The sequence below is a fragment of the Comamonas sp. Z1 genome (assembly GCF_008121555.1).
Taxonomy (GTDB): Bacteria; Pseudomonadota; Gammaproteobacteria; order Burkholderiales; family Burkholderiaceae_C; genus Comamonas; species Comamonas thiooxydans.
Window position 1 is genome coordinate 1 of record NZ_VOQT01000027.1, and the last position, 45796, is coordinate 45796.

Annotated in this window: 36 protein-coding genes and 1 pseudogene; 13 read left to right on the forward strand and 24 right to left on the reverse strand. The window is 61.6% G+C overall.

The window, feature by feature from the left end; translation table 11 throughout:
* The 8 genes and pseudogenes from FSY45_RS25435 to def form a co-directional block, all read right to left on the reverse strand.
* Positions 1-383 (reverse strand): annotated as a pseudogene (locus FSY45_RS25435) (hypothetical protein); the annotation flags it as partial.
* A 142-nt stretch (positions 384-525) separates the two neighbouring features.
* Positions 526-1005, reverse strand: coding sequence for a Crp/Fnr family transcriptional regulator (locus FSY45_RS25440; protein ID WP_034347941.1), 480 nt, complete (start codon positions 1003-1005; stop codon positions 526-528).
* 295 nt (positions 1006-1300) lie between these two features.
* The gene (locus tag FSY45_RS25445) at positions 1301-2494 is read right to left on the reverse strand and encodes a phosphoglycerate kinase (protein ID WP_046460409.1); all 1194 of its coding nucleotides are present in this window, start codon (positions 2492-2494) and stop codon (positions 1301-1303) included.
* 222 nt (positions 2495-2716) lie between these two features.
* A complete protein-coding gene (locus FSY45_RS25450) occupies positions 2717-3049 on the reverse strand; it encodes an AzlD domain-containing protein (RefSeq protein WP_003066830.1) in 333 nt (110 codons plus the stop codon).
* Entirely contained in the window at positions 3046-3816 is a 771-nt protein-coding gene (locus tag FSY45_RS25455; protein WP_012840331.1) for an AzlC family ABC transporter permease, read from the reverse strand. The genes FSY45_RS25450 and FSY45_RS25455 overlap by 4 nt, the downstream gene beginning before the upstream one ends.
* Positions 3813-4778: a methionyl-tRNA formyltransferase gene (gene fmt, locus FSY45_RS25460; RefSeq protein WP_003066827.1), complete on the reverse strand. Its 966-nt coding sequence runs from the start codon at positions 4776-4778 to the stop codon at positions 3813-3815. The genes FSY45_RS25455 and fmt overlap by 4 nt, the downstream gene beginning before the upstream one ends.
* A 42-nt stretch (positions 4779-4820) precedes the next feature.
* Complete coding sequence (locus FSY45_RS25465) at positions 4821-5318, reverse strand: hypothetical protein (RefSeq protein WP_046460408.1); 498 nt, start codon at positions 5316-5318, stop codon at positions 4821-4823.
* Between the two features lie 11 nt (positions 5319-5329).
* Positions 5330-5842, reverse strand: a complete 513-nt coding sequence (gene def, locus FSY45_RS25470) for a peptide deformylase (protein WP_003072256.1) — start codon at positions 5840-5842, stop codon at positions 5330-5332.
* A gap of 203 nt (positions 5843-6045) precedes the next feature.
* Between def and FSY45_RS25475 the strand changes: the two genes are divergently transcribed.
* Both FSY45_RS25475 and dprA read left to right on the forward strand, forming a co-directional pair.
* Positions 6046-7233 carry a LysM peptidoglycan-binding domain-containing protein gene (locus tag FSY45_RS25475; RefSeq protein WP_039050396.1) on the forward strand — a complete coding sequence of 396 codons (1188 nt, stop codon included), beginning with the start codon at positions 6046-6048 and terminating at the stop codon, positions 7231-7233.
* Positions 7234-7246: 13 nt separating this feature from the next.
* Positions 7247-8440: a DNA-processing protein DprA gene (dprA, locus tag FSY45_RS25480; protein ID WP_046460496.1), complete on the forward strand. Its 1194-nt coding sequence runs from the start codon at positions 7247-7249 to the stop codon at positions 8438-8440.
* A gap of 105 nt (positions 8441-8545) precedes the next feature.
* Here the strand turns inward: dprA and FSY45_RS25485 are convergent, their stop codons facing one another.
* From FSY45_RS25485 to FSY45_RS25505, 5 genes are all read right to left on the reverse strand, one after another.
* On the reverse strand, positions 8546-10945 hold the full coding sequence (locus tag FSY45_RS25485; protein WP_046460407.1) for a DUF1631 domain-containing protein: 2400 nt from the start codon (positions 10943-10945) through the stop codon (positions 8546-8548).
* A gap of 56 nt (positions 10946-11001) precedes the next feature.
* On the reverse strand, positions 11002-11958 hold the full coding sequence (gene secF / locus FSY45_RS25490; RefSeq protein WP_003072247.1) for a protein translocase subunit SecF: 957 nt from the start codon (positions 11956-11958) through the stop codon (positions 11002-11004).
* An 11-nt stretch (positions 11959-11969) separates the two neighbouring features.
* Positions 11970-13868, reverse strand: a complete 1899-nt coding sequence (gene secD, locus FSY45_RS25495) for a protein translocase subunit SecD (RefSeq protein ID WP_003066812.1) — start codon at positions 13866-13868, stop codon at positions 11970-11972.
* Positions 13869-13956: 88 nt separating this feature from the next.
* The gene (gene yajC / locus FSY45_RS25500) at positions 13957-14289 is read right to left on the reverse strand and encodes a preprotein translocase subunit YajC (RefSeq protein WP_003066810.1); all 333 of its coding nucleotides are present in this window, start codon (positions 14287-14289) and stop codon (positions 13957-13959) included.
* A gap of 365 nt (positions 14290-14654) precedes the next feature.
* On the reverse strand, positions 14655-18233 hold the full coding sequence (locus FSY45_RS25505; protein ID WP_046460406.1) for an indolepyruvate ferredoxin oxidoreductase family protein: 3579 nt from the start codon (positions 18231-18233) through the stop codon (positions 14655-14657).
* A gap of 198 nt (positions 18234-18431) precedes the next feature.
* Here FSY45_RS25505 and FSY45_RS25510 point away from each other — a divergent pair, with 198 nt between their 5' ends.
* Entirely contained in the window at positions 18432-18914 is a 483-nt protein-coding gene (locus FSY45_RS25510; protein ID WP_003060152.1) for an Lrp/AsnC family transcriptional regulator, read from the forward strand.
* 211 nt (positions 18915-19125) lie between these two features.
* On the forward strand, positions 19126-20835 hold the full coding sequence (locus tag FSY45_RS25515) for an MFS transporter (RefSeq protein ID WP_046460405.1): 1710 nt from the start codon (positions 19126-19128) through the stop codon (positions 20833-20835).
* 94 nt (positions 20836-20929) lie between these two features.
* On the opposite strand, the gene FSY45_RS25520 is transcribed toward FSY45_RS25515, so the two are convergent.
* Positions 20930-22105 carry a murein transglycosylase A gene (locus FSY45_RS25520; RefSeq protein WP_003066801.1) on the reverse strand — a complete coding sequence of 392 codons (1176 nt, stop codon included), beginning with the start codon at positions 22103-22105 and terminating at the stop codon, positions 20930-20932.
* Between FSY45_RS25520 and FSY45_RS27980 the strand changes: the two genes are divergently transcribed.
* Positions 22104-22274 carry a hypothetical protein gene (locus FSY45_RS27980; protein ID WP_177340956.1) on the forward strand — a complete coding sequence of 57 codons (171 nt, stop codon included), beginning with the start codon at positions 22104-22106 and terminating at the stop codon, positions 22272-22274. The two genes, FSY45_RS25520 and FSY45_RS27980, sit on opposite strands and share 2 nt — an antisense overlap.
* Before the next feature lie 184 nt (positions 22275-22458).
* Entirely contained in the window at positions 22459-23118 is a 660-nt protein-coding gene (locus FSY45_RS25525; protein ID WP_003066797.1) for an OmpA family protein, read from the forward strand.
* A gap of 65 nt (positions 23119-23183) precedes the next feature.
* Here the strand turns inward: FSY45_RS25525 and FSY45_RS25530 are convergent, their stop codons facing one another.
* Genes FSY45_RS25530 through FSY45_RS25545 form a run of 4 tightly spaced genes read right to left on the reverse strand, consistent with a single transcriptional unit; the run spans position 23184 to position 30764 of the window.
* Positions 23184-23813 carry a response regulator transcription factor gene (locus FSY45_RS25530; protein WP_003066795.1) on the reverse strand — a complete coding sequence of 210 codons (630 nt, stop codon included), beginning with the start codon at positions 23811-23813 and terminating at the stop codon, positions 23184-23186.
* Between the two features lie 5 nt (positions 23814-23818).
* A complete protein-coding gene (locus FSY45_RS25535; protein ID WP_052951038.1) occupies positions 23819-25894 on the reverse strand; it encodes a nitrogen regulation protein NR(II) in 2076 nt (691 codons plus the stop codon).
* On the reverse strand, positions 25891-26706 hold the full coding sequence (locus FSY45_RS25540; RefSeq protein ID WP_045839336.1) for a carbon-nitrogen hydrolase family protein: 816 nt from the start codon (positions 26704-26706) through the stop codon (positions 25891-25893). The genes FSY45_RS25535 and FSY45_RS25540 overlap by 4 nt, the downstream gene beginning before the upstream one ends.
* On the reverse strand, positions 26703-30764 hold the full coding sequence (locus tag FSY45_RS25545) for a YhdP family protein (protein ID WP_080944379.1): 4062 nt from the start codon (positions 30762-30764) through the stop codon (positions 26703-26705). Before FSY45_RS25545 ends, FSY45_RS25540 begins: the two co-directional genes overlap by 4 nt.
* Before the next feature lie 182 nt (positions 30765-30946).
* Here FSY45_RS25545 and glnE point away from each other — a divergent pair, with 182 nt between their 5' ends.
* Complete coding sequence (gene glnE, locus FSY45_RS25550) at positions 30947-33739, forward strand: bifunctional [glutamate--ammonia ligase]-adenylyl-L-tyrosine phosphorylase/[glutamate--ammonia-ligase] adenylyltransferase (protein ID WP_046460403.1); 2793 nt, start codon at positions 30947-30949, stop codon at positions 33737-33739.
* Between the two features lie 340 nt (positions 33740-34079).
* Here the strand turns inward: glnE and FSY45_RS25555 are convergent, their stop codons facing one another.
* On the reverse strand, positions 34080-34697 hold the full coding sequence (locus FSY45_RS25555) for a glutathione S-transferase C-terminal domain-containing protein (RefSeq protein WP_046460402.1): 618 nt from the start codon (positions 34695-34697) through the stop codon (positions 34080-34082).
* A 170-nt stretch (positions 34698-34867) separates the two neighbouring features.
* Here FSY45_RS25555 and purB point away from each other — a divergent pair, with 170 nt between their 5' ends.
* Both purB and FSY45_RS25565 read left to right on the forward strand, forming a co-directional pair.
* The gene (gene purB / locus FSY45_RS25560; RefSeq protein WP_046460494.1) at positions 34868-36247 is read left to right on the forward strand and encodes an adenylosuccinate lyase; all 1380 of its coding nucleotides are present in this window, start codon (positions 34868-34870) and stop codon (positions 36245-36247) included.
* A 192-nt stretch (positions 36248-36439) separates the two neighbouring features.
* Positions 36440-37000, forward strand: coding sequence for a YaeQ family protein (locus FSY45_RS25565; protein WP_012840346.1), 561 nt, complete (start codon positions 36440-36442; stop codon positions 36998-37000).
* A 3-nt stretch (positions 37001-37003) separates the two neighbouring features.
* Here FSY45_RS25565 and FSY45_RS25570 read toward each other — a convergent pair whose 3' ends face one another.
* Positions 37004-37453 (reverse strand): DUF3717 domain-containing protein, encoded by a 450-nt coding sequence (locus tag FSY45_RS25570; RefSeq protein WP_034382388.1) that lies wholly within the window; start codon positions 37451-37453, stop codon positions 37004-37006.
* 425 nt (positions 37454-37878) lie between these two features.
* Between FSY45_RS25570 and FSY45_RS25575 the strand changes: the two genes are divergently transcribed.
* The 3 genes from FSY45_RS25575 (at position 37879) to FSY45_RS25585 (ending at position 39700) form a co-directional block, all read left to right on the forward strand.
* Positions 37879-38634 (forward strand): TerC family protein, encoded by a 756-nt coding sequence (locus FSY45_RS25575; RefSeq protein ID WP_003066777.1) that lies wholly within the window; start codon positions 37879-37881, stop codon positions 38632-38634.
* Between the two features lie 133 nt (positions 38635-38767).
* Positions 38768-39241 (forward strand): hypothetical protein, encoded by a 474-nt coding sequence (locus FSY45_RS25580; protein WP_034351037.1) that lies wholly within the window; start codon positions 38768-38770, stop codon positions 39239-39241.
* 108 nt (positions 39242-39349) lie between these two features.
* The gene (locus tag FSY45_RS25585; RefSeq protein WP_034348032.1) at positions 39350-39700 is read left to right on the forward strand and encodes a phage holin family protein; all 351 of its coding nucleotides are present in this window, start codon (positions 39350-39352) and stop codon (positions 39698-39700) included.
* Here the strand turns inward: FSY45_RS25585 and FSY45_RS25590 are convergent.
* Positions 39659-41305, reverse strand: coding sequence for a M48 family metalloprotease (locus FSY45_RS25590; RefSeq protein ID WP_080944382.1), 1647 nt, complete (start codon positions 41303-41305; stop codon positions 39659-39661). The genes FSY45_RS25585 and FSY45_RS25590 overlap by 42 nt on opposite strands.
* 199 nt (positions 41306-41504) lie before the next feature.
* On the opposite strand from FSY45_RS25590, the gene moaC reads away from it, so the two are divergent.
* Positions 41505-41969 (forward strand): cyclic pyranopterin monophosphate synthase MoaC, encoded by a 465-nt coding sequence (gene moaC, locus FSY45_RS25595; protein WP_046460401.1) that lies wholly within the window; start codon positions 41505-41507, stop codon positions 41967-41969.
* 5 nt (positions 41970-41974) lie between these two features.
* On the opposite strand, the gene FSY45_RS25600 is transcribed toward moaC, so the two are convergent.
* The 3 genes from FSY45_RS25600 to FSY45_RS25610 all read right to left on the reverse strand — a co-directional run bounded on the left by FSY45_RS25600 (position 41975) and on the right by FSY45_RS25610 (position 44932).
* Complete coding sequence (locus FSY45_RS25600) at positions 41975-43531, reverse strand: O-antigen ligase (protein WP_080944378.1); 1557 nt, start codon at positions 43529-43531, stop codon at positions 41975-41977.
* A gap of 40 nt (positions 43532-43571) precedes the next feature.
* Positions 43572-44024, reverse strand: coding sequence for a pilin (locus FSY45_RS25605; protein WP_046460399.1), 453 nt, complete (start codon positions 44022-44024; stop codon positions 43572-43574).
* A gap of 188 nt (positions 44025-44212) precedes the next feature.
* Positions 44213-44932 carry an FHA domain-containing protein gene (locus tag FSY45_RS25610; RefSeq protein ID WP_046460398.1) on the reverse strand — a complete coding sequence of 240 codons (720 nt, stop codon included), beginning with the start codon at positions 44930-44932 and terminating at the stop codon, positions 44213-44215.
* Positions 44933-45796 lie beyond the last annotated feature (864 nt).

Sequence of the window (45796 nt, forward strand, 5' to 3'; positions counted from 1 at the left end):
GGGCTAGCAGCGCTTTGAAGCTGCCCGTTCACGCGCCAGTAAACGGCGTGAACCCCAGCATCCATGCGGGTTCTGGCGAGCTCGGCAATCAATGCCTCGATACGTCTTTGCTGCGGAGCATCCGCAGCGTATGCAGGAGCCAGATCCACCATCACGACAAAGCGCTGGCCGACGTTGTCCAGCGAGAGCACCTTGAACTTGTAGCCGGCCGAAAGAATGCCGACCCTGACCATGGCTTCGCGCACGATGACGTACAGCTGCTCGCGTCTGGCGGAGCGCTCCCGGCGCTGCGACTGACGCGTCACTGCATCATCCTCGTGGCGCGGTGCTTGCGTGCTACCTTCTCGGCGAGGCCCGCGAGAAAACCATCGAAACAGGGACATGAGCACACTCGAACAAGCAGGATTTACAACGAGACACATTCTGCCTCCAGGTCTGGAGCAGCTCGTGACATTTACCGAAATATTAGCCTTTGTCCGACGTGGATCAAGCCGCCAAACCGGCCGGCACACAAAAAATCTTCACTCAGGTGCTGGCCACCCGGCGACGACTGTCCCCTGCGCGGCGGGCCAGCACCTGACCTGCCATGGTCAGTAGCGCCAGGGCCAGAGCAGGCTGACGGTTGGCAATTTCGGAATAACGCAGCGCTGTCAGACACCATAAACGGCTGGGCGCTGCGGCCTGCACCGTGGCCTTGCGTGGTCTATGGGCGAAGAAGGCCCCTTCCCCCACAATCGCTCCCGGCCCCACCAAAGCCAGGCGGATTCTTTCCTTCGAATCCTGGTAATGCACGCTCAGCGAGCCGTACTCCACCAGATACAGATTGCGATCCAGCGCCCCTTCGGCAAACAACACCTCGCTGGCCGCCAGATTGATCGGCTGCAGATACGGCGCCAGCAACTCCCATTGAGCGGCACTGAGCACGTTTTGAGCGGTATCGGTGGCAACCGAGGTCGTCATCGCCTGGATCAGCGCCGACAAATCCTGAGGTGTTGAAGCGAACATAAGCAGTGGATGGAACGCGAACGCCGCATGCCATCCGGTGGACAAATCCGGATACGCATCCCGGCCGCTCAGGGTAAAAGAAATTCATAGCGCGCCATGGCTCACCATCAACGCAGGCTGAATGCTAAGCGACTCTGACAGTCCCGCCAATCACTTGCGGTGCGGAGTTGCTTTTACTTCCCCAAAGTGTCTGCATCTTCATCCGCGTCAAAGCAAAAAAGGATCGATGGTTCGATCCTTTTTTAATAGCTTACATCGCTCTTCCCATTTGGGTTAGCGCCATTTCTCAAGGAAATCAGCTATGGGCGCGCTTTTCCAGGATCTCGAAGGCTGGCAGCTTCTTGCCCTCCAGCACTTCCAGGAAGGCACCGCCGCCGGTGGAGATGTAGCCCACGTCCTTTTCAATGCCGTACTTGGCAATGGCGGCCAGGGTGTCGCCACCGCCGGCAATGCTGAAGGCGGGTGACTCGGCAATCGCCTGGGCGATGACCTTGGTGCCATTGGCAAACTGGTCGAACTCGAACACGCCCACGGGGCCGTTCCAGACGATGGTGCCGGCCTTTTTGAGCTGCTCGGCCAGCAGGGCTGCGGTTTCCGGGCCGATGTCCAGAATCATGTCGTCGTCGGCCACTTCGGAGGCCTTCTTGACGGTGGCCACGGCGTCGGCAGCAAAGGTCTTGGCGGTGACCACATCGGTGGGCACGGGCACATTGGCGCCACGGGCAGCCATGGCGTCGATCACGGCCTTGGCATCGGCCACCAGATCGGGCTCGGCCAGGCTCTTGCCGATCTTCAGACCGGCAGCCAGCATGAAGGTGTTGGCAATGCCGCCGCCCACGATGAGCTGGTCCACCTTGTCGGCCAGACTCTTGAGAATGGTCAGCTTGGTGGACACCTTGGAGCCGGCGACGATGGCGGCCAGAGGACGTGCAGGCGCGGCCAGGGCCTTGTTCAGCGCGTCGATCTCGGCCGACAGCAGCGGGCCGGCACAGGCGATGGGGGCGTATTCGGCGATGCCATAGGTCGTGCCTTCGGCACGGTGAGCGGTGCCGAAGGCATCGTTCACAAAGATGTCGCAGAGCTTGGCCAGCTTCTGGGCCAGCTCGGGCTTGTTCTTCTTTTCACCCACGTTGACACGGCAGTTCTCCAGCAGCACGACCTGGCCGGGAGCAATCTGCACGCCCTCCACCCAGTTGGCGACCAGGGGCACATCGCGGCCCAGCAGCTCGGACAGGCGCTTGGCCACGGGAGCCAGCGAGTCCTGGGGCTTGAATTCACCTTCGGTGGGGCGGCCCAGGTGGCTGGTGACCATCACGGCAGCGCCGGCCTTCAAAGCCATTTCAATCGCAGGCACGGAAGCGCGCACACGCGTGTCTTCGGTGATTTCACCAGCGTCGTTCAGGGGTACGTTCAGGTCGGCACGGATGAAAACACGTTGACCCTGGGCCTTGCCCTGGGCGCACAGATCGGAGAAGCGGATGATGTTCATGCAGCAAAAAAGCGACTCCGAAAGTCGCCCATACAAAGGTTGGAAAACACAAAATCTGCCTGCATTCTAGGGCGATCGCCACTTTCAGGCATCGCTTTTACACGCTTACTCGACTCAAAAACAGGAGCATCCTGCGCGCTCTGTAACTTGGTTTCAAGCCTTTTTATAGACAGTCCATATGAAAACAGGAGCACGCAGCTCCTGTTTTCTCTGGTCTTGGAGCTACCAGCCCAGACCGATATGCAGAGGCAGATAAATCGCCATGCCCAGAGCAATGGTGCCAAGAATGCTGCGCTTGTAAAAAAAATACACCACCGAAGCGGCCAGCGCAGGCAGTCGAGCATCAGCCAGACTGTTGATCAGCTGACCATTGCTCATCACGATCTCGGGCGCAATCACCGCCGCCAGGGCCGCCAGCGGTGCGTATTTGAGCCCGCGCTTGAGCCAGTCGGGCAGCGGCAGTTCACGCTCGGGGATCATGAAGAAAGCACGCGTGATCAGCGTGATGAGGGCCAGACCGATACAGGCAACGATGACCCAGAAACTGCTCATCATGACCGGTCCTCCTCATTCTTCACCGCAGGCAGCCGGCTGGCCTGCTTTTGCAGTTGCTCGGCCGTCAGGCCTGCAGCCACCGCAGCTGCGATCGCCACCAGGATATTGAGCTTGAGCGGCAGCGCAAAAGCCGCCACGGCTGCCGTACAGGCCACGATGGAGGCCACCCAGGTTGCTCGGTCCTTGAGCATGGACAGCAACACGCCCAACAACGCCAGCACGCCGGCAAAGCCCAGTCCCCAGGACAGAGGAATCTGGTCGGCCAGGAAAATGCCCAGCGTGGACGGGATCTGCCAGGCCAGCCAGTTGGTCAGTGCTGCGCCCCAGAAATAGGGCAGTTGCTCGGGCTGCGGCCTGGCCTCTGGGTAGCGACGCATGAAGTTCACGAAAATCACATCGCCGCTGAAATAGGCGACCGCCAGACGGTGACGCAGACTCAGCTTGGCGAAATAGCTGCGCCACATGCTGGACAGGATCACAAAACGCAGGTTCACGCAAATGGCGGTGAACCAGACCACCCACAGCGGAGCCCCCACGGCCATCAGCGGCAACACGGCCAGCTGGGCACTGCCCGCATAGACAGTCAAACCCATGAGCAGCGCCAGGGGAACGGACAGACCGCTTTTGACCATGGCCACGCCGGTTACCAGGCCCCAGGCGGCGATGCCCAGGGCGGTGCCGCCCATCTCCTTGGAACCGACCCAGAAGAACGGATCCCTGACTATCGATTTCGCACGCTGACTCAGCGTGAACGCCATATCCGTCATACCTCGCCAGCACCCTCGCCCAGTTGCGCGCCTGCGGGCAGCTCGAAACCGCGCAGAAAATCGCCAGCGGCCAGACGCTTGCCACCCGCGCGCTGCAACAGCGTCATGTTGAGCACGCCACTGCCACAGGCCACGCGCACGCCGCGGACGTCGGCCGACAGCACGGAGCCGGGCGCGCCGCTGCCTTGCTGGGCCTCTGCTTCCCAGACCTTGATGGCCTCGCCGCCCAGGCTGGTGGCGCCGCCGGGGAAGGGGTTGAAGGCACGCAAGCGGCGCGCAATGACTTCGGCGCTTTCGTTCCAGTCGATCAGGCTCTCGGCCTTCTCGATCTTGTGTGCATAGCTCACTCCATCGGCAGGCTGTGGCGTGCGGCTGAGACCTCCGCAGGCCGCCATTTCCAGCGCTTCCACGATCAGGCGGCCGCCCAACGCGGCCAGCTTGTCCTGCAGGCTGGCCGTGGTGTCGCCTGCGGCTATCGGCAGGCGCTCGATCACACACATATCGCCGGTATCCAGGCCGGCATCCATCTGCATGATGGTGACGCCGGTTTCGGCGTCACCGGCCTCGATGGCGCGATGAATCGGCGCTGCACCGCGCCAGCGCGGCAGCAGGCTGGCGTGGATGTTCAGGCAGCCCAGGCGAGGCGTATCGAGCACCCATTGCGGCAGAATCAGGCCATAGGCCGCAACCACCATCACATCGGCCTGAGCGGCATCGATCGCGGCCTTGGCGGCAGCGGCGTCTTCGGGATATTTGCCGTCCAGACGCAGACTCAGCGGCTGAGCCACTGCAATGCCATGCTCCAGGGCGCACTGCTTGACGGGAGAGGCTTGGAGCTTCATGCCGCGCCCGGCCGGACGGTCCGGCTGGGTCAGCACCAGCGGAACTTCAAAACCTGCAGCCAGCAGACTCTCCAGGGCCACGCGCGCAAATTCGGGCGTGCCGGCAAAAATGACTTTCATGGGACTCACAAATTAAAAAGGCAGCCGCCGGCTGCCAGATGTTCAAAGATGCGGCTCTTTGAAGTAAATGCTCTCATCGGTGAACATGACCTTCTGCACCACACCTTGCGGGTCTATGTGCACATGGGCACGCCGAGCAACGGTATTGTCCAGAAAACGGTAGGTCCAGATGTCACCTTTGAAGCTGTAGACCCTCTCGACCTTGGCGGGCGGGCCGAACATGCGGTAGACATCGTCACGGGTATCCACACCATTGCGCAACGCGAAAAAATGCGTGGTATCCAGCACCTGCTCCACACGCACCAGCTTGTGCCGGGCATCGAAGTCCATGTGATAGACCTGCTGACCGGCGGGCTGCTGGCTATAGACCAGGCGCTGGCCGCCCTCGGGCAGAGGCACGACCAGAGTGGGTTTGCCCATGCCTTTTTCCACCTCGGCCTGAGGCATGCCAGGCTTTTGCCACTGGGGCACCATGCAACCCGCCAGCCCCAATGCCAGCAGACTGGCAGTCAACAGTGTTTGCAGGCGAGGCAGGGACATGGACACTCCGATCAGGCCCTCAGGGCCTGCTTCTGGGCCTTGACCAGCTTGGTCTTGATGCGATTGCGCTTCAGCGGCGAGAGGTATTCGACAAACACCTTGCCCAGCAGGTGATCCATCTCGTGCTGGATGCAGATGGCCAGCATGCCTTCGGCGTCGATCTCACGGCTGTTGCCGTTTTCATCCAGGGCCTTGACCTTGACGGCAATGGAGCGCTCCACGCCGTCGTAGATGCCGGGCACGGACAGGCAGCCTTCCTCACCCAGCTGCTTTTCCTCGCTGGCCCAGAGAATCTCGGGGTTGATCAAGGCCATGGGCTCGTTGCGCTTCTCGGACACGTCGATCACGATGACGCGCTCATGCACATCGATCTGTGTCGCGGCCAAGCCGATGCCCTGGGCGTCATACATGGTCTCGAGCATGTCTTTCACCAGAGTCTGGATGCGCTCATCCACCTGCGCCACGGGCTTGGCGACCTTGTGAAGACGGGGATCGGGGTAGCAGAGGATGGGAAGAATGGCCATGGTGTCTCGGTAAATCTGTCGTTATTGTCCCAACATTTGACGCCAAACGCTTGTCACGTCCTCAATAAACATTGATCTATCGAGGCCTTGCATCGAGAATTTCGACACATTTGTAAGACTTGTTGGCTGGCTATGCCAAGATCGGCCACAGTGCGGCGACGCGAGGGACGCTGCAGCAAACGAATCCCGCCAGAAGGAACTTCATGACCGCATTTGCCACTGCACGCGCCTTGAGCATTGGAGCCACATTGCTTGCAGCCCTGACTTCGGTCCACGCCCAAAGCTATCCTGTGACCGCCACCCAGCGCTCCACCGCACAGCAAGTCGCTCAGCAAGGCATCCCCGAGAACGAACTGGCGCCCAACGCTCCCACACAGTACGCCGTCAAGCGCGGCGACACGCTCTGGGGCATCTCGGGCATGTATCTGCGCCAGCCCTGGCGCTGGCCCGAACTCTGGGGCATGAACCTCTCCAGCATCGCCAACCCTCATCAGATCTACCCCGGCCAGGTGCTGTATCTGGTGCGCAGCAACGGTTATGCCCGTCTATCGACCACGGCCCCCAACGGCGATTCCGGGGTAGTGCGCCTGTCGCCGCAAACGCGTGAATCGTCACTGAACGACCTGGCCCTGCCCACGCTGCCGCCGCATCTGATCGAGCCCTTCCTGGCCGAGCCGCTGGTGGTGGACAGCCAGGCACTTACACAAGCCCCGCGCATCATCGCCACCCAGGACAAGCGCGTGCTCATGGCCAATGGCGATCGCGCCTATGTACGCAACTCCGGTGGCGCGCTGGTTACCACCGGCAAGGGCCGGCCCGCGAGCTATCGCATCTTCCGCGATGCCACGCCGCTCAAGGACCCCATCACCGGGGAAATCCTTGGCTACGAAGCCAAGTACCTGGGCAGTGCCACCGTGGCGCGTAGTGAAACATTGCTTGAATCCGCGCCAGGCCAGCCTGTACAGACCACCCCTGGAACCGTGGACATCATCCGCTCCAAGAATGAAATCCGCGCAGGTGACCGTCTGCTGCCCTCGCCCGAGCAGCAGTATCTGAGCTATGTGCCCCATGCCCCGCGCCATGCGGTAGATGCCGCCGTGGTCTCCATCTATGGTGACTCGGTGGGCTATAACGCAGCTCAGAATCAGGTCATTGCCATCAACAAGGGAGCCCAGGACGGCATGGACATCGGCGCAGTGCTGGAACTCGTCAGCAAGGGCAATGTCATCGTGGACAAGACCAGCCCCAGTCGTGACCGGGTGAAGCTGCCCGATGAGGCCAATGGCTATGCCATGGTCTTCAAGGTGTTTGACCGGGTTTCCTACGCGCTCATCACCACGGCCCAGCGTGGCGTGAATGTGGGCGATGGCCTGCAGTCGCCCCAGCCCTGAATGGAGCGTGAGCATGGTGTCGCCCCCTTCACAAGATGCGCTCCATGCCTCACCCGATGCCGAAATTCTGGCCTGGCTGCGCCTGCTGCTGACACCGGGTCTCGGACGCACCACGGCACGCCGCCTGCTGGCCAGCGCCGGTAGTGCAGACGCGGTCTGGCGGCTGCCGCTGTCCACATGGGCGGAATGCGCCACTCAGGCGCAGATCAAGGCTCTGACAGAGCTCCCGGCAGACTGGGAGCAGCATTGCAGCGCACTGGCCCGCTGGCTGAGCTCCCCCGCGCCGGGTATCTTGCACACCGTGATTCATCTGGGCAACTCTCAGTATCCGGACTGCCTGCTGCAGACCGAAGATCCGCCCCTGCTGCTGTTTGTCCAAGGTCCAGCGGCACTGCTGGCATCTGCCGGGCCCTGGTTTCCCTACCCTGCCACCCTGGCCATGGTGGGCAGCCGCAATCCATCCGCCCAGGGAGTCATCAATGCGCGCAGCATGGCGCAGGCACTGGCCGAGCAAGGGCTGTGCATAGTCTCAGGTCTGGCACGCGGCATCGATGCAGCTGCCCATGAGGGAGCACTTCAGGCCCGCTCAGGCCCTACCCCCCGCACGATTGCCGTCGTCGGCACCGGACTCGATCAGGTCTATCCGCGTGCGCACACCAAGCTGGCACAGCAAATTGCGCGCAATGGGCTGGTCATCAGCGAATACCCGCTGGGCAGCGAGCCCCTGCCCCGGCATTTCCCTCAGCGCAACCGCATCATCTCAGGCCTGTCGCAAGGCACCCTGGTCGTGGAAGCCGCCCTGCAGTCTGGCTCGCTGATCACGGCCCGCCTGGCCAACGAGCAGGGGCGTGAAGTCTTTGCCATCCCCGGCTCCATCCACGCGCCGCAGGCCAAGGGCTGCCATGCGCTGATACGCCAGGGCGCCAAGCTGGTGGAAACCGCTGACAACGTGCTCGAAGAGCTTCAAGGACTGAAACTCGCGTCGACCAGAGCCGAACCAGCGCAGGAAGCTGCCAAAAACAAGGCATCGACACCGAATAACCCGTTGCTGCAGGCGCTGGGCCATGACCCCATGACACTGGAGTCCTTGAGCGATCGCACGGGCTGGGATGCCGCCCATTTGCAGGCGCAGCTGATGGAACTGGAGCTCGACGGCCTGGTCGCGCGCCTGCCTGGCGGCCTGTACCAGCGACTTACGCAAAGCTGAAGCCCCAAACCGGCATATCCCGACAAGGCGACGCCCAGCAAGGGCTGCTCCCTTCCCTGGTGCAGCGCGTAGAGAAAGGGGAAAGATGCAAAGCACCTCAGGGGCTTAGGCCAGTCTTTCCGGATTCGCCTGAATTTTCTGCAGTGCATCGCGCGTGGCACGCACCGTCAGGGCTTCGGCATCATGCACCGCAAGCAAGCCGGCCTGCAGATAGGTCGCCATGCGTTGCGCCTGCAGCAGATAGCAGTGTCCATCCAGCGAGGCGAACAAATGCAGATGCTTGCGACGACTATGCCAGACATATTGCACCTGCACACGGGCACCGTTGTGGTCCAGCGTGAACCAGCGACCGCTTTCCAGCGACTGGGCCCACTCCAGCATGGCGGGCTCCACCAGGCTGTCCGTGTTGGGAATAACGTTCAGATCGCCCGCATCCACGCCCAGCATCAGCTCTATGCTCTCGCTGGACAGCGGCATATCGTCGAGCTTGCCATCCTCGCTGATGTATTTCTCCAGCTCCGCCAGGCGCTTGGCCATGGCCTCGATACGCTCGGCCGGAATGGCTGCCGTCTTGGACATGAAGGCCTGGGCCAGCGTATCGGTCAACACCTTGATCGCGGCAGACTGTGCATCGCCGGTCACGCTCACCAGCTCCAGTCCTTCACGCAAGGTCTGCAGCAAGGTCGGCAAGCCCTGGATGACACGCGCGCGCTCCTGACGCAAGGGCTTGGCGCTGGCCGACCAGACCAGCTCGCTGGCCGCCTGCTTGAGGCGCATGGCCCGCGCATCCTTGGCGCCATAGCGCACGGTGGCCATGGCCAGCACATCGGCCCAGGACTTGAAGAGGAAGTCTCGCACCTCTTCGCGCACCGGCATGTCGGTGAGCATATTGCGCAGCTCGATGGTGTACTGGATGGCCAGCGTCTCCTTCTGCTCCACCTGCTGAGCCACGCTGGTGATCTTGGCCGTGGACCGATTCTGGGCAAAGTGCCTGGTGAGGAACTCTTCGAACTCGCGCAGCACCAGCGCAAAGACCTTCTGCCCGGTTTCAGGGTACTGCTCTATCACCTGAACCACGCGGCGGATCTCGGTCTCCAGCGCATTGCCGTTGATGCTGCTGGCGTCAAAACCCATGACGCAGGAGCCCATGCGGTCGATCAGCTTGCGCGCCGGGTGATTGAGATCGCTGAAGAACTGCGGCTCGGCCAGGGCCACGCGCAAAACCGGGACCTGCAGGCGCGCGAACCAGACGCGAATGGACGGCGGCAGCCGGTCTTCCGAAAGAATGCTCTGGAACATCAGCGCCACCACCTCGATGGTCGCCTTCTCGCTCTTGGTCTCGGCCTTTTGCTTCCAGTCGGCCGAGCGCTCGCGCACCAGATTGACCAGCTGGCCGATCGCTGCCGGACTGTAGTCCATGGCGGGCATGGCCATGGCCGAACCGGCCGCAGACGGATACTGGGCCTGGAGCTCGGCCGCCATCAGTTGTTGCTGCTCCTGCAGCGCCTGCGCCAGAGCGGCAGACGCCGGAGGCATGGGAACGACAGGCGTGCCAGGCATCAGTCCTGGAATGCCGACCGCAGGCTGGCTCAGCACCTGGCGCAGCTGATTCATGGCATCCAGCGCGCGATGGCGCGCCCGCGCCAGCATGCCCAGGCCGGCGCTGGCGCCTGGCGGCAGGGCAATGCCCGGAGCCATCCCAGTCCCGACGCCCAGACCGGCAGCCATACCGGCCGGCATGTACTGCATGGCAGAGTTGGTCCAACCCGCATCGGACGCATTGCCATAGCCACTGCTGGCGCCCAGATGCATGGCACCGGTGGACGGGCCACCCTCGGTACGTCGCACGCGCAGCGGGGCATCCTGGGCCTTGCTGACGCCCTTGGCATCCAGCAGCTTGTGCAGGATGCTGTATTCGGACTCCATCAGCGGTGCCAGCGCATTCTGCAGGGGCTCCACAGCCCGCTGCAAATGCTTGCGCTCCATGCCGCAGCCCAGCCATTGCTCGACCAGATGCAGGCAGATGGTCTCGGCACGGAACATGTCCCGGGAAGCCAGCTCATGGCCCTCCAGTGCCTGAATGCGCAGGCGCATGGCCTCGAAGCCGGGCTGCAGCGTCTCTCCCATGGCCAGGGCCATGCGGGAGGCCAGAATCCTGTTTTCGACGACATCGTCGCTGAGCAGCTCGAAGGTCAGCGGAGCCGAGCCCGAAGCATTGCTCTCGGCTCCACCAGAGGGCGGCTTGCGCGCAGCCTGCTGCAGCGCCTGAGCGCCTGCCTGCAACCAGGCGTCCTTGTTCTGCTGAAAGCCAACCCAGGCCTCGCGCCACTCCTGCATCTCCTTGGCAGTGGAGACGGCACTGCTCTGGTTGGAGAGGAATTCATCCAGTTGCCGAGCGACCTTGGGCAGGCCCTGACAAATGCCATGGACCCAACGCAAACGCGCCTGCCAGCCCAGCTGTTGCGGGGCCGCAGGCGCGGTGGAGGAAGACTGCGAGAGAGCCATTCCGTAAGTGTAATGGCGGCAGAAGCAGTCATGCACCCGCCGCAATGGTCAAAGCGTCAGACCACGGCTCCCGCGTTGGGATCGTTGGGATCTTGCGACCCGGGCTTGGCTGGAGCCTTGACCAGATCTTCGCGCTTGACGCCCAGCCACATGGCAATGGCAGCCGCCACGAACACCGAAGAATAGATACCGAACAAGATACCGATCGTCAGCGCCAGTGCAAAGTAATGCAGGCTGGGGCCGCCAAAGAAGAACATGGACAGCACCATGGCTTCGGTCGAAGCGTGAGTGATGATGGTCCGGCTCATGGTCGACGTGATGGCGTGGTCGATCACCTCGTGGGTGCTGAGCTTGCGGAACTTGCGGAAGGCCTCTCGGATACGGTCGAAAATCACCACGGACTCATTGACCGAGTAACCCAGCACGGCCAGCACGCCTGCCAGCACGGAGAGCGAGAACTCCCACTGGAAGAAGGCAAAGAAGCCCAGGATGATGATCACGTCGTGCAAGTTGGCAATGATGGCCGCCACACCGAACTTCCACTCGAAGCGGAAGGCCAGATAGATGATGATGCCCAGCACCACCATGCCCAGCGCCATCAGGCCGTTGTGCATCAGTTCATCGCCCACCTGCGGGCCGACAAACTCGGTGCGGCGCAGCGTGACCTCTGCATCCTCGGCCTTCAGTGCAGTGATCACCCGCTCACTTTGCTGAGCAGTCGTCACGCCCTTTTGCACGGGCAGACGAATCATCACATCCTTGGATGTACCGAAATTCTGCACGATCACATCGGCATAGCCGAGCTTGGAAACGGTTTCACGCACCTTGCCGATGTCGGCAGGCTGGGTGTAGGCCACTTCCATGACCGTACCGCCCGTGAACTCCACGGACAGATGCAGGCCGCGCGAGAACAGGAAAAAAACGGCCAGCGCAAAGGTGATGAAGGAAATCGCGTTGAAGACCAACGCGTACTTCATGAACGGAATGTCTTTTTTGATGCGGAAGAACTCCATGATCTTCCTCCTTAGTTGTTGCCGCCGCGGCCGGCCACGGAACGGTGACCTTCACCCTCAGGCTTCCAGACCTGACCGATGGCGAGGCTCTTGAGCTTCTTGCGACCGCCGTACCAGAGATTGACCAGACCACGCGAGAAGAACACGGCCGAGAACATGCTGGTCAGAATGCCGATGCAGTGCACCACGGCAAATCCACGCACCACACCAGAACCAAAGGCCAGCAGTGCCAGACCCACAATCAGCGTGGTCACGTTCGAGTCCAGAATGGTGTGCCAGGCATGCTCGTAACCGGCATGAATCGCCGCCTGGGGCGAGGCACCGGCACGCAGCTCTTCACGAATACGCTCGTTGATCAGCACGTTCGAATCGATGGCCACACCCAGCGCCAGCGCCATGGCGGCAATGCCGGGCAGGGTCAGCGTGGCCTGCAGCATGGACAGAATGGCCAGCAGCAGCAACACGTTGATGCCCAGAGAGATCGTGGAGATCACGCCGAACAGCATGTAATAGACACACATGAAGGCAGCAACAGCCACCATGCCCCAGACCACGGAGTGGATACCGCGGTCGATGTTGTCGGCGCCCAGGCTTGGGCCGATGGTGTATTCCTCGATGATCTCCATGGGCGCGGCCAGCGAACCGGCGCGCAGCAGCAGCGAGGTGTCGTTGGCTTCAGCCGTAGTCATGCGACCCGAGATCTGCACGCGGCCGCCGCCGATTTCGCCACGAATCACGGGAGCCGTCACCACTTCGCCCTTGCCCTTTTCGAACAGGATGATGGCCATGCGCTTGCCCACGTTCTCGCGCGTCACGTCCTTGAAGATGCGCGCGCCCTTGGCGTCCAGCGTCAGGTTGACGGTGGGCTCCTGGGTCTGGCTGTCAAAGCCAGGCTGGGCATCCGTCAGGTTCTCGCCGGTCAGCGTCACCTGCTTTTGCACGATGATGCCCTGACCGTTGCGGTCCAGGTATTTCTCGGAGCCGAAAGGCACAGGGCCGGAGCCCATCTCGGCAGCACGCGCTTCGGCGGACTCGTCCACCATGCGCACTTCCAGCGTGGCGGTGCGGCCCAGAATGTCCTTGGCCTTGGCCGTGTCCTGCACGCCGGGCAGTTGCACCACGATGCGGTCCAGGCCCTGCTGCTGGATCACGGGCTCGGCCACGCCGAGTTCGTTGATACGGTTGTGCAGCGTGACGATGTTCTGCTTGAGCGCCTGCTCCTGCACCTTGCGCAGGGCTTCGGGCTTGATCGAGGCCACCAGCTTGAAGCCCGTGCCGTCAGGCGTGGAAGTGGCCGCCAGATCGGGGAACTGGTCCGCGATCAGATTGCGCGCCGCCGTCAGCGTGGCTTCGTCGCGCACGCGAATGGTGACGTTGTTGCCGTCGCGGCTGACACCGCCGTGGCGGATATTCTTGTCGCGCATCGAAGAGCGCAGATCGCCCGCATAGCTCTCGGCCTTCTTGGTCAGGGCCGCCGCCATGTCCACCTGCAGCATGAAGTGCACGCCGCCACGCAGGTCCAGACCCAGATACATGGGCTTGGCGCCGATGGCCGTCAGCCAGTCGGGCGAGCGCGACACCAGGTTCAGCGCCACGATGTAGGAGGGGTCGGTGGGGTCGGAGATCAGCGCCTTCTGGATGACGTCCTTGGCCTTGAGCTGCTCATCGGGCGTATCGAAGCGGGCGCGCACCGAAGTGCCTTCCAGCGACATCGATGTGGCTTTGACGCTGGCCGCGCTCAAGGCGGACTCCACCTTTTGCAGCACCGCGTTGTCCACCTTGACGGTGGACTTGGCCGAGGACACCTGCACGGCAGGCGCTTCACCAAAGAAATTGGGCAGGGTGTAGAGCACCCCCACCAGCAGCGCGATCACGATGATCGCGTACTTCCAGACCGGGTATCGGTTCATGATCGCGCTCTTTTTTTTACAGCAACGCACAACGGGTACGCGCGCTCTGGTCGAGCGCCGTACCCCTCAAAATCCACAGCGGACAGGCTTACTTGGCCGTGCCCTTGGGCAGCACTTGCACCACAGCGGAGCGCTGGATCTGGACTTCCACGCCGGAAGCCACTTCGATGTAGATGAATTGCTCGGCCATGCGGGTCACGGTGCCGATGATGCCGCCGGCGGTAGCCACTTCATCACCCTTGGCCAGCGCGTCGATCATGGAGCGGTGTTCCTTCTGGCGCTTCATCTGGGGACGAATCATCACGAAGTACAGCACCACGAACATCAGCACCAGAGGCAGCATGCCGGTGAGCGAACCCATGAAGCCGCCTTCAGCAGCGGCGGCAGGAGCGGTCTGGGCGAAAGCAGAAGAAATGAACACGAAAAAGACTCCGAAAGAGTGAATTTGTCAGGAATAGGTCCCGGCAGGCGCGCACTTGCACGATCTCGCCAGGTCAGCGGGACATTGTATTCGGCTGGCTTGTACCCAAGATTGGCATGGGCAGCCGCGCAGCACAGGCATTCCCTGATGCAATGAGGACCTCCCTTTCCACATCAACGATGCCTGTAAAAAACATAGCTATCAGCGCATTACTCGTATTGTTTTGTGACTGTTTTATCTTTGAATATCACTCAATACAGGCGCTGGCAGCTATCAAATTCAGATAGCCCACTGCCAGCATCGCCTCTGACCATGAATACAAAGGCCGGGTTGCCCCGGCCTTGTTGTGATGCGCCTCGGCGCAATTAGTTCACTGCCATCAGCTTGACTGCTGGCGCAGCAGCTGCAGCCGAGCCATTCCAGCGAGTCATCAAGGACTGCCACTTGATGCGCGCAGCCGCCAGATGGTGCTCTTTGACATGGCCGTAGCCTCGAATGTCTTCGGGGATGGAGGCGATCTCCACGGCCAGCGCCAGCTTGTCGGCCGTCAAACCCGTCAGCAGGGTTTCGATGCACTGGCGATATTCGACGATCAGGGCGCGCTCGGTGCGGCGTTCCTCGGTGCGACCGAAGGGATCGAGCGCCGTGCCGCGCAGCCCCTTCATGCCGGCCAGCCAGCCCATGGCCTTGCGCATCCAGGGGCCATAGGATTTTTTGAGCAGATGACCCTGCTCGTCCTTTTTGGCAAAACCGGGGGGCGCCAGGTGATGGACGAGCTTGTAGTCGCCCTCGAACATCTCGCTGATCTTCTGAGTGAACGCCGCCTCGGTGTGCAAACGCGCCACCTCATACTCGTCCTTGTACGCCATGAGCTTGAACAGATAGCGCGCCACGGCCTGGGACAGGCGCGTGCCCTGGGCCAGCGGCTCTTCCGCCGCGCGCACCTTGGCCACGAAGTCGCGGTACTGCTGGGCATAGGCCGCGTTCTGGTAGGCCGTGAGGAACTCCACACGCTTGTCCAGCATTTCCTCCAGCGACGGCTTCTTGACGAACTGGATCACCTGCGATGCCTGATACAGAGCGCGCACGGCCTCCAGATCGTGGGCGCAGCGGCGGCCCCATTCAAAGGCCTCCTGGTTGCGCGCCACCTGCACGCCGTTGAGCTCCATGGCGCGCATCAGCGAGGCATGGCTGAGCGGCACCCTGCCTTTTTGCCAGGCGTAGCCCAGCATCATGGGGTTGGCGTAGATGCTGTCGCCCAGCAAGGCCGTGGAGGCCTTCTCTGCGTCGAAGCTTCCCAGGGCGCCATGTCCCACGGCCTCGGCCAGCGCCGTGGCGCAGCGTGCGGCAGGCGACTGCCAGTCGGGGTTGCCCACAAAGGTGGCTGTGGGCGCGGCATGGCTGTTGAGCGCCACATAGGTGCGCCCCGGCTGCATCACGGACAAGGTGGTGGGCGTGGCCGCCACGATGGGGTCGCAGCCGATGACCAGATCGGCCTTGGCCATGTCCACCTTGGTGGTGTAGATGGCATCGGCGCGGTTGGCGATCTGGATATGGCTCCAGGTGGAGCCGCCTTTTTGCGCCAGACCCGCCGCATCCTGCGTGACCACGCCCTTGCCCTCCAGGTGTGCGGCCATGCCCAGCAGCGAACCGATGGTGATCACGCCCGTGCCGCCGACGCCGGCCACCACGATGCCCCAGGCCTGCTCGGCCACGGGCAGGACGGGCTCGGGAATAATGGGAAGAGCCTCCAGGCTGCCCTTCTTCTCCTGCTTGGGCTTTTTGAGCTGACCGCCCTCGACGGTGACGAAGCTGGGGCAGAAGCCCTTGACGCAGGAATAGTCCTTGTTGCAACTGTTCTGGTTGATGCGGCGCTTGCGGCCGAACTCGGTCTCCACGGGCTCGACCGAGAGGCAGTTGGACTGCACCGAGCAATCGCCACAGCCCTCGCAGACCAACTCGTTGATGACCACGGTCTTGTCGGGCGTGCTCAGCACGCCGCGTTTGCGGCGGCGGCGCTTTTCGGTAGCGCAGGTCTGGTCGTAGATGATGGCCGTGCAGCCCTTGAGCTCGCGGAACTGGCGCTGGATCGCATCCAGCTCGTCGCGATGGTGCACGGTCACGCCCTCGCCCAGCTTCACGCCATCGTATTTCTCGGGCTCGTCGGTGACGATGACCAGCTTGCCCACGCCCTCGGAGAGCAGGCTGTTCATGATCTGCAGCACCGAATGGCCTTCGGGCCGCTCGCCCACGCGCTGGCCGCCCGTCATGGCCACGGCGTCGTTGTAGAGCACCTTGTAGGTGATGTTGGTGCCGGCCGCAATGCTCTGGCGGATCGCCAGCAGCCCGCTGTGGAAGTAGGTGCCGTCGCCCAGATTGGCGAAGACATGGGCTTCCTTGGTGAAAGGCGCCTGCCCCACCCAGGTCACGCCCTCGCCGCCCATCTGCGTGAAGGTGCTGGTGCGGCGGTCGGGCATCCAGGTGGTCATATAGTGGCAGCCGATGCCGGCCACGGCGCGCGAGCCTTCGGGCACGCGTGTCGAGGTGTTGTGCGGGCAGCCGCTGCAGAACCAGGGCGTGCGGTCGCCGGTCGAGACCTCCTTGGCCGCCTTGATCGCTGCTTCGCGGGCGTCGAGCACGGCCAGACGCTGCTGCATGCGCGTTTGCACATGCTCGGGCACGCCCAGCTTCTTGAGGCGCTGGGCAATGGCGCGCGCAATGATGGCGGGGGTCAGATCGGCCGTGGGGCGCAGCAGCCAGTCGGTGCTAGGGTTGGGCAGCGACCATTCGCCGCCATGCTCGTCGCTGAACTTGCCCACCACATTGGGGCGCACGTCGTCGCGCCAGTTGTAGAGCTCTTCCTTGATCTGGTATTCGATGACCTGGCGCTTTTCCTCGACCACCAGAATCTCCTGCAGGCCGCGCGCGAAATCGCGCGTGATGGTGGCCTCCAGCGGCCAGACCACGTTGACCTTGTGCAGCCTGATGCCCAGCTGGCGGCAGGTGTCCTCGTCCAGCCCCAGATCGGCCATGGCCTGGCGCGTATCGTTATAGGCCTTGCCGCTGGCGATGATGCCGAAGCGGTCGTTGGGGCCCTCGATCACATTGTGGTTGAGCTTGTTGGCGCGCACATAGGCCAGGGCTGCATACCACTTGTAGTTCATCAGCCGCGCTTCCTGCTCCAGCGGCGGATCGGGCCAGCGGATATGCAGGCCGCCGTCCGGCATCTGAAAGTCTTCGGGCAGGATGATGTTGACGCGATCCGGGTCCACCAGGACCGAGGAGGAGGACTCCACCACCTCCTGGATCGTCTTCATGCCCGACCACAGGCCCGAGAAACGGCTCATGGCAAAGGCATGCAGGCCCATGTCGAGGATGTCCTGCACATTGCTGGGGAAGAACACCGGCGTGCCGCAGGCCTTGAAGATGTGGTCGCTCTGGTGCGCGGCCGTGGAGGACTTGCTGATGTGGTCGTCGCCCGCAATCGCGATCACGCCGCCATGCTTGGCCGTGCCCGCCATATTGGCGTGCTTGAACACGTCGGAGCAGCGGTCCACGCCCGGACCCTTGCCATACCAGATGCCGAAGACGCCGTCGAACTTCTTGGTCTCGGGATAGAGATCGAGCTGCTGCGTGCCCCAGACGGCCGTGGCGCCCAGTTCTTCGTTCACGCCGGGCTGAAAGACGATGTGATTCGCTTCCATATGCTTTTTGGCCGCCCACAGGGACTGGTCGTAGGTGCCCAGGGGCGAGCCGCGATAGCCGCTGATGAAGCCGGCGGTATTGAGCCCGGCCTGCGCATCGCGCAGGCGCTGCAGCATGGGCAGGCGGACCAGGGCCTGCACGCCGCTCATAAAGGCGCGGCCGCGGGCCAGGGAATATTTGTCGTCCAGAGTCACAGACTCCAGGGCGCGACGGACTTCATCGGGCAAAGGGGCATTCATGGCTTGTCTCCATGTGGGTGACCACCCGTGGCAGCTCTTGGCTACCAGAGCAGCATATTGCTTTGGGCATTCCTGCGCCAGAGGCACGGAACGCAAGTTGTTTGAGCAAAGTTTAAGGAAAACGCCCCGAATAGAGCTTTCTTTTTATTGCCGGGATTAACCTAGTTTTTGAAATAATCTTGCTGTAAATTGCGAATCATGAACCAACTTGATCGCTTCGACTGGGCCATCCTGAATGAGCTGCAAATGGACGGCCGCCTCACCAATGCCGAGCTGGCCCAGCGCGTGGGTCTGTCCGCCGCGCCCTGCTGGCGACGCGTGCGCGCGCTGGAGGAGTCGGGCTACATCACCGGCTATCACGCCACGCTGGACCGCCACAAGCTGGGCCTGGGCGTGCTGGCCTTTGTGCGCGTGGATGCCGCACAGAACACGGCCGACATCACGCTGCGCATGGAGGAAGCCATTCGCCTGCTGCCCGAGGTCACCTCCTGTCACTACATCAGCGGCGCGGGCACCTTCGAGCTGCAGGTCGTGGCCAGGGATCTGGAGAGCTTTTCCGGTTTTGTGCGCAATGTGCTGCTGCGCCTGCCCAACGTCAAAGACGTGCACACGATTTTTTCGCTGGGCGAAGTGAAGTCCAGCAGCGCGCTGCCGCTGCCCAGCACGCTGACGCATGCCTGAGCCCGGCCGGCACACTTAAAAAGTGAAGCGCGTACCGCTTGCCCCATGGGCAATACCTGCCGTATCGACATTGAAATCAATGACTGGCATACGCTGCAAGCTCACTGATCAATAGCACCCGTCACCGCTGCGACAGGTGGCCGCCGCAGCCTGGCGCTGTGAGGAACTACGTATTTGTCAGCACAACTTTCCTGCTACAGAATCGTGTCCCATGGCCCACGATGATTCCGCAGCACGCGCTTCCCACAATCCAATAACTTCAGACTCCGGCCAGGTCCCTGCAGGCAAGCTGCTGGAAGATCCCTCGGCCATGCATGACGGAGGCACGCCGCCTGCTGCGGCCCCGGGCGTCTGGACACCGCTGGCCACACCCACCTTCCGCATGCTGTGGATGATCTGGATGACGGCCAATATCTGCATGTGGATGAACGATGTGGCGGCCGCCTGGCTGATGACATCGCTGACCACCTCGCCCGTGCTGGTGGCGCTGGTGCAGTCGGCCTCCACCCTGCCGGTCATGCTGCTGGCCCTTCCCAGCGGGGCGCTGGCCGATATCCTGGACCGACGCCGCTACTTCATCGTCACCCAGTTCTGGGTGGCTGCCGTGGCGCTGCTGCTGTGCCTGGCCGTGCTCTCGGGCCAGCTGACGCCCTATCTGCTGCTGGCTCTGGTGTTTGCCAACGGCATCGGCCTGGCCATGCGCTGGCCGGTGTTCTCCGCGCTGATCCCCGAGTTGGTGCCCAAGCACCATCTGCCTTTTGCGATGGCGCTCAACGGCGTGGCCATGAATGCCTCGCGCATCATCGGCCCGCTGGTGGCCGGGGCCCTGATTGCCAGCCTGGGCAGCGCCTGGGTGTTTGTGCTCAACGCCGTGCTGTCCATCGTCTCGGGCTTTGTGCTGCTGCGCTGGAAGCGCCAGCAGCCCGCCAACCCGCTGGGCCGCGAGCGCCTGGGTTCGGCCATGCGCGTGGGCCTGCAGTTCATCCAGGAGTCGCCGCGCATGCATGCCGTGCTGCTGCGCACCGTCTGCTACTTTCTGCAGGCCGCCGCCATCATGGCCCTGCTGCCGCTGACGGCCCAGCGCCTGGACCACGGCACGGCCGGCAGCGGCAGTGCCGGCACCTTCACGCTGCTGCTGGCCTCCATGGGCGCGGGCGCCATCCTGGGCGCCATGCTGCTGCCGCGCATACGCCAGATGCTGTCGGGCGAGCGCACGGTGCTGGCCGGCGTGGCCGCGCAAAGCCTGGCCACGCTGACCGTGGCCTTCGCCCCCCATATCGCCGTGGCCGTGCCGGGCATGATGCTCTCGGGCATGGCCCTGCTGGCCACGGCCAACACGCTGGGCGTGGCCGCGCAGATGGCCCTGCCCAACTGGGTGCGGGCACGCGGCATGTCCATCTACCAGATGTCCATCATGGGCAGCACGGCCATTGGCGCCGCCATCTGGGGCAAGATCGCCAGCCTGGGCTCGGTGCAGATCAGCATGGCCGTGGCCGCCGTCAGCGGGCTGACGGCCCTGCTGATCGTGCAGCGCCTGAACCCGGACCGCGACATCGAGGAAGACCTCAGCCCTTCGCGCGCCTTCACGCCGCCGACGGCAGCGTCGACGCCCGAAGCCGGGCGCGTGGTGGTGACCATCGAGTACCTGATCGACCCGGCCAGGGCCGGCGCCTTCCGCGACCTGATGCAGCTGAGCCGGCGCAGCCGCCTGCGCCAGGGCGCGCTGTCCTGGAGCCTGCTGCACAGCATGAGCCAGCCCGAGCGCTTCGTGGAGCAGATCACCGACGAATCCTGGACCGAGCATCTGCGCCGCTTCGAGCGCGTGACGACCGCCGATGTGGCGCTGCGCGACCGCAAGCTGAGCTTTCACAAGGGCAAGGAGCCGCCCGTGGTGCAGCGCTACTTCACCGACGCTCTTTAAAAGAGAGCTGCCAGCGCTTTCAGATAAATGATTTCAGATAGTTATTCATCGAAATTCATTGACTGACAAGCGCTGGCAGCTCCTGTTTTTAGTATCAGCGCAGATGCGGCGCCGATCCGGCCAAGGCCTTGGGCCAGAAAGCCCAGAGCTTGAGCGGCTGCTTGATACGGCCCGCCACATCACCGGCCTCGGCCCCCCAGCCCATGAAATAGTCGGCGCGCACGGCGCCCAGAATGGCGCTGCCCGTATCCTGCGCGAACACCAGGCGGTTGAGCGAGACCGTAGGGCCGGGCGTGGACAGCCAGACCGGCGTGCCATAGGGAATGCTGTTGCGGTCCACGGCAATCGAGCGGCCCGGCGTCAGCGCCACGCCCTGGGCGCCCTTGGGACCGAACTGGGCATCGAAGTCATTGAGCGCCTCCTCGCGGAAGAACACATAGCGCGGATTGCTCCAGAGCATCTCGTTGACACGCGAGGGATTGGCGGCAATCCAGGCGCTGATGCCGGGCCAGGTGGCATCGCGCACCAGGTTCTGGTCGAGCAGCCAGCGGCCCACGCTCTTGTAGGGCTGATCGTTGGTGCCGGCATAGGCCACGCGGATCATGCGCTGGCGGCCGTCGGCCTCGGTCAGCATCAGCCGGCCCGAGCCCTGGATATGCAGCACCAGCATGTCCACCGGGTCGCGCAACCAGGCAATGGCACGGCCGGCCAGGGCGGCCTGGGCCTCGGAGTTGGTGTCGATCTGCTGGCGCGTGAACCAGGGCTTGCGCTTGCCAAAGCCCTGCGGGACCTGATAGATGGGCACGTTGAAGCCGTTGCCCTGCACACGGCGCGCCTCGTACAAGGGCTCGTAATAGGCGGTCAGCATGCCGTCGGGACTGCCCGTGGTCGCTTCGATGCGATAGGGCTGCAGCGTGTTCATCATCCAGCTGCGCTGCTCGTCTTCCGAGGCGATGCTCAGCCTTCGCACCTCGCCGCACAGATTGGCAAACACGGTGCTGGGACGCTCGCAATTCTTGATCCAGGCATTCCAGGCCTCGTTCAGGGAATCCTGGGGCACGCCGGGCAACTCGCCCCAGTCCACCGCCACCCAGCGGCTTTTAGTCGGTACATTGGCGGTGAACGGCGGCTTGGCTGCGGAAGCCGGCCCGCCATGCGGAGCCATCTCGGGCACCGATGCCGGGTCGTTTTGCTGCTTGGTGGTGGTGCATGCCACCAGGGTTCCTACAATCAGCGCCAGTGAAGCACGGCGCAGGAGATGGAAATTCATGGGTCTGATTTTGCTTGAAGCACTGCTGGCATTGGCCATTTTGGTCGCTATTGTGTGGTGGACCATGTTCTCAGGTCGAAAAAAGGGTGAGTTGCCGGCCCCGGTCGAGCCTGCGCCGCACCAAGAAGTGCTTGCAGACCCCGAACAAGATCGCTCTAATCGAGCTTAGCCCATGGCGCTGCAGCCACTGCAGCGCGGGCTGCATGTGACAATCTTTTGCATCAGAAACCGCTCGCTGGCCCGCGTCCTACTTTTTTTGCCTTCTCTTGGCAGTACGCTCGTGGCCTTGCAGCTTTTACGCAAAGCTGGTTTGCAAGACCCTCCGGGTCGTTTATCAAACTAAGGAGTTTTCTATGCGCAAGCAAATGGCTGTGACGGCCGCTCTGGCCTCTGCATTGTTGATCACCGGCTGCGCCAATACCGGCGGCATGTCGGACACCACGCGTCGTACTGCCACCGGTGCAGGCGTGGGCGCACTGGGCGGCGCTGCCATCGGCGCCATTGCTGGCGGCCATGCCGGCAAGGGTGCGCTGATCGGTGCCGGTGTCGGCGCCCTGGGCTCCTATATCTGGTCGCAGAACCTCGAGAAGCAAAAGCGTGAAATGGAAGCCGCGACCCAGGGCACAGGCGTGGGCGTGACACAGACCGCGGACAACCAGCTCAAGCTGGACATCCCCAGCGACATCTCCTTTGACACCGGCCGCGCCGACATCAAGGGCAACTTCGCCCCCATCCTCGATCGCTTTGCCGAAGGTCTGCGCAACAACCCCAACGCAGAAGTGCGCATCATCGGCCACACCGACAGCACAGGCTCCGATGCCATCAACAACCCTCTGTCGCTGCAGCGCGCCGAGAGCACCCGCAACTATCTGACCTCGCGTGGCGTCAACGGCGCCCGCATCCAGGTTCAGGGCATGGGCTCGCACCAGCCCGTGGCCTCCAATGCCACCAACGAAGGCCGTGCGCGCAACCGCCGCGTGGAAATCTTCGTGGGCGAGCGTGCGCCTCAATAAGCCAGCGCGAGACCAGCAAAAAGCCCCGCCAAGCGGGGCTTTTTTCATGTCGCGGAGGCTTGCGCTCAGGCGTTGCGCAGCAGATTGGCCAACTCGACCGCCGACTTGACCTGCATCTTGTCGAAGACACGCGCGCGGTGCACTTCCACGGTGCGCACGCTGATATCGAGCTGATCGGCAATCAACTTGTTCGGCACGCCCTCGACGACCAGCTTCATCACGTCTTTTTCCCGATCGGTCAGCTCGTCCAGGCGGCTGCGCACCTCTTCGCGCGCCTGCAAGGCAGCCAGATGCTCGGCGGACAGCGCCAGAGCCTGCTCCACCCGGTCCACCAGCGCGTTGTCGGAAAACGGCTTCTCGCAGAAATCGAAGGCACCGCGCTTGACCGTATCCACGGCCGTCGGCACATCGGCATGGCCGGTCAGAAAGATCACGGGCATGGCCTCGATCTGGCCGCGCTCCAGCATGCGGTTGAACAGCGACAGCCCGCTCATGCCCGTCATGCGCATATCGAGCAGCAGGCAGCAGGGACGACGCGTCACGGGGCTGGTCTGCAGCACGGCCTGCTCGAATTCTTCGGCGTTGCGATAGCACTCGCTCAGCAATCTGCGCGAACGCAGCAGCCATGCCAATGCCTCTCGGACATCGGCATCGTCGTCCACCACGTAGACGGTAGCGTCGGTTACAGGTTCCATGAAGCCTAGTTCTCTCTGGGTTCCCAGTGGGCCGGAAGCGTGAAGACAAACTCCGTGCCCTGCGGGAGGTGCGGGCGGTAATCAAGGTGACCACCATGTTGCTCCACCACCGTGCGGCACAGACTCAGGCCCAGGCCCATGCCTTCGGTGCGCGTGGTGAAGAAGGGGGTGAACAGCTGCTCGGCGACTTCCGCAGAAATGCCGGCGCCGCAGTCCATGATGGAAAATTCTACCCAACGCGCGCTATTACCGTCAGAACTGCGCCTGACAGCCATGGTCAACACCCTCTCCTTGAGCTCGGGCAGGTCCATGGCCTGCATGCCGTTGCGCGCCAGATTGAGCAGCACCTGCTCGACCATGGTGACATCGCAGAGCACCCCCGGCAGATCGGGCTCCAGCTCCAGCTGCACAGTTGCATTGAGCTTGTGCGCCTGCAGATAGACCAGAGGCATGACGGCATCGATCAGCTCCACGGGCTGCACCACCTCTCTGGACTTGTCGCGCCGGCGCACGAAATCGCGCACGCTCTTGATGACCTTGCCTGCGCGGTCGGCCTGAAAACCGATGCGCTCCAGAGCCATGCGCAAGTCCTTGAGATGCGGGACCTGAGGGTCGGTCGGCTCATGCTCCAGCAGATTGAGCGAGCCCGTGGCATAGCTGGAAATGGCGGCCAGCGGCTGTGTCAGTTCATGGCTGAGCATGGAGGCCATCTCGCCCACCGTCGCAAGGCGTGCCGTGGCCTGCAGGCGCTCCTGGGAGGCACGCGACATCTCCTCCATGCGGCGCTGCTCGCTGATATCGATGAAAGCGCTCATCCAGCCTGTGTGCTGGCCCTGGGCGGTGATCAGCGGCGCCTCGAAAATCAGCACCGGAAAGCGCGAGCCGTCCTTGCGCATGAACACGCTCTCGTGGCCCTGGCGCGGTGTGGGCAGCAGGCCGGCGAGGCGCTGATCGCGTCGGCTCACATATTCCTGGGCCAGCTCGGGCGGCCAGTAAGGCGCCACATTGAGGCCCAGCAGCTCCTGCGCGCTGAAGCCCACCATATTGCAGAAGGCCGGGTTCACATAGGTGATGCGGCCCTGGAGATCGCGTGCACGCATGCCCGTGACCAGGGAGTCCTCCATGGCCTTGCGAAAGGCCAGCGCATCGCCCAGATCGCGCTCCGCACGCAGGCGGCGGCGGTTGTCGCGCACCAGCACCACCACCACGGTCACCAGCGCGATCGACATGCCGGTCACCAGCGCCGTCATCACATTCGGAAAAACGCTGGGCGCGTGATGCCAGCTGTCCATGCGCAGCACCAGGGTGTTGCCTGGCAAATCCAGCAACTGCTGGGCCGTGAACATGCGCGAGCCGCGCCAGGCCGCCCCCACCATGGCCAGACGCGTGCCGTCCGGCTCGGTGAACGAAACCTCCTGGGTGCGCGGCAGGGATTTGCCCACCTGGGCCATCAGAATGCCCTGCAGGCTGTACGTGCCCAGCACATAGCCCACCACATGGCCGTTCTCCGTCAGCGGCATGCAGACCTGCATGGTCTCCGTGCCCAGGCCCTCGCCCAGCAGCTGGAAGCGGCTGGGCGAGTACGATGGCCCGTTGACGCGCCTGGCCTGGGTACAGGTCAGTGCCTCGCCCGAATGCAGCTCGGGCAAATGGCTTTCATCCTCGACCAGCAAGGTGCGATAAGGCGTCTCGGCATGCTCGATGAGGCGCATGTTTTCACCGCGCCATTCGATGCGCATCAGGTCGCGGCGCTGCTGCAGCAGCTCGGTCGCATGCTCGCGCCAGGCGGCATGCTTGCTGCTGTAGGCGCTCAGCGCCAGCAGGTCCTGCAGATTGCGGCCCAGCGCTGCACGGATATCGCCGACGGCATTGGCGGTATCGCGCTCCAGCTTTTCCTGCACCTGCGAGGCCTCATAGCGTCCGGCCAGCCAGACCATGGTGACCAGCATGCTGACCACCAGTGCCACCAGCAAGGTCCATAGCGACCAGCGCTTCCAGGCCATGCGCCAGCGCCGCCAGGGCCAATGGGCGGGATGGTCCTCGGGCAGTGCGTCAAGAGCGGTATTCAGCGGATCAGTCACAGCACACGATGGGTCAAGGCCGGCAATTGCTGGCGCACCTGCAGCAGGCGGTCACGATTGAGCTCTCCCGCCACCACGCCGGTGCCGCTGGCCTGCAGGCCCTGCACCTCGCCCCAGGGGTCGATCAGCAGGCTGTGGCCCCAGGTGCGGCGACCGTTTTCATGCACGCCGCCCTGGCCCGGTGCCAGCACATAGGCCAGGTTCTCTATCGCCCGCGCCCGCAGCAGCACCTCCCAGTGCGCCTGGCCCGTGGTGTAGGTGAAGGCACTTGGCACCAGCAGCAGGTCGGCCCCCTGTGCGCTGAGTGCGCGGTACAGCTCGGGAAAGCGAAGGTCATAGCAGACACTCAGGCCCAGGCGCCAGCTCACGCCATTTCTGGCCTGTATGTCGCAGACCACGGGCTGGCTGCCCGCCTGCACCACGGCAGCCTCGGTATAGCTCTCGCGCCCGTTGTCGAACTGAAAGAGGTGGATCTTGTCGTAGCGGGCCACGCATTCGCCCTCGGGCGAATAGACCAGACTGGTGTTGAGCACATGGCTGTCGTCAGCGGCCTGCAGCGGCAGCGTGCCGGCCACCACCCACAGCTGCAGCTGCCTGGCAGCCCCGGCCATGAAGTCCTGGATCGGCCCCTGGCCAAAAGCCTCCCGGTAGGCCAGCTTGTCGGTGTCCCTGGCTCCCATGGCACAAAAATACTCGGGCAACACCACCAGCTCCGCACCCAGGGCGGCAGCCTGCTGCATCAGGCTGCGCGCCTGCGCCAGATTGGCTGCGACGTCCTGACCCGAGACCATTTGTAGAGCGGCAATCTTCATGGTTTCTCCTCTGAGCTTGGAGCGGCAGCGGGCTGCTTGCCGGCATCGTCGGCTCCGGCTTTGGGCACGCTGCGCCTGGGCAGCTCGGTCACCTGCGGGTCTTCCCAGCTGCCGTGGATATGGAACTCCTTGGTCGTGGCCGCAATCAGCGGGCCACGCAGAATCATCTGTGCCAGAAAGCTGCTCAGCCCCACCACGGGATTGATGGCCGTCGCAACCAGGGAGGCGGACAGGGCGTTGATCTCCGGCACCACCACCACATGCAGGTCCTGGGTTTCCTTGTCGATATCGGCAGAGCCCTCCATCAGCACGGCCGCGTTCACGCCCTTCATCTGCATGTTATTCGTCTTGGCAATGCCGCGCTCTATGGTGACATCGCCTCGCATGAAGTCGAAAGAGAAGCCGTTACGGAACACGTCGCGGAAGTCCAGCGTCAGCCGCCTGGGCAGGGACTGCAGGCTGAGCACGCCCAGCAGCTTGGCCAGTCCCGGATCTGCCTTGAGGAACTGGCCTTTTTGCACCTCCAGATGCACGGCGCCGGACATGGTCTTGAACTCCGGCGTCACGGGCGCTCCTGTCCAGCTGATTTCACCCTGCAGCTGACCCTGTCCATTGGCAACCACGCCAGGCATGTCAAAGCGATTGAGCAGCTTGCCCACATCGCGCAGATTGAGCTGGAACTGCAGCTGGGTCTGCCCCGGGTGCTTTTTGTCACTGGAGCGCAGTCCCCAGGAGCCCTGGGCCGTCAACGTCGCCTCGGGCGTGCTGATATTGAAGCGCGACAGCTGCCATTCGCGCTGCCCCGCTCCAACGGACAGCCCGTGATTGCGCGCCACCACATCCAGCTTGCCCAGCGAACGCTTGCCCAGCTGGAAGTCGTCCACGCTGACCTGCAAGGCCGGTAGCTCGCGCACATTGCCGGTCTGCTCCGCAGCGGTATCCAGCCCTTCGTCCGGGCCGTCGGGAATGCTCAGACGTGAGAGCTTGGCGATGACCAGGCCGCCCGGCTCCTGCGCAGATGGCTCTCGATACTCCACACGCCCCGCCAGCTCGCGTGACTGGATCTGGTTGATCCATACCTTGCTGGCATGGCTGAGCTGCAGGGATACATCGTGCAGCGAACGGCCATGGAGCTTGACCTCACGCGCCTTGAGCGCCAACTGCTGCGGCACAAACTGGCGCCAGCTCTCTTCCTCGGTACCGGGGCCGTCGGCAGAGCCCCCTGCGCCATCGGGCCACAAACGACTCCAGGCATCCAGATCAAGCACCGGCAACTGCACCCTGGCCTGCAGGCCCGCAGGCGGCAAAGCGGCTTCCGCCTTGCCCGACTCCACCAGCTCCAGGCTGCCGCGTGTGATGCGAGCCTGCGCCCCACTGATATCGCGCTCCAGCAAGGCTGCGGCCTGATTGCCCCATTGCACGCTGAACTGATCGGTCAGCGGCTTGGCCACGGCTGGCACTGTGCGGTTGACACGCAAGGCCAGGGAGCTGTCGGCCGCCTTGCCCAAAGGAGCTGGCAACATGACCGCCATGCCCTGCAGATCGGACTGCAGACTGATTTCCGGCACGCTGTGCAGCACCTTGATCTGCAAGCCATAACGTGCCTGGCCTTGCAGATGCTTGCCCAGAGCCACCAGTTCGCTCATCTCCTTGGCGTCACGCAGGCCCTGGGCCGTGGCAATACCGTCCACACGCACTTGCACCGGAGCCGTGGCGGCATCGGCGGCAGGCTTCATGCCGCCCTCGATGCGCACATCACCGCCCAGCGCTTTGGCTTGCACGCCCGAGAGCTGAAAGCCGGTCTCCGAAAACTGCACATTGCCGCGCAACTGACTGAGTGTGGGCACCTCGGGCATCAGCTGCAGCGTATTGCCCGCCAGCGCCACTTCACCCTGTACCTTGCTGCGCTCCATATGCATGGTGGGCAGATGCAGCCTGAGGCTGAGCTTGGCATTGCCCGTGGCCTTGCTGCCATCCAGAGCATGGGCAGTCAGCGCAGACAGAGCCGAGCCTTGGACCAGGTTCAGCATATCGCCCAGGGCTCCATGAGCCTTGGCGTTGACCTCCACCTCGGTCAGGTTCCAGTCGGCCACTCCGGCCTGCGCTTCATCAACCACGATGGCGGTATGCCCCAGAAAGCCCTTGGCCTTGCGCACCTGCATGGAGTTGCGGTCGAACACCAGCTCGCCCGACAGCCTGGTCAGCGGCGGCCAGGGCTTTTCGCCGGGGCCCAGCAGATAGCCGGGCACAAACTGGTAGTTCACATCATGCACCTGGGCACTGATGTGGAATTCGCCCTTGCCCGGCTTTTCAAACGGCACATGCTCGAGTTCGCCCTTGACGCGGAAGTTCACTTCACTGGCCTGCCCTGTGGTGATGGCCTCGCGCACATAGCGCAGCGCATCGCTGCCCAGATCCTGGGGCAGATAGCGATAAATCCGTTCACCCTTGGCGCGGCTGAGCTGCCCTTGCAGATCCAGCAGTCCCGGAAAGCGCGGCTGCTCCTTGGTCCCTGCACCGGACTGCCAGCTGGCCTGGGCCTGGCCGGCCGTGTCCTCATTGGCGAAACGCAGCCGAGGCACCTGCACCTTGATGGTCTGGCCCTTGTCCAGCAGCTGCCAGCGCACCAGGCTGTCGAACTGGTCGAACGGGATGTCGGAGTCTTCAAACACTCCGGGGAAGCTCAGCATGGCCTGATTGGCGGCCGGCGTCTTGGTCAGCGTTGCCTCGCCGCTGTCCTGATCCAGGGTGAACTTGCCACTCAGCCCCCGCACGCCGGGAATACCTATGCTGTGCGGACCCTCCTCCGAAGCCTGGGAGCGCAGTCCCAGCTGCTCGAACCGGCCCGAAGCCTTGTACTGCGCCAGCTGCTGCAGAGGTCCGCGCCATGACAGCTTGAGATCACTCAGCTGTCCTGCCGGCGCAAGCGCTTTGAGCTGGGTCTGCACGGACTCCGGCAGGGGCAGACGCTGCAGCATCTGCGCCGCAATGGCCAGGTCGATGCCATCGGCCTGAACCTCGCCATGCTCGCCCTGACTGCCCTGCTCGGAAGCGCCGGTCGGCACATAGCGCAGGCTGAAATCGCCTCTGGGCCAGTTCAGCCCGTCATCGGCCGTGAACTGCAATCCCTGGACGGAAAACTGGTAACCGTTCTGATTCTTGGCCCGCAAACGCCCCCGCAAGGCCTGCAGGGCCAGGGGCTCGGGTCTGTCCCGCCATTGAAGTTGCAGCGCCTGTACCGCGACATCGGCCACCCCGCCCACGGGCTGTCCGTGATCCACATCCAGCCAGGCCCTGACCGAGCCCTTGCCCTGCTGCAGCTTCCAGTCCTGCGGCCCCAGATACTGGCCCAGATGGGACAGGTCGATATGCGTGAAGTCCAGATAGGCCTGTCCGCTCCAGCGCTCCAGACGCCCTTCATGCACCGACAGCAAGGGCTCCTTGAAGTTGCCCATGACCGTAAAGCGCTGGCCCCAGCCCTCTGGCGGCGTGGCATCCAGCCGCAGGGAGTGGTGCCAGCGCTTGTTGCGCAGCACCAGATCCACATCCTGCAGTTGCAAGGGCGCGGCATTGCGCAGCTCGTCCACCCACTGCAGCTTGCCGCTGCGGATGGCAATTTCGGGCTGGGAGAAGATCCAGTCGGAGTCGGTACCCTGCCCCGGATCGGATGACACGGCAATACCGGCCACAAAGATCTGGCCGTCTGCATCGCGGCGGACCGTCAGATCCGGCCCTTCCAGATATATCTGCTCGACTCCCAGGGTCATCAGCGAATGGGCAGAGACCGCCACCACCACCTTGGGCAGCAGCAAGGCCTCACTCTTGTTCGCAGGGTCATGCAGGACTACGTCGCCCAGCTCGAAGGTCGGCACCAGACCCGAGCGGTAAGCATTCAGCCGGCCAATGGAAACCGGTACACCCAGGCTGCGTGAGGCCAGGGATTCCAGCTCGGGGCGCCACTGTTCGATTCGCGGCACAATCCAGAAATGGAGCACCCCCCACACGGTGGCCAGCAGCAGCCACAGGCTAAGGACCAGTCCCAGAGACCACCGTGCCAAGCTGGCCAGCCTATGAATTTGGCGAGTTGGGAGTGGTTTCGGTTCGATCATCGGTGGCCTAGCAATGGCAGGAATTATGACCGGCGCCCCGTGCGCGTTTCGGTAACCACACGTTGCCGGGCTGATTACCTGCCTGCCTGACATCATTTTTCACGGTCCGCATGCAGTCCCCAGAGCAAGCAATGGCAGAAAACGCCCTCAATGTTCCTTCCCCGGCCCAGTACTCGCGCTTTGTGCAGCGCCTTCACCGCCGTTACGAGAACTGGTTTGACGCCTTGCCGCCGGGAGCCCCCGATCGGGCTCTGATGGAGCAGGCCCTGGGCACGCTGCACTCGCGCGGCCTGGACCTCTCCGCGGCGCTGCGCGTGCTGCGCCAGCTGGTGATGGAGCGCATCATCGTGCTGGACTGCGAACAGCAGGCACCTCTCGCCGTGGTGACCAAGGCCGTCACCGAGCTGGCCGAGCTGGCCCTGGATCGCGCCTGCACCCAGGTGCGCGCCGAACTCGACACCCGGCATGGTGCACCTCAAGGACCCGCCGGCCAGGAAGTCCAGTTCTGGGTCATAGGCATGGGCAAGCTAGGTGCCCGCGAGCTCAATGTCTCCAGCGACATCGACCTGATCTACGTCTACGAACATGACGGCGACACCCGGGGCAAGGCCGACGGCCGCGGCGTGATCTCCAACCACGAGTACTTCGGCCGTGCCGTCAAGGGCATCTTCAGCCTGATCGGCGACAACACCGAACACGGCTTTGTCTTTCGCGTCGACCTGGCCCTGCGGCCCAACGGCAATTCAGGCGCCCCCGCCGTCTCGCTGTCCTCGCTGGAGGAGTATCTGCAGATTCACGGCCGGGAGTGGGAGCGCTTTGCCTGGCTCAAGAGCCGCATCGTGGCGCCGCTGGCCGATATCCAGACGCCCAACGTCCAGGCCCTGCGCGGCGTGGTGCTGCCCTTTGTGTTCCGCCGCTATCTGGACTATGCGGTGTTCGACTCGCTGCGCAGCCTGCACCGCCAGATCCGCGACCACGCCTCCAAGCGCAGCGCAGGCCATCCCGAACGCGCCAACGACGTCAAGCTCTCGCGCGGCGGCATCCGCGAGATCGAATTCATCGTGCAGCTGCTGCAGGTGGTGCGCGGCGGCCAGTTCCCCGAACTGCGCCGTCGCCCCACGCTGGAAGCGCTGCAGCGCCTGGTGCAGGCCAATCTGATGAGCGCCGAAATTGCCGATGCGCTGAGCCGCGCCTACATCTTCTTGCGCCAGGTGGAGCACCGCATCCAGTATCTGGACGATCAGCAGACCCATGTGCTGCCCACACGCGACGATGATCTGCTGTGGATTGCCCGCACACTGGGCTATGCCGATGCCTGCGGCTTTCTGCACCAGCTGGACGAGCACCGCGAACTGGTGGCACAGGAGTTCGACACCTTGCTCGGCGGCGACTCCCAGCAATGCAGCAACGGCCACTGCAATGCCGCCAAGGCCGCGGCAGGCGGACCGCCCACGCCCAGAGACATCGAAGACCTGATCGAGGCCCTGCCTCCCTCGCTGGCCGGGCAGGTCGCCGACTGGCGCAGCAATACCCGCATCAACGGCCTGCGCGACGAGGCGCGGGCTCGTTTGTTCAGGCTGGTGGAGCGCACCTCGCAATGGGTGGAAAGCGGCCAGTCCAGCGAAGAAGCTGCCAAACGCTTTCTGCAGTGGCTGGAACCCCTGCTGCGCCGCGAAAGCTACCTCGCCTTGCTGCTGGAACGCCCGGCAGTTCACGAGAGATTGCTACATCTTTTGGGAGCTGCACGCTGGCCTGCACGTTACCTGCAGCAACACCCCGGGGTGATCGATGAGCTGGCCAGCGATGCCATCCTCAAGGAGCGCTTTGTCGCAGCAGACTTCGAGCACGAGCTGGCCATGCGCCTGGCCGCCCTGCAGTCCACGGGCGAGGACGACGACGAGACCTTGCTCAATCTGCTGCGCCGCGCCCACCATGCCGAAGTCTTCCGCACGCTGGCTCGCGATATCGAAGGCCGCATTACCGTAGAGCAAGTGGCCGACGACCTCAGCGCCCTGGCCGACAGCGTGCTGCGCATCACGGCCCAATGGTGCTGGAGCCGGCTCAAGAACCGCCACCGCGATACGCCACGTTTCGGCATCGTGGGCTACGGCAAGCTGGGCGGCAAGGAACTGGGCTACGGCAGCGATCTGGACATCGTCTTCGTCTTCGATGACGACGATGACCGCGCGCCCGAGGTTTACGCAGCCTATGTGCGCAAGCTCATCAACTGGCTGACCGTCAAGACCGGTGAAGGCGATCTGTTCGAGATCGACACCGCGCTGCGCCCCAACGGCAACTCGGGTCTGCTGGTGACCAGCTTCGAGTCCTATGCCAATTACCAGCAGCAGCGCGGCAGCAACACCGCCTGGACCTGGGAACACCAGGCCATGACGCGAGCCCGCTTTGTGCTGGGCAGCCGCGACTTTCCCTCTTCTGCCGGCGAACCTGCGACCGATCTGCACCTGCATCAGCGCTTTGATGCGGTGCGCGAAGCCGTCATCACCGCGCCGCGCGATGCCGCTGCTCTGCGCAGCGAGATTGAAACCATGCGTGAGCGGGTGCGTGGCGCTCACCCGGTACGCGGCGGCCTGTTTGACGTCAAACACAGCCCCGGCGGCATGGTGGATGTGGAATTTGCCGTGCAGTACCTGGTGCTGGCCGAATCCGGCGCGCACCGCGAGCTGATCGCCAATGTGGGCAATATCGCCTTGCTGCAGCGCGCCGAAGACGCGGGCCTGCTGCCCAAGACAGTGGGCTATGAAGCAGCCAAGGCCTACCGCGAGCTGCGCCGCCTGCAACACGTGGCAAGGCTGGATGAGCGTTCCGGACAGCTGGAACCAGAGCAGGCCCAAGCCCAGCGCGAAGCGGTACTCAAGCTCTGGACTGCGGTGTTCGGGCCTGTCGCCTCAGCGCAAAGCAGCTAGCTGATCCAAGGGCCCGGAGATTGGTGAGCACCTGCTTTTCGAGGCACTGGCAGCATCCATCAAGATTTGCCTACAGGCATTGCCAAACTGTTACAAAAATGAAACCCACGGGGGCTGGAACTTCTGCAACAGTGTCTTATCTGATAGTCAAGTGCAATGAACTGACAGGTCTGCATTCACCAATTTCCAGTTGCGAAGCCCTTGGGTACGCCCATTGAACAATCCCCGGAGCGCTTCTCCTCCCTCCCTCTCTTAATTCGTTTCGGGATGCTTCGCAGCTTTTTTATGCCCCAAAAAAGGCCACTTTCGAGTGGCCTTTTCTTTGACGACATGCTGCCACTCAGTGGGGCACGGTGTTCACAAAGCTGGGGCGTGCCGCCAGCTTGGCCAGCAAGGCGGCCAGATTCGGATGCTCGGCGCGCCAGTCCATCTCGGGAAAGCGGAAATCCAGCCAGGCCAGGGCACAGCCGACGCTGATATCGGCCAGCGTCAGATGCGTGCCGCCGCAGCAAAACGGCTTCTCGCCCAATCCCTGCGACATGACCTTGAGCGCGGCACTGACCTTGCCCATCTGGCGGTCCATCCAGGCCTGGCTGCGCTGCTCTGCGCTGCGGCCGGGCCAGGTGGCCTCCAGCCGCACCAGAACGGCGGCATCCAGCATGCCGTCGGCCAGGGCCTCCCAGGTCTTGACCTCGGCGCGCTCGCGGCCCGTGCCCGGAATCAGCTTGCCAACCGGCGAAAGTGTGTCCAGATATTCGACGATGACACGCGAATCGAACATCGCCTCCGTGCCGTCCATCACCAGACGCGGCACCTTGCCCAGAGGATTGCCAGTACCGGGTGAAAGTGCTTCCTCCCAGGGGTTCTCTTCGACGAATTGATAGTCCAGCTTCTTTTCGGCCAGCACGACGCGGACTTTGCGCACAAAGGGGCTGGTGGTGGAGCCTATTAGTTTCATAGCAGCGGTTCCATGACACGAGTCACCGGCGACGGGCCGGTGCGATGATTCTATGCGCTGGCATGGCGGCACGGCTGCCGCCGCAAAGGGCCGGCATGCGTGCCGGCCGCGGCCGCCGAGCAACCCAGCACGGCGTGCGACTGATACAGCGCACCTACAATTGCGCCACCATGAACCTGTCCTCCCTCACCGCCATCTCTCCCTTGGACGGCCGCTACGCCGCCAAGCTGTCCGCACTGCGCCCCATCATGAGCGAATACGGCTATATGCACCGCCGTGTTCAGGTCGAGGTGACCTGGTTCATCGCCCTGTCCGATGCCGGCTTTGCCGAATTCCCCGCGCTGTCGGCCGAATCGCGCGACTATCTGCACACGCTGGTCGCCAACTTCTCCGAAGCCGATGCCGACGCCATCAAGGCCATCGAAAAGACCACCAACCACGACGTGAAGGCCGTGGAGTACTGGATCAAGTCCAAGTTCGATGGCCGCGCCGAGCTGCAAAAGGCCGCCGAGTTCGTGCACTTTGCCTGCACCAGCGAAGACATCAACAACACCAGCCACGCGCTGCAGATCCGCGTCGGCCGCGACACCGTGCTGCTGCCCGCCATCGACGGCATCATCGCCAAGCTGCGCGAGATGGCCCACCTCTACGCCGAAGTGCCCATGCTCAGCCGCACCCACGGCCAGACCGCCTCCCCCACCACCGTGGGCAAGGAACTGGCCAACGTGGTCGTGCGCCTGCAAAAGGCCGCTGCCAACATCGCCGGCGTGAAGATCCTGGGCAAGATGAACGGCGCCGTGGGCAACTACAACGCCCACCTGTCGGCCTGGCCCGAGTTCGACTGGGAAGCCTTCAGCAAGAACGTGGTGGAATCCGCCGAGCCCAAGGGCCTGGGCATCAGCTTCCAGCCCTACTCCATCCAGATCGAGCCCCATGACTACATGGCCGAGCTGTTCGATGCCATGGCTCGCACCAACACCATCCTGATCGACCTGTCGCGCGACATCTGGGGCTATGTGTCCCTGGGCTTCTTCAAGCAGCGCCTCAAAGCCGGCGAGATCGGCTCGTCCACCATGCCCCACAAGGTCAATCCCATCGACTTCGAGAACTGCGAAGGCAATCTGGGCATGGCCAACGCCATGCTCAAGCATCTGGCCGAGAAGCTGCCCATCAGCCGCTGGCAACGTGACCTGACCGACTCCACCGTGCTGCGCAACATCGGCGTCGCCTTTGGCTACACCACGCTGGCCTACGCTTCGCTGATGACCGGCCTGAACAAGCTCGAACTCAACGAAGAGCGCCTGCAGGAAGACCTGAACCACGCCTGGGAAGTGCTGGCCGAGCCCATCCAGACCGTGATGCGCCGCTATGGCGTGCAGGGCGCCTACGAAAAGCTCAAGGAAGTCACGCGCGGCAAGACCGTGCTGGCCGAAGACCTGCACCGCCTGATCAACGGTCTGGAAATCCCCCAGGCCGACAAGGACCGTCTGCTGGCCATGACGCCTGCCTCCTACATCGGCAAGGCTGCCGAGCTGGCCAAGCGCGTTTAAGCAAAGCTCCCCCCTGAGGCGCTTTGCGCCTTCCCCCTCTCTCGCTTTGCTGCGCAAGGCAGGAGGGGGACGACACCCTCGCTGCGGGGCGGCCCTTGCTCGGTGTCCCCCTGATTGCGCCGCGCCAGTTTCCAAGACTGTGCGCGTTGGGACTTGATCTAGCAGCCCAACACACACCAACAACAAGTTTTTATGGCCATCAAGTCCACCATCTTCAAAGCCAATCTGTCGATTGCCGACATCGACCACAACTACTACGCCGACCACAATCTGACGCTGGCGCGCCATCCCAGCGAAACAGATGACCGCATGATGGTGCGCCTGGTGGCCCTGGCGCTGAACGCCTGGAAGCTGCAAGACCTGTGCAATGGTGACGGCACGCTGGGCTTTGGCATTGGCCTGTCCGACCCTGATGATCCGGACGTGCACATCACCGACTACACCGGCCAGAAGCGTCTGTGGATCGAAGTCGGCCAGCCCGACGAAAAGCCCATCACCAAAGCCTGCAACAAGTCCGACCATATGCTGGTCTACCCCTTCAACCACGCCGCCCATGTCTGGTGGAAGGGTCTGGAAGGCAAGCTGGCCCGCCAGAGCAAGCTGGAAGTGCATTACATCGACTCGGAAGTGGCCCAGCAACTGGGTGCGCTGGCCGAGCGCAGCATGCAACTGCAAGCCACGATTCAGGAAGGCCAGCTCACGCTGTCCAGCAATCTGGGCACGGTGTTTATCGAGCCCACGCGCTGGAAATAAGCTTCAGAAACTCTGGCCGCGCCGCTCCGCCGCGCGCTCCGCATAGCGGTTGAAGCGCCAGGAATCGCCCTCGACCGTGATGCGGCGCCATACGGCCCGCTTCTCGGCGGGCTCCATGGCAGTCCAGTGCTGCACCTCGTCGAAACTGCGGCCGCAGCCCTTGCATTTCTCGTCGCCCTGGCTGGTGGAACAGATGGCAATGCAAGGCGTATCGGGCATGGTGTCGAACCAGGCCAGCCAGGCAGCCATGGCATGTGACGGGAAACCCTCCACCGCCACCTCGGACTCGCAGGCATGAATCATCAGCGCATACACCTCGGCCAGCGCCTTGACCTCGGGTGCCAGCAGCACGCCGTCGGGTGATGGAGCACGGCCTCGCCAGTAATTGATGGCAGCTTCGATGTCGGTGATGTGAATGGCAGTCATGGAGCAGGCATCATAAGCCGCTGCCATGAGGCCTGCGTCAGCAAGGTTGCTTCTTTTTTGGTAGCTGCCTGTGCTGTGTGCAAAAGCGCTGCAAGGCAGCTGCTCAATATAAAACCTGTGAACTAGATGGGGTTTGAAACTTGAAATCCCATGCCTGCTGTGTTGAAATGCGCAGCTTCGAAGGGGAGTAGCTTATCAGGCGCATGCTTTGCGTCATGAGCGGATGGTCGTCAATACGAAGCGCAAGCTTCCGGCCATACGGTTTGCAGCCAGGCTGCAATCGAGCAAGACCTTTGATAGGCCGATGACGGTCAATCAAAGTGTCTGCCCCTGCACGATTCCTCGCGCGGGTTTGCGCTTCGACTTACGTCACCTTGGTCTTCACCCGCTGGCGTCAAGTGCCAAACCTATGCAGACTGCACCGGCGGCATTCCACAACGAGGAAAAATCACATGGATCTGGACTTTCTGACCCACACGCCCTTCTGGATTGCGCTGGGCCAAATCATCATCATCGACATCCTGCTCGGCGGCGACAACGCGGTCGTGATCGCACTGGCCTGCCGCAAGCTGCCACCCGAGCAGCGTCGCAAGGGCATCATCTACGGTACTGCCGGTGCCATCATCCTGCGCATCATCCTGATCGCCTTTGCCATGGTGCTGCTGCAGCTGCCGTTCCTGAAGGTCGTGGGTGCCATACTGCTGATCTGGATCGGTATCAAGCTGATTGCTCCCGATGACGAAGGTCACGACAACATCGAAGGCAGCGACAAGCTGTTTGCCGCCATCAAGACCATCATCGTCGCCGACCTGGTGATGTCCGTGGACAACGTGATCGCCATCGCCGGCGCAGCCCAGAGCTCGGGCGACCACCAGATGCTGCTGATCGTGCTGGGTCTGCTGATTTCCGTGCCCATCATCGTCTGGGGCTCGCAGCTGGTCATCAAGCTGATGGAGCGCTTCCCCATGATCATCGTGGCCGGCGGCATGCTGCTGGGCTGGATCGCGGGCGGCATGTTCGTGACCGACCCCGTGTTCGTGAACACCGACAAGTGGCTGTGGATGCCCAAGCTGGGCACGACCGATGCACAAGGTCTGGCCGAGATCTCCAAGACCCTGTACTGGGCAGCCCATATCGGCGGCGCATTGCTGGTTCTGGCTCTGGGCAAGTTCATTGCCAGCCGCCGCCCCGCGGTTGCAGCCCACTAAGTCTGGAAAACCCAGCAATTCGTGAAGGAATGCGGGAACTGACCGCAGCCTTCACGACTCACAATAGAAACAAGTCGGCACATTCCTACAGATGTGCCGCATTCTTCAACCTTCGTTCCCGTTAGGACGCACTTTGAACCCCATCATTGTTTACGTGGATGACGCCACATACGCCCAGCCTATGCTCGAGGCACTGGCGGGATCGAGCCAGGCGGCTTCCTCCCACTGGTTGCTGGTGGCCTGTGCTCCGCGCATGACCCACCGTGTGAGCAAATGGGTCAGCCATCGCGCTCGCGAGAACTGGCGCGGCAAATGGGCAGACAAGCTGTTTGCGGCGCTGATGCCCGTGATGGCGACGACAGGAGGCAAGGTCACCGCCGTGCTGGCCAAGGGCCCGCTGACCGAGCTGGTCGCCGAGTTGCAGCAGGAACATGGCGCAGCACAGATCATCGACGCCCGCCGCCCCAAGCAGGAGGTCGTGCAAGCCGCTCCCGTCAAGGCCAATGCCAAGACAGGCGCCACCGGCGGCCGCTGGAATCTGCCCGGCACCATGGCGGCAATTGCCGCCATGATGGGCTTTGTGATCGACGACTCGCTCTCGATTTAAGAGCTTCAAGCACTCTCTGAAAAGCCTTGCGCGGCCAACACCTCGCAAGGCTTTTTTTATACTGCGCCGCGATGACCGCAGACACGGCCTGCTGCTATGCTGGTCAGCATGAAAATCCTCGTCAAATGGCTTCTTTGCGCGGCGGCTCTTCTCGCGGTCGCCTATGTCTACAGCGGCGTACAGGTACAGAGCTTCGGCTCGGCCATGATTGCGGCCCTGGTCATCGGCCTGCTCAACACCATCATTCGCCCCATCCTGGTGATACTGACGCTGCCCGTGACCATCATCACCGTGGGCCTGTTCCTGCTGGTGGTCAACGGCCTGATGTTCTGGATGGCCTCCGGCATCCTCGGCGGCTTCCATGTCACCGGCTTCTGGGCCGCCATGCTGGGTGCGCTGATCTACTCGGTGCTGGGCCTACTTATTGACCGCCTTGTCGCGCAGCTGTTCCCGGAGTAACTCGTCCACGGCACGCAAACGCGTGTCGATGATGGAAGCCTCGAAGTAATCGGCACTGGCGCCGGCCTTGCGGGCCAGATCCTGCGCGGCCTTGAAGCGATCCACCGCTGCCGCGTAGTCATAGTGCGCCACCTGGGCCTCTGCTTCGGCCCGCAGGGCGCGCATCTCCTGGCCCTGGCTGCGCCACACGCGCGCCAGCGTCTGCCAGGCCGAGCCATCGCGGGGATGATCCGTCACCCAGGTCTGCAGGGGGCTGGCCATGGATCCAGCCTGGTTGAGCCTGAGCAGGATTTCCGTCTTGAGCAAGAGTTGCGGCCTGCGTGGTGCGACCTGCTCCACCACGTCAATCGTGGCCAGGCTTGGCCCGGCCTCGCGCGGCCCGGCCAGATTGCCGCTGGCCGTGACCCTGGGCGCCGCCTGGGGGGCATTGCCGGACTGCGGCGGCAAAGCCGCCAAGGCCGCCTGCGGGTTGTCTGCCTTGAATTCAAGCTCGGCATTCAGCCATCTGGCTTGAATATTCGCTGGTGCGTTGCCCGCCGTCGCCGCGAGCAGCCGCTGCGCCATCTCGCGCGCCAGCGGCCAGTCGCGCAGATACATGGCACTGAGCGTCGCGGCATAGAGCTGAGCAACCTGCTCGAACTGGCTCAGGCTGGAAAAACTGCCGGAACGCGGCAGCCTGGCCCACTGGCGGCGCACCTCGACACCGGGGTTGGAGATCACACGGGCGCGGGCCGACATCATCACATGCTCCAGCGTCGGCACGGGGTCGGCCGCGCGCTTGCCGGGCGGAATGCGCGAATCCATGTCCGCGATACGCTGCGTGGTCAGCGGGTGGCTGCGCAGATAGGGCCAGCTGCCGTTGTCATTGAGCCGGCTGGCCTGCTGCAGCTTGCCGAACATGCTCACAAAACCCTGGGGAGCAAAGCCCGCGGGAGACATCAGGCTGTAACCCATGCGGTCCGCCTCGCTCTCCATGGCGCGCGAGAAATTCAGCTGGTTTTGCATCACCGCCGCCGGACCGCCCATCATGATGGCCATGGCCGCATCGGGGCTGCGCGTGGCCGCCAGGGCACCCAGCAGCATGGAAGCCAGCATCAGCGGCGTCTGCTTGCCTTGCTGCGCCATCATGCGGGCAATGTGGCGCTGGGTGATGTGGCTGGTTTCATGGGCAATGACCGATGCCAGCTCATCGCCGCTGCTGACCACGCCGATCAGGCCCAGATAGACGCCCATATAGCCGCCGGGCAGTGCAAACGCGTTGACCTGGCGGTCCTTGCCCAGGAGCAGTGTCCAGGCAAAGCGCTCCTCCAGTTCGGGCGACAGCTCGCCATTCTTGCGCGCCGCATCCTGCAGATGCAGCCAGATGCCTTCCACATATTCCTGCAGCACCGGGTCATCCAGATAGTCCGGATCGCGGTACAGCTCGCGGGCGATGGAATCGCCCAGACGCCGCTCCTCGCCCGTGGTCAGCGACGATGCGCCGTCGCCCAGGGTCGGCAAACCCGCCGCCTGCGCAGAGGAAGCCAAGGGGGATACGGCCTGAATAGCTATCAAAACAGAAGCTGTCAGCGCTTTTAGAATATGAACTGTACGCAGTTTTGGCATCAAAAATGGCATGGCAATCACAGCATTGCCAGCATATGGATCTTCCATATGCCGACCGTTCAACACCCCACTATGATGCCTTGATTGATGAAGACGGCGACATGCCCGCCTGGGATGCCCAGGTAAAGCCGCCAGTCCATCCCCGCTCAACCTTGATGGGCGCCAGAACCGAAATCATCTGCCGCCGGAAAGAACCGCCATGTCCTCTCTTACCCACTTCGACGCCCAGGGCCAGGCCCATATGGTGGACGTCGGTGCCAAACCCAGCACCCATCGCATCGCCGTCGCCGAAGGCCGCATCACCATGAAGCCCGAGACCCTGGCCATTGTGCAGGCCGGTACAGCGAAAAAAGGCGACGTGCTGGGCGTGGCCCGCATCGCAGCCATCATGGCGGCCAAAAAGACCAGCGACCTCATCCCCCTCTGCCACCCCCTGGCCCTGACCCGTGTCGCCGTGGAGTTCGAGCTGCAACCGGAAACCAGCTCCATTCTCTGCACCGCCACTGTTGAGCTAAAAGGCCAGACCGGCGTGGAAATGGAAGCCCTGACCGCCGTGCAGATCGGCTTGCTGACTATCTACGATATGTGCAAGGCGGTGGACAAGGGGATGGTGATGGAAAAGATATTAGTACTCGAGAAACATGGCGGCAAAAGCAACGCCTAGATTTTTTAATCTAATTTCTTTTTTACCTCATAAAAATTCTTAAAAGCGCTAGCTTCTTCTTTATTTAACAAAGCTAATGCTTTTTCATAGTACAGCAAAAACTTTTCATATTCATCATTTTTCAAGAGATAATCACATAAAAAATGCAAGTTTCTATATGTCGGATAGCTTCTGACTAGATTTTCCATTTCAAAATAATCCTCTTTGGTGATTTCATTCTTCACTAGAAAATTAAATTGCGAAGTCGGAAGATCAAGAAATCTAGGAAATATAATTTCTTGTTCTTTACCATTACTAAAATTATTTATATAAAATCTCTGCTCTGTCAAGGAGCTTTCCAGAATCAAATATTCTCTTGTCATCAAGATTCCGATGGGCAAGCAATAAATTATGAAAATTTGATTTAAATATATTTGACTCGAGAAAGATTTTCCCTTCCAGCAAGATCCCATTATGAAACTAATTGGGATTAAAAAATATGCATAATGCAATGGGAATTCAAGCATTGAGTGCACCAGCAATGGAATTGCTGTATATGCAATTAATTTATCTTGAGTTTTTTTCTGAAGAAAAATATGTTGCCAGCACAAGTATGCAAAGAAAATAGTCAGGAATATCCCTGCAGGAATTCCAAACCACACAAAAAAATCAAGCACAATATTGTGAGAATGTGCGGTAAATCTATTCCAATTAACAGGAAATTCGTTGACTAATTCAAAATTTGCAATTGCCGTATCGTTAAATCCATAGCCAATCCATGGTTTATATAAAACAGATTCAATCAGCATACCCCACATTGAAAATCTTCCCGTAGATATGTCCACCCCCGCATAATCTCTCACATCATCTTTTATAAAAATACTGAAAAATAAGAAAGACAACCCACACAAGACAGCATATCCAGAGTATCTTCTCTCTTTTGCAAAAAGGAGTAGCAGTATTGCAGCAATCAATGAAATAATAGATGTCTTTGAACCAGCCAACGACAAGGATAATCCAAATATAATCGCCAATACAATTTGAGTATATCTAGATATCTTCTCTTTCGAATTCAAATATAGTCCACACAGAAACGACATCAGCACTAAAGATGCCAATTGATTAGGCTGCCCGAGATTTCCGAAGTAACGACCGCCATCTGGATTATCGCCTACCCACGGAAAAAAATAATCCTCCAAATTCATTAATTGAACCAATTGGCATCCTAATGAAATTATTGATGCCAATATTAAAGAAACGGAAAACCACTCAAAATACGAATCGTTATATTTATTTTCAACCGCCACATGAAAGGCTATTAATGCAGAAAATAAATAAACGGTCCCAACGTAAAAATAAGTACCAAATGCACTTACCTTAAAAAAATAACCCGCACCAGCCGCCACTAAAATCGCAATTAAAAACAAATCATAGGAATAAAATTTGGTCTTTTTCCTGAAATTCATTAACCCAATAGAAATCGCAAAAAAAACAGCTAAAAATTCTGATTGAAATGAATTCCATGGCGGACTGTTATTTGGAACAATAAATGCCAGAATTAAAGATAAAAATACTATTTTCATAAAAAAAGGGGCCGAAGCCCCTGTTTATCGTAGCGTACTTTTACTCGGTAATCGTTGCTCGGCAGCTAGCTGGCAAGTATTTTGTATCAATAGGAGTCGTCGAAGATACGCCACATGTCCAAATCACAACACCAGATGTATCAGGCTTACCTTGCAGCACAATCTTTTTACTGTCGATTTTCGAATCACCTTGTGCAGTCACAGAAACATTTGCTTTTGTAGAATCACCAGAGTAGGTGATACTTTTTACATACTTGGAAGACTGTGTCGAAAGTCCAGCACCACTCATATCTGAGGGGAATGTACCTGTAGACGCATAGGCTTCTGCCAAGCTAGTGCGCGTGCCGGACGCTGCCAAAACCACTTCTGAGACCTTCGCACGTGTTGTGTAATCCTGATAAGCAGGCAGAGCCACAGCAGCCAGAATACCGATGATCGCCACAACGATCATCAGTTCGATCAGGGTGAAACCCTTTTGAATGGAACGCTTCATTTCAAACTCCCTAGTTGGATGAGACCCAAGCTATAAAGCAAGTGCCATGCCAACAATCTGACAGAAGCGCGCCGATTAGCCATTCGACACGTTTGGCAACATTCACGCGAGCTTGAGTAACAATTTTGGCGATCCAACCGCAACACTGACAAATTTGTCAGATGCTTGACACCCATCAAGCCGGCCTGTCACTCCACGACGAAGCGCATGGTGCTGCCCGCCAGGTCCACCGTATCGCCATTGAGCAGCGGCACAGACAAAGGGCCCACCACCTGGCCATTGAGCTTGAGGTCTTCGCTTGCGCCCTCCAGTTGAGTGAGCACAAAGCCATGGGGCTTCTGGGTGATGGAGGCGATGGCTACACCGGGCTTGCCCAGGGTGGTGACGACCTTGAAAAGAGGTATTTCCCTGCCAGCCAGGCTGCCGGTGAGCATGCGAATCACCGCGTGGCGCTCCGGCAGCGCGGCGAGCGAACCCTGGATGGTGGAGCTGAAGCTGGAGATTTCACCAAACCCGGAGGGACTGGCGACTTTGGCATAGCCGCTGTCTGCTTCTTCGGAAATATGCGCCAGCGCCTTTTTGCTGCTCTGGGCAGACGACGGGGCATTCGAGTCGGCAATCACGGTATCGAGAAAGCGGATTTTGTAGCGGCCAATGTCCAGCAGGTCGCCGTTGAGCAGGTCCTGCTTCTGGATGGCACGACCGTTGACATAGGTGCCGTTGGTGCTGCGCAGGTCTTCAATGCTGACCTTGCCACCAGAGATGGTGAGCACGGCATGCTCGCCGCTGACCGCCAGATTCTCGATCACGATGTCGTTGTAAGGACGACGACCCAAGGTCGTGCGCTCCTTGGTGAGCTGTACTTCCTTGATGACTGCGCCGTCGATTGAGATGACCAAAGTCGGCATGCTCGAAGCTCCTGAGGAAACGCCAAGTCCTGCTTGGCTGCACTGGCTAGGACCACTCCCACTTGAGTGTGTGATTCAGCGCTGAATCATCAATCGTAACTGGATGAAACGCGCTTGCATGCTGCATCTTATTGCACTAACTCGATGAAGCCAGCTATTCGATTGAAATTTTCAACCTTGCTGTCATTCGTCTGCAGCATCTTGGGAATCGCACCCGCAATCTATCAAGTCGCCATATAAGAAAAGCCCGCACTCGTTGAAAGCGCGGGCTTTTTTGCAAATCTTTGCAAAGTGGCGACAGCCACCTATCCGTGATTTAGAACGGCAGAGGTCACCTTTTATGTAAACATCTCTCTGATAACTAGTCAGAAGGCCACTTTTTCGAAATTTTACACCAACCACTGTAAACAAGTAAGCCATTTTTAGCAGGTTGTTTACATTGTGTGAGTAGGTGCCCCGGGCAGGGTGTTCCAACGCTAGTCAAGTGACGAAATCGCACCATGCGCAGCAGGGCAGACAACAACTGAACAGCATCAGCAAGCTAGTCCAGTACTTCTACCAGTCAGCCTTGAACTTGAAGAACGCTCACGCATACTTCCTCGCTGAAGCTAGGGCGTGTCCGAATTTTTGTGTAAACGGTTCGGACTTCAATTGACGGAGATGCGGTCTCCGAACTGAATGGTAAAGCGGGTCAGCGCAGCCTTCCAATCCCGGATGGGCATGGTCCACCTGAAGCTAGGGCGTGTCCGAATTTTTGTGTAAACGGTTCGGACTTCAATTGACGGAGATGCGGTCTCCGAACTGAATGGTAAAGCGGGTCAGCGCAGCCTTCCAATCCCGGATGGGCATGGTCCACTTCTGACT

Excerpts from the sequence above, each read along its gene's own strand:
- fmt (WP_003066827.1), bottom strand. The coding sequence starts at position 4,778 with ATGAAAGTCATTTTTGCCGGCACGCCCGAATTTGCGCGCGTGGCCCTG.
- FSY45_RS25575 (WP_003066777.1), top strand. The coding sequence starts at position 37,879 with ATGGATCTGGACTTTCTGACCCACACGCCCTTCTGGATTGCGCTGGGC.
- glnE (WP_046460403.1), top strand. The coding sequence starts at position 30,947 with ATGGCAGAAAACGCCCTCAATGTTCCTTCCCCGGCCCAGTACTCGCGC.
- secD (WP_003066812.1), bottom strand. The coding sequence starts at position 13,868 with ATGAACCGATACCCGGTCTGGAAGTACGCGATCATCGTGATCGCGCTG.
- FSY45_RS25610 (WP_046460398.1), bottom strand. The coding sequence starts at position 44,932 with ATGCCGACTTTGGTCATCTCAATCGACGGCGCAGTCATCAAGGAAGTA.
- FSY45_RS25565 (WP_012840346.1), top strand. The coding sequence starts at position 36,440 with ATGGCCATCAAGTCCACCATCTTCAAAGCCAATCTGTCGATTGCCGAC.
- FSY45_RS25530 (WP_003066795.1), bottom strand. The coding sequence starts at position 23,813 with ATGGAACCTGTAACCGACGCTACCGTCTACGTGGTGGACGACGATGCC.
- FSY45_RS27980 (WP_177340956.1), top strand. The coding sequence starts at position 22,104 with ATGGGTCTGATTTTGCTTGAAGCACTGCTGGCATTGGCCATTTTGGTC.
- purB (WP_046460494.1), top strand. The coding sequence starts at position 34,868 with ATGAACCTGTCCTCCCTCACCGCCATCTCTCCCTTGGACGGCCGCTAC.
- FSY45_RS25555 (WP_046460402.1), bottom strand. The coding sequence starts at position 34,697 with ATGAAACTAATAGGCTCCACCACCAGCCCCTTTGTGCGCAAAGTCCGC.
- FSY45_RS25510 (WP_003060152.1), top strand. The coding sequence starts at position 18,432 with ATGAACCAACTTGATCGCTTCGACTGGGCCATCCTGAATGAGCTGCAA.
- FSY45_RS25570 (WP_034382388.1), bottom strand. The coding sequence starts at position 37,453 with ATGGCAGCGGCTTATGATGCCTGCTCCATGACTGCCATTCACATCACC.
- FSY45_RS25465 (WP_046460408.1), bottom strand. The coding sequence starts at position 5,318 with ATGTCCCTGCCTCGCCTGCAAACACTGTTGACTGCCAGTCTGCTGGCA.
- dprA (WP_046460496.1), top strand. The coding sequence starts at position 7,247 with ATGGTGTCGCCCCCTTCACAAGATGCGCTCCATGCCTCACCCGATGCC.
- FSY45_RS25585 (WP_034348032.1), top strand. The coding sequence starts at position 39,350 with ATGAAAATCCTCGTCAAATGGCTTCTTTGCGCGGCGGCTCTTCTCGCG.
- FSY45_RS25445 (WP_046460409.1), bottom strand. The coding sequence starts at position 2,494 with ATGAACATCATCCGCTTCTCCGATCTGTGCGCCCAGGGCAAGGCCCAG.
- FSY45_RS25540 (WP_045839336.1), bottom strand. The coding sequence starts at position 26,706 with ATGAAGATTGCCGCTCTACAAATGGTCTCGGGTCAGGACGTCGCAGCC.
- FSY45_RS25600 (WP_080944378.1), bottom strand. The coding sequence starts at position 43,531 with ATGAAAATAGTATTTTTATCTTTAATTCTGGCATTTATTGTTCCAAAT.
- FSY45_RS25590 (WP_080944382.1), bottom strand. The coding sequence starts at position 41,305 with ATGCCAAAACTGCGTACAGTTCATATTCTAAAAGCGCTGACAGCTTCT.
- FSY45_RS25520 (WP_003066801.1), bottom strand. The coding sequence starts at position 22,105 with ATGAATTTCCATCTCCTGCGCCGTGCTTCACTGGCGCTGATTGTAGGA.
- def (WP_003072256.1), bottom strand. The coding sequence starts at position 5,842 with ATGGCCATTCTTCCCATCCTCTGCTACCCCGATCCCCGTCTTCACAAG.
- FSY45_RS25475 (WP_039050396.1), top strand. The coding sequence starts at position 6,046 with ATGACCGCATTTGCCACTGCACGCGCCTTGAGCATTGGAGCCACATTG.
- FSY45_RS25515 (WP_046460405.1), top strand. The coding sequence starts at position 19,126 with ATGGCCCACGATGATTCCGCAGCACGCGCTTCCCACAATCCAATAACT.
- FSY45_RS25450 (WP_003066830.1), bottom strand. The coding sequence starts at position 3,049 with ATGATGAGCAGTTTCTGGGTCATCGTTGCCTGTATCGGTCTGGCCCTC.
- FSY45_RS25485 (WP_046460407.1), bottom strand. The coding sequence starts at position 10,945 with ATGGCTCTCTCGCAGTCTTCCTCCACCGCGCCTGCGGCCCCGCAACAG.
- FSY45_RS25440 (WP_034347941.1), bottom strand. The coding sequence starts at position 1,005 with ATGTTCGCTTCAACACCTCAGGATTTGTCGGCGCTGATCCAGGCGATG.
- moaC (WP_046460401.1), top strand. The coding sequence starts at position 41,505 with ATGTCCTCTCTTACCCACTTCGACGCCCAGGGCCAGGCCCATATGGTG.
- FSY45_RS25605 (WP_046460399.1), bottom strand. The coding sequence starts at position 44,024 with ATGAAGCGTTCCATTCAAAAGGGTTTCACCCTGATCGAACTGATGATC.
- secF (WP_003072247.1), bottom strand. The coding sequence starts at position 11,958 with ATGGAGTTCTTCCGCATCAAAAAAGACATTCCGTTCATGAAGTACGCG.
- FSY45_RS25455 (WP_012840331.1), bottom strand. The coding sequence starts at position 3,816 with ATGACGGATATGGCGTTCACGCTGAGTCAGCGTGCGAAATCGATAGTC.
- FSY45_RS25505 (WP_046460406.1), bottom strand. The coding sequence starts at position 18,233 with ATGAATGCCCCTTTGCCCGATGAAGTCCGTCGCGCCCTGGAGTCTGTG.
- FSY45_RS25525 (WP_003066797.1), top strand. The coding sequence starts at position 22,459 with ATGCGCAAGCAAATGGCTGTGACGGCCGCTCTGGCCTCTGCATTGTTG.